53 protein-coding genes and 1 tRNA gene are annotated in these 56,902 nt (G+C 76.7%); 28 read left to right on the forward strand and 26 right to left on the reverse strand.

Annotated elements, in window-relative coordinates:
• Positions 1–195 precede the first annotated feature (195 nt).
• Positions 196–543: a hypothetical protein gene (locus tag ACI8AC_RS17380; RefSeq protein WP_456899079.1), complete on the forward strand. Its 348-nt coding sequence runs from the start codon at positions 196–198 to the stop codon at positions 541–543.
• A gap of 31 nt (positions 544–574) precedes the next feature.
• Here ACI8AC_RS17380 and ACI8AC_RS17385 read toward each other — a convergent pair whose 3' ends face one another.
• A complete protein-coding gene (locus ACI8AC_RS17385; RefSeq protein ID WP_456899080.1) occupies positions 575–1,633 on the reverse strand; it encodes an alpha/beta hydrolase in 1,059 nt (352 codons plus the stop codon).
• A gap of 261 nt (positions 1,634–1,894) precedes the next feature.
• Between ACI8AC_RS17385 and ACI8AC_RS17390 the strand changes: the two genes are divergently transcribed.
• The 7 genes from ACI8AC_RS17390 to ACI8AC_RS17420 all read left to right on the forward strand — a co-directional run bounded on the left by ACI8AC_RS17390 (position 1,895) and on the right by ACI8AC_RS17420 (position 11,793).
• Positions 1,895–3,094: a sensor histidine kinase gene (locus tag ACI8AC_RS17390; RefSeq protein WP_456899081.1), complete on the forward strand. Its 1,200-nt coding sequence runs from the start codon at positions 1,895–1,897 to the stop codon at positions 3,092–3,094.
• Complete coding sequence (locus tag ACI8AC_RS17395) at positions 3,091–3,777, forward strand: response regulator (protein ID WP_456899082.1); 687 nt, start codon at positions 3,091–3,093, stop codon at positions 3,775–3,777. The genes ACI8AC_RS17390 and ACI8AC_RS17395 overlap by 4 nt, the downstream gene beginning before the upstream one ends.
• 193 nt (positions 3,778–3,970) lie before the next feature.
• Complete coding sequence (locus tag ACI8AC_RS17400) at positions 3,971–5,203, forward strand: FAD-dependent oxidoreductase (RefSeq protein WP_456899083.1); 1,233 nt, start codon at positions 3,971–3,973, stop codon at positions 5,201–5,203.
• 50 nt (positions 5,204–5,253) lie between these two features.
• Entirely contained in the window at positions 5,254–6,783 is a 1,530-nt protein-coding gene (locus tag ACI8AC_RS17405; protein WP_456899084.1) for a multicopper oxidase family protein, read from the forward strand.
• A 217-nt stretch (positions 6,784–7,000) separates the two neighbouring features.
• Positions 7,001–8,662 (forward strand): LuxR C-terminal-related transcriptional regulator, encoded by a 1,662-nt coding sequence (locus ACI8AC_RS17410; protein ID WP_456899131.1) that lies wholly within the window; start codon positions 7,001–7,003, stop codon positions 8,660–8,662.
• Positions 8,663–8,837: 175 nt separating this feature from the next.
• Positions 8,838–10,157 carry an FAD-dependent oxidoreductase gene (locus tag ACI8AC_RS17415; protein WP_456899085.1) on the forward strand — a complete coding sequence of 440 codons (1,320 nt, stop codon included), beginning with the start codon at positions 8,838–8,840 and terminating at the stop codon, positions 10,155–10,157.
• Between the two features lie 319 nt (positions 10,158–10,476).
• Positions 10,477–11,793: an aspartate aminotransferase family protein gene (locus ACI8AC_RS17420; protein ID WP_456899086.1), complete on the forward strand. Its 1,317-nt coding sequence runs from the start codon at positions 10,477–10,479 to the stop codon at positions 11,791–11,793.
• A gap of 803 nt (positions 11,794–12,596) precedes the next feature.
• Here ACI8AC_RS17420 and ACI8AC_RS17425 read toward each other — a convergent pair.
• The 3 genes from ACI8AC_RS17425 to ACI8AC_RS17435 form a co-directional block, all read right to left on the reverse strand.
• Positions 12,597–12,980 (reverse strand): nuclear transport factor 2 family protein, encoded by a 384-nt coding sequence (locus tag ACI8AC_RS17425; protein WP_456899087.1) that lies wholly within the window; start codon positions 12,978–12,980, stop codon positions 12,597–12,599.
• 85 nt (positions 12,981–13,065) lie between these two features.
• Entirely contained in the window at positions 13,066–14,145 is a 1,080-nt protein-coding gene (locus ACI8AC_RS17430; protein ID WP_456899088.1) for a class I SAM-dependent methyltransferase, read from the reverse strand.
• Complete coding sequence (locus ACI8AC_RS17435; protein WP_456899089.1) at positions 14,142–14,714, reverse strand: OsmC family protein; 573 nt, start codon at positions 14,712–14,714, stop codon at positions 14,142–14,144. Before ACI8AC_RS17435 ends, ACI8AC_RS17430 begins: the two co-directional genes overlap by 4 nt.
• A gap of 105 nt (positions 14,715–14,819) precedes the next feature.
• On the opposite strand from ACI8AC_RS17435, the gene ACI8AC_RS17440 reads away from it, so the two are divergent.
• Complete coding sequence (locus ACI8AC_RS17440; RefSeq protein ID WP_456899090.1) at positions 14,820–17,981, forward strand: ATP-binding protein; 3,162 nt, start codon at positions 14,820–14,822, stop codon at positions 17,979–17,981.
• A gap of 198 nt (positions 17,982–18,179) precedes the next feature.
• Here ACI8AC_RS17440 and ACI8AC_RS17445 read toward each other — a convergent pair whose 3' ends face one another.
• Together ACI8AC_RS17445 and ACI8AC_RS17450 are read right to left on the reverse strand one after the other, a co-directional pair.
• On the reverse strand, positions 18,180–19,913 hold the full coding sequence (locus ACI8AC_RS17445) for a bifunctional metallophosphatase/5'-nucleotidase (protein WP_456899091.1): 1,734 nt from the start codon (positions 19,911–19,913) through the stop codon (positions 18,180–18,182).
• A gap of 42 nt (positions 19,914–19,955) precedes the next feature.
• On the reverse strand, positions 19,956–20,384 hold the full coding sequence (locus tag ACI8AC_RS17450; protein ID WP_456899092.1) for a hypothetical protein: 429 nt from the start codon (positions 20,382–20,384) through the stop codon (positions 19,956–19,958).
• A 255-nt stretch (positions 20,385–20,639) separates the two neighbouring features.
• Between ACI8AC_RS17450 and ACI8AC_RS17455 the strand changes: the two genes are divergently transcribed.
• From ACI8AC_RS17455 to ACI8AC_RS17470, 4 genes are all read left to right on the forward strand, one after another.
• Positions 20,640–22,253 carry a peptide chain release factor 3 gene (locus ACI8AC_RS17455; protein ID WP_456899093.1) on the forward strand — a complete coding sequence of 538 codons (1,614 nt, stop codon included), beginning with the start codon at positions 20,640–20,642 and terminating at the stop codon, positions 22,251–22,253.
• Positions 22,254–22,387: 134 nt separating this feature from the next.
• Positions 22,388–22,870 carry an acyltransferase gene (locus ACI8AC_RS17460; protein WP_456899094.1) on the forward strand — a complete coding sequence of 161 codons (483 nt, stop codon included), beginning with the start codon at positions 22,388–22,390 and terminating at the stop codon, positions 22,868–22,870.
• 228 nt (positions 22,871–23,098) lie between these two features.
• The gene (locus ACI8AC_RS17465; protein ID WP_456899095.1) at positions 23,099–24,589 is read left to right on the forward strand and encodes a SulP family inorganic anion transporter; all 1,491 of its coding nucleotides are present in this window, start codon (positions 23,099–23,101) and stop codon (positions 24,587–24,589) included.
• Positions 24,590–24,636: 47 nt separating this feature from the next.
• Complete coding sequence (locus ACI8AC_RS17470) at positions 24,637–25,044, forward strand: MerR family transcriptional regulator (RefSeq protein ID WP_456899096.1); 408 nt, start codon at positions 24,637–24,639, stop codon at positions 25,042–25,044.
• Positions 25,045–25,078: 34 nt separating this feature from the next.
• On the opposite strand, the gene ACI8AC_RS17475 is transcribed toward ACI8AC_RS17470, so the two are convergent.
• The 5 genes from ACI8AC_RS17475 to arsB form a co-directional block, all read right to left on the reverse strand.
• The gene (locus ACI8AC_RS17475) at positions 25,079–26,914 is read right to left on the reverse strand and encodes a hypothetical protein (protein ID WP_456899097.1); all 1,836 of its coding nucleotides are present in this window, start codon (positions 26,912–26,914) and stop codon (positions 25,079–25,081) included.
• A 243-nt stretch (positions 26,915–27,157) separates the two neighbouring features.
• Positions 27,158–27,568 (reverse strand): arsenate reductase ArsC, encoded by a 411-nt coding sequence (locus ACI8AC_RS17480; protein ID WP_456899098.1) that lies wholly within the window; start codon positions 27,566–27,568, stop codon positions 27,158–27,160.
• Between the two features lie 37 nt (positions 27,569–27,605).
• The gene (locus tag ACI8AC_RS17485; RefSeq protein ID WP_456899099.1) at positions 27,606–29,069 is read right to left on the reverse strand and encodes an FAD-dependent oxidoreductase; all 1,464 of its coding nucleotides are present in this window, start codon (positions 29,067–29,069) and stop codon (positions 27,606–27,608) included.
• Positions 29,066–29,737: an arsenate reductase ArsC gene (locus tag ACI8AC_RS17490; RefSeq protein ID WP_456899100.1), complete on the reverse strand. Its 672-nt coding sequence runs from the start codon at positions 29,735–29,737 to the stop codon at positions 29,066–29,068. The genes ACI8AC_RS17485 and ACI8AC_RS17490 overlap by 4 nt, the downstream gene beginning before the upstream one ends.
• 28 nt (positions 29,738–29,765) lie before the next feature.
• Positions 29,766–30,881 carry an ACR3 family arsenite efflux transporter gene (gene arsB, locus ACI8AC_RS17495; RefSeq protein WP_456899101.1) on the reverse strand — a complete coding sequence of 372 codons (1,116 nt, stop codon included), beginning with the start codon at positions 30,879–30,881 and terminating at the stop codon, positions 29,766–29,768.
• A gap of 114 nt (positions 30,882–30,995) precedes the next feature.
• Between arsB and ACI8AC_RS17500 the strand changes: the two genes are divergently transcribed.
• Positions 30,996–31,376, forward strand: coding sequence for an ArsR/SmtB family transcription factor (locus tag ACI8AC_RS17500; RefSeq protein ID WP_456899102.1), 381 nt, complete (start codon positions 30,996–30,998; stop codon positions 31,374–31,376).
• 6 nt (positions 31,377–31,382) lie between these two features.
• Here the strand turns inward: ACI8AC_RS17500 and ACI8AC_RS17505 are convergent, their stop codons facing one another.
• Entirely contained in the window at positions 31,383–31,733 is a 351-nt protein-coding gene (locus ACI8AC_RS17505) for an Rv2640c family ArsR-like transcriptional regulator (protein WP_456899103.1), read from the reverse strand.
• 95 nt (positions 31,734–31,828) lie between these two features.
• Between ACI8AC_RS17505 and ACI8AC_RS17510 the strand changes: the two genes are divergently transcribed.
• The 4 genes from ACI8AC_RS17510 (at position 31,829) to ACI8AC_RS17525 (ending at position 35,047) form a co-directional block, all read left to right on the forward strand.
• Positions 31,829–32,302: an ArsI/CadI family heavy metal resistance metalloenzyme gene (locus tag ACI8AC_RS17510; protein ID WP_456899104.1), complete on the forward strand. Its 474-nt coding sequence runs from the start codon at positions 31,829–31,831 to the stop codon at positions 32,300–32,302.
• 378 nt (positions 32,303–32,680) lie between these two features.
• Entirely contained in the window at positions 32,681–33,766 is a 1,086-nt protein-coding gene (locus ACI8AC_RS17515) for a DUF3616 domain-containing protein (RefSeq protein ID WP_456899105.1), read from the forward strand.
• 152 nt (positions 33,767–33,918) lie between these two features.
• A complete protein-coding gene (locus tag ACI8AC_RS17520; protein WP_456899106.1) occupies positions 33,919–34,647 on the forward strand; it encodes a DUF2267 domain-containing protein in 729 nt (242 codons plus the stop codon).
• A 154-nt stretch (positions 34,648–34,801) separates the two neighbouring features.
• Positions 34,802–35,047, forward strand: coding sequence for a hypothetical protein (locus tag ACI8AC_RS17525; RefSeq protein WP_456899107.1), 246 nt, complete (start codon positions 34,802–34,804; stop codon positions 35,045–35,047).
• Positions 35,048–35,117: 70 nt separating this feature from the next.
• On the opposite strand, the gene ACI8AC_RS17530 is transcribed toward ACI8AC_RS17525, so the two are convergent.
• From ACI8AC_RS17530 to ACI8AC_RS17545, 4 genes are all read right to left on the reverse strand, one after another.
• The gene (locus tag ACI8AC_RS17530; RefSeq protein WP_456899108.1) at positions 35,118–35,402 is read right to left on the reverse strand and encodes a MoaD/ThiS family protein; all 285 of its coding nucleotides are present in this window, start codon (positions 35,400–35,402) and stop codon (positions 35,118–35,120) included.
• Positions 35,399–36,481, reverse strand: a complete 1,083-nt coding sequence (locus tag ACI8AC_RS17535; protein ID WP_456899109.1) for a WD40/YVTN/BNR-like repeat-containing protein — start codon at positions 36,479–36,481, stop codon at positions 35,399–35,401. The genes ACI8AC_RS17530 and ACI8AC_RS17535 overlap by 4 nt, the downstream gene beginning before the upstream one ends.
• A 122-nt stretch (positions 36,482–36,603) precedes the next feature.
• A complete protein-coding gene (locus ACI8AC_RS17540) occupies positions 36,604–37,092 on the reverse strand; it encodes a hypothetical protein (RefSeq protein ID WP_456899110.1) in 489 nt (162 codons plus the stop codon).
• Between the two features lie 81 nt (positions 37,093–37,173).
• Positions 37,174–38,367 (reverse strand): L,D-transpeptidase, encoded by a 1,194-nt coding sequence (locus ACI8AC_RS17545; protein ID WP_456899111.1) that lies wholly within the window; start codon positions 38,365–38,367, stop codon positions 37,174–37,176.
• A 161-nt stretch (positions 38,368–38,528) separates the two neighbouring features.
• On the opposite strand from ACI8AC_RS17545, the gene ACI8AC_RS17550 reads away from it, so the two are divergent.
• Positions 38,529–38,601 (forward strand) — tRNA-Lys (locus tag ACI8AC_RS17550).
• Positions 38,602–38,649: 48 nt separating this feature from the next.
• Here ACI8AC_RS17550 and ACI8AC_RS17555 read toward each other — a convergent pair.
• On the reverse strand, positions 38,650–38,985 hold the full coding sequence (locus tag ACI8AC_RS17555; RefSeq protein ID WP_456899112.1) for a hypothetical protein: 336 nt from the start codon (positions 38,983–38,985) through the stop codon (positions 38,650–38,652).
• A gap of 789 nt (positions 38,986–39,774) precedes the next feature.
• Here ACI8AC_RS17555 and ACI8AC_RS17560 point away from each other — a divergent pair.
• Positions 39,775–40,116, forward strand: coding sequence for a hypothetical protein (locus ACI8AC_RS17560; protein ID WP_456899113.1), 342 nt, complete (start codon positions 39,775–39,777; stop codon positions 40,114–40,116).
• Here ACI8AC_RS17560 and ACI8AC_RS17565 read toward each other — a convergent pair.
• Positions 40,073–41,272 (reverse strand): MFS transporter, encoded by a 1,200-nt coding sequence (locus ACI8AC_RS17565; protein WP_456899114.1) that lies wholly within the window; start codon positions 41,270–41,272, stop codon positions 40,073–40,075. The two genes, ACI8AC_RS17560 and ACI8AC_RS17565, sit on opposite strands and share 44 nt — an antisense overlap.
• 87 nt (positions 41,273–41,359) lie before the next feature.
• Between ACI8AC_RS17565 and ACI8AC_RS17570 the strand changes: the two genes are divergently transcribed.
• On the forward strand, positions 41,360–41,926 hold the full coding sequence (locus ACI8AC_RS17570; RefSeq protein WP_456899115.1) for a DUF488 domain-containing protein: 567 nt from the start codon (positions 41,360–41,362) through the stop codon (positions 41,924–41,926).
• Positions 41,923–42,567, forward strand: coding sequence for a nitroreductase family protein (locus tag ACI8AC_RS17575; RefSeq protein WP_456899116.1), 645 nt, complete (start codon positions 41,923–41,925; stop codon positions 42,565–42,567). The genes ACI8AC_RS17570 and ACI8AC_RS17575 overlap by 4 nt, the downstream gene beginning before the upstream one ends.
• Before the next feature lie 12 nt (positions 42,568–42,579).
• On the opposite strand, the gene pruA is transcribed toward ACI8AC_RS17575, so the two are convergent.
• Positions 42,580–44,205, reverse strand: coding sequence for an L-glutamate gamma-semialdehyde dehydrogenase (gene pruA, locus ACI8AC_RS17580; RefSeq protein WP_456899117.1), 1,626 nt, complete (start codon positions 44,203–44,205; stop codon positions 42,580–42,582).
• 15 nt (positions 44,206–44,220) lie between these two features.
• Positions 44,221–45,156 carry a proline dehydrogenase family protein gene (locus ACI8AC_RS17585; protein ID WP_456899118.1) on the reverse strand — a complete coding sequence of 312 codons (936 nt, stop codon included), beginning with the start codon at positions 45,154–45,156 and terminating at the stop codon, positions 44,221–44,223.
• A 140-nt stretch (positions 45,157–45,296) separates the two neighbouring features.
• Between ACI8AC_RS17585 and ACI8AC_RS17590 the strand changes: the two genes are divergently transcribed.
• The 3 genes from ACI8AC_RS17590 (at position 45,297) to ACI8AC_RS17600 (ending at position 49,471) form a co-directional block, all read left to right on the forward strand.
• On the forward strand, positions 45,297–46,433 hold the full coding sequence (locus tag ACI8AC_RS17590) for a PucR family transcriptional regulator (RefSeq protein ID WP_456899119.1): 1,137 nt from the start codon (positions 45,297–45,299) through the stop codon (positions 46,431–46,433).
• Between the two features lie 81 nt (positions 46,434–46,514).
• Positions 46,515–47,129, forward strand: a complete 615-nt coding sequence (locus ACI8AC_RS17595; protein ID WP_456899120.1) for a biliverdin-producing heme oxygenase — start codon at positions 46,515–46,517, stop codon at positions 47,127–47,129.
• On the forward strand, positions 47,126–49,471 hold the full coding sequence (locus ACI8AC_RS17600; protein ID WP_456899121.1) for a SpoIIE family protein phosphatase: 2,346 nt from the start codon (positions 47,126–47,128) through the stop codon (positions 49,469–49,471). Before ACI8AC_RS17595 ends, ACI8AC_RS17600 begins: the two co-directional genes overlap by 4 nt.
• On the opposite strand, the gene ACI8AC_RS17605 is transcribed toward ACI8AC_RS17600, so the two are convergent.
• The 4 genes from ACI8AC_RS17605 to idi all read right to left on the reverse strand — a co-directional run bounded on the left by ACI8AC_RS17605 (position 49,441) and on the right by idi (position 52,145).
• Positions 49,441–49,788: a hypothetical protein gene (locus ACI8AC_RS17605; protein WP_456899122.1), complete on the reverse strand. Its 348-nt coding sequence runs from the start codon at positions 49,786–49,788 to the stop codon at positions 49,441–49,443. The two genes, ACI8AC_RS17600 and ACI8AC_RS17605, sit on opposite strands and share 31 nt — an antisense overlap.
• A gap of 43 nt (positions 49,789–49,831) precedes the next feature.
• Positions 49,832–50,611 carry an SDR family NAD(P)-dependent oxidoreductase gene (locus tag ACI8AC_RS17610; protein WP_456899123.1) on the reverse strand — a complete coding sequence of 260 codons (780 nt, stop codon included), beginning with the start codon at positions 50,609–50,611 and terminating at the stop codon, positions 49,832–49,834.
• Positions 50,612–50,688: 77 nt separating this feature from the next.
• Complete coding sequence (locus ACI8AC_RS17615; protein ID WP_456899124.1) at positions 50,689–51,510, reverse strand: polysaccharide deacetylase family protein; 822 nt, start codon at positions 51,508–51,510, stop codon at positions 50,689–50,691.
• An 89-nt stretch (positions 51,511–51,599) separates the two neighbouring features.
• Positions 51,600–52,145, reverse strand: coding sequence for an isopentenyl-diphosphate Delta-isomerase (idi, locus tag ACI8AC_RS17620; protein WP_456899125.1), 546 nt, complete (start codon positions 52,143–52,145; stop codon positions 51,600–51,602).
• A 186-nt stretch (positions 52,146–52,331) separates the two neighbouring features.
• Between idi and ACI8AC_RS17625 the strand changes: the two genes are divergently transcribed.
• A complete protein-coding gene (locus tag ACI8AC_RS17625; protein ID WP_456899126.1) occupies positions 52,332–53,552 on the forward strand; it encodes a cation:proton antiporter in 1,221 nt (406 codons plus the stop codon).
• 4 nt (positions 53,553–53,556) lie between these two features.
• On the opposite strand, the gene ACI8AC_RS17630 is transcribed toward ACI8AC_RS17625, so the two are convergent.
• The gene (locus tag ACI8AC_RS17630) at positions 53,557–54,990 is read right to left on the reverse strand and encodes an MFS transporter (RefSeq protein ID WP_456899127.1); all 1,434 of its coding nucleotides are present in this window, start codon (positions 54,988–54,990) and stop codon (positions 53,557–53,559) included.
• A gap of 18 nt (positions 54,991–55,008) precedes the next feature.
• Positions 55,009–55,884, reverse strand: a complete 876-nt coding sequence (locus ACI8AC_RS17635) for an SDR family oxidoreductase (protein WP_456899128.1) — start codon at positions 55,882–55,884, stop codon at positions 55,009–55,011.
• Positions 55,885–55,958: 74 nt separating this feature from the next.
• Here ACI8AC_RS17635 and ACI8AC_RS17640 point away from each other — a divergent pair, with 74 nt between their 5' ends.
• Positions 55,959–56,570 carry a TetR/AcrR family transcriptional regulator gene (locus tag ACI8AC_RS17640; protein WP_456899129.1) on the forward strand — a complete coding sequence of 204 codons (612 nt, stop codon included), beginning with the start codon at positions 55,959–55,961 and terminating at the stop codon, positions 56,568–56,570.
• 36 nt (positions 56,571–56,606) lie between these two features.
• On the forward strand, positions 56,607–56,902 hold a 296-nt coding region (locus ACI8AC_RS17645), incomplete at its 3' end, for an alpha/beta fold hydrolase (RefSeq protein ID WP_456899130.1).

The following is a 56,902-nucleotide window of genomic DNA, read 5'->3' on the forward strand; positions in this document are numbered from 1 at the left end:
CATCGGGTGCACCTTGTCGATGGGCGCCCGCAGCTGCGAGGGGTGGATGGTGACGTCGGCCAGCCGGGTGTGGCCGTGGGGGGCGGGGGGGGAGGGCGCCCCCGCCGCCCCCCCCCCCCCCCCCGCGCGCCCCGCCGCCCCCGCGCGCCCCCCCCGCCGCCCCGGGCCGGCGGGGATCCCCGCCTGGTCGCGTCGGTGCTGGAGGCGATCGCCGTGGGCACCGCCGCCGGCCTCCCGGCCGACGGGACCGATGGGACCGGCGGGACCGACGGCGAGGCGGCAGGTGCGACCGCCTCGGCCGCCCGGCAGGTGGTCCGGGTCCTGGCCGCCGCGCGCGCATTGCGCGGGGGCGGCCCCCCGGACGACCCGGCGGAGGTCGAGGACGCGACCACCCGCGCCCGGATCACCCTCGGCGACCCGGACGGCGACGCGGCGGTGCCGGGCTCCGCCGCCGTGGAACGGCTGCTCGACGAGCTCACCGCGCTACCGGACGAGGTGCCCGGCCCGGTCGCGGACACCGCGGGGCCGGGCCGGTCGCGCTGACCGGCCCGGCCCCAGCGGGTCGTGCAAGGCCTCAGCCCGCCCGGCCCTCGTGGACGAGGTCGAGGACCGTCGCGGCGACCTCCGCCGCGTGGTCCCGGTCGGTCAGGACCGTGAGGTGCGTGGCGCCGTGCACCACGGTGCGGCGGGCGTCGGACGACAGGCCGGTCAGCTGCTCGTGCAGGCCCAGCTGCCGGTCCAGCAGCGCGGTCTGCGACGGGTCGTCGGAGGTGTCGGCGCTGAGGACCCGCACCGGCAGGTCGCCCAGCCCGTGCCCGCGGACGCCGTCGGCGATCGCGTCGAACGCCTCGAACTCCGCGGCCATCGCCGACGCGGCACGGGGCGAGGCGCTCCAGGCGACGTAGGACCCCGCCGCGTCCTCGGGCATGCCGTCGGCCAGCGCCTCCGCCGGGTTGTACAGCAGGGTGACGCCGAGCCGGGCGGCGACCTGCATCAGGCGCATCCCGGTGCCCGCGCCGTCCACCGTGCCCTGCAGCTCCGGCGGCAGGTCGGTGTACTGGTCCTCGTGCGACGGGTCCACCAGGACCACGCCGGCCGTCTGCTGCGGGTAGGTCGCGGCGAAGGTGCGGGCGAACAACCCGCCCAGCGAGTGCCCGACCAGCACGTAGGGGCCCTGCTCGCCGGTGGCGTCCAACGCCGCCCGCAGGTCGCGCACCTCGGCGGCCGGGTCGACCGGGCCGTCGCGGTCGTCGCTCCAGCCGATGCCGGCCCGGTCGTAGGACACCACCCGGGCGTCCTCGGCCACCATGTCCTGCACCCACGCCCAGGACGTCGACGGCGTGCCCATGCCCGCCTCCAGGACGACGGTCGGGCCGGTGCCGCGCGGGCCCTCGGCGTGCAGGTGCAGCCGGTGCCCGCCGACCTCGACCAGCTGCCCCGGCGCCGGGTGCTCGGACGCGTTCCGGTGCTGGACCAGGAGCTGCGCGCCGGCGCCGGAGGCGGCCAGCAGGCCGAGCACCAGCAGGAAGCCGACGGCCGCGCGCAGCAGCCGGCGCCGCCAGGACCTGCGGCGCGGCGACCGGGGAGCGGGACGGTGGTCGCGGGTGGTGCGAACGGGGGACGGTGCGGGCATCGGGGCCTCCGGGCGTCTCGTCGGTACGGCCCCGACGGTGCTGCGCGGTCCTGACGCCGCTCTGACGCGGCCCTGACGACCGCCCCGCCACGCTGCCGCGACCGCGGTACCGCCGCAGCGCCGGCCTCCGACGGGTGCGGTCCGGCACGAGCGTCGACGGGACGACGTCGCCGCAGGTGTGCCGACCTAGGCTGGACGACGAGCGCGTGCGGCCCCTCCGGCCACCGCCGGCCGGGGTCGGCGCAGAGCAGAGGGCTGGACGTGACCGATCGACCGTCTCCCACGACGACCCCCGGCGAGGTCCGCGCTCCCCGCGGGGCCGGCTCGCGGTGGACCTCCGCCGCCGTCGACACCGGCGTGGCCGCGGCTGCCGGCCTCGCGTCGATCGCGTCGCTCCTCTCCGCCCACGAGACGGGCAGCCGGCCCCCGGACGCGGTCGCCGTCGGTCTGCTGGCGGCGGCCGCCGCCTCCCTGCTGCTGCGTCGCCCCCGGCCGAGGACCGCCCTGTTCGGCACGGTCGGGCTGACGCTGGTCTACCTGGCCCTGGACTACCCCGGCGGGCCGGAGCTGCCGGTGCTGATGGTGGCCTTCTACAGCGTCGCCGCGGCCGGCCAGCGGTGGGAGACGGTGCTGGTCGTCGTGCTGTTCGGCGGCGGCGGTGCGGTGCACCGGGCGGTCGTGGAGCGGGAGTCGTTCCTGGAGATCACCGTGACCGTCGCGCTGCTGGTGCTCGCGTTCCTGCTCGGGGACAGCGTCTCCACCCGGCGGCGGCTGCGGGCGGAGGTCCAGGAGCGCCTCCGCGCGGCGGCGGTCGAGAAGGAGCTCGAGGCGCGGACCCGGGTGAGCGGGGAACGGATGCGGATCGCCCAGGAGCTGCACGACGTCCTGGCGCACACCATCACCACGATGACCGTGCACGCCGGCGCCGCCGCCGACGTGATGGCCGACCAGCCGGAGCAGGCGCGCCGCTCGCTGGCGACGCTGCGCGCCTGCGGCCGGGACGCGATGGCCGAGCTGCGCGCGACGATCGCCGTGCTCCGCTCCGGCGACGACGAGGCGACCCGGCGGTCCGCGCCCGGGCTGGCGCAGCTCGACGCCCTGGTGCAGGGGGTGCGGCAGGCCGGCCTGCCGGTGGACCTCGAGTTCCGCGGTGCGCGCCGTCAGCTGCCGGCGGCCGTGGAGCTGACGGTGTACCGGGTCGTGCAGGAGGCGCTCACCAACGTGATCCGCCATGCCCGGGCATCCCGGGCGGTCGTGTGCGTCTCCGCGGCACCGGCGGCGGTCGAGGTCACCGTGGAGGACGACGGCACCGGCCGCGCGGGCACCTCGGACCCCGGCGCCGGCCTGGTGGGCCTCACGGAGCGGGTCCGGGCGCTCGGCGGCGCCCTCACCGCGGGGAACCGCCCGGACGGCGGTTTCCGGGTGTCCGCGACGCTGCCGGCACCGGAGGCGACGCCGTGACCGGCAGAGCGGCCGACGACCCGGTCGTGCGGGTGCTGCTCGTCGACGACCAGGCGCTGGTGCGCGCCGGGTTCCGCCTCGTCCTCGAACGGGACGGGGACATCGAGGTGGTGGCCGAGGCAGCCGACGGCGCGGAGGCCGTCGCGCTGGCCGAGCAGCACCACCCCGACGTCGTCCTCATGGACATCCGCATGCCGGGCACGGACGGCATCGAGGCCACCCGCCGCATCCTCACCGGGGCCCGGCCGGACGCCCCCCGGGTCGTCGTCCTGACCACCTACGAGCAGGACGACTACATCACCGACGCGCTCCGGGCGGGTGCCAGTGGCTTCCTGCTCAAGGACGTCGAACCCGAGGAGCTCCGCCGGGCCGTGCACGTCGTCGCCGGAGGCGATGCCCTGCTCTCCCCCAGCGTCACGCGCCGTCTCCTGGCGACCCTGCGGGCCCGTCCCGACGATCGGCCCAGGCAGCCCGAACGGCTCGATGCACTCACCCCGCGGGAGCGCGAGGTGGTCGCCCTGGTCGGTCGCGGGCTGAGCACCGCCGAGATCGGCCGGGCCCTGTTCATGAGCCCCGCGACCGCCAAGACCCACGTCAACCGGGCGATGACCAAGCTGCACGCCCGGGACCGCGCGCAACTGGTCGTCATCGCCCACGAGACCGGGCTGGTCGCCCCGCACTGACCCGGCCCGGATCCGCCGATCGCGGCAGCCGCACCCGGCCGCAGCTACCGCCGCTGCGGTAGCCAGGTCGCGCCGTCGCGCCGATGGCCGGAGCGCCCCGCGTCCCTAGCGTCGATCTCGTCGCGCGACCCACCTCCACGACCGGGAGGCGGCCGCCGACGGACCCCCGCCCCCCGATCGCACGGGACACGCCATGACCCGAGTACGAACCGCACACGTCATCGGCGGCGGCATCGCCGGCCAGGTGGCCGCCGTCGCCCTGCACCGCGCCGGCATCGAGGCGACCGTGCACGAGGCCCACGACACCGACGCCGGGGGCGTCGGCGCCTTCCTCGGCGTCGGCCTCAACGGCATCGACGCCCTGCGCACGGTCGGCATGGACGCCGCCGTCCTCGCCCGGGGCTTCGCCACCCCGCGGATGGTGATGCTCAACGGGGACGGCCGGGTCCTCGCCGACGTGCCCAACGGCGGCACGCTGCCCGACGGCACGCACGCGATCACCATCCGCCGGCCGGACCTGTACGCGGCGCTGCGCGACGAGGCCGAGCGGCGCGGCATCCGCACCGTCCACGGCAAGCGGCTGACCGGCATCCGGCACACCGGTGCCGGCGTCCGCGCGGACTTCGCCGACGGCAGCACCGCGGAGGCCGACGTGCTCGTCGGCGCGGACGGGATCCGCTCCACCGTCCGGCGGCTGCTCGACCCCGCCGCCCCCGGCGCCAGCTACGTCGGGTTCCTGAACACCGGTGGCTACGCCCGCGGCGTCGACGTCCCCGGCCCGCCCGGGGTGAACCACTTCTGCTTCGGCCGCCGCGCGTTCCTCGGCTGGGTCGAGGCCCCGGGCGGGGAGGTCTGGTGGTTCGCCAACCCGCCGGCGCCGCGGGAGCCCGACCCCGGGGAGCTGGCGGCCGTCCCTGCCGAGGTGTGGCGGGCGCGGCTGCTGGGCCTGTTCGCCGACGACCGCACCCCGGCCGTCGACCTGATCCGGGCGACCGACGACGTGTTCGCCGGCTGGATCACCTACGACCTGCCCTCGGTGCCCACCTGGCACGACGGGCGCACGGTGATCATCGGCGACGCCGCGCACGCCGTGTCACCGTCGGCCGGGCAGGGCGCCGCGCTGGCGATCGAGGACGCCGTCGTCCTCGCCCGGTGCCTGCGCGACCTTCCCGACGCCCCGGCCGCGCTGGCCCGCTACGAGCAGCTGCGCCGCGCCCGGGTGGAACGCGTCCGCGCCCAGGGCCGGCGCAACGGCAGCGGCAAGACCGCCGGCCCGGTCGGCCGCGCCGTCCGCGACCTGGTCCTGCCGGTCGTCATGCGCCGGCTGTTCGGCAACGGCCGCGACCCGCTGCGCTGGATGTGGGACCACCACATCGACTGGGACACCCCCGCGACCGCCCCGGGCGCGACGGCGGTGGCCCGGTGACCGCGGCGACCTCCAGCCCCCGCGGGCGGCGCACGGGCCGACGGTGGGTCGTGCGCGTGCTCCTCGTCCTGCTCGTCGCCACCCTGGCCGGGCTCGGCGCGCTGGCCCTGACGTGGGCCCGCGCCACGACCGACACCACCGGTCGGGTCGCCTTCGACCGACCGCTCGCCATCCCGCCGCTGGCCCCCTCGCGGATCGAGAACGGCACGAGGGTCTTCGACCTGCGGGCCACCGCCGGCACCACCGACTTCGGCGTCGGCAGCGGCGCCACCCGCACCTGGGGCTTCGACGGCGCCCACCTCGGACCGACGCTGCGCGCCGAGCGCGGCGAACGGGTCCGCATCGACGTCACCAACGACCTGCCCGAGGTCACCACCGTGCACTGGCACGGCCACGAGCTCCCCGCGGCGATGGACGGCGGCCCCCACCAGGAGATCGCGCCCGGCGCCGCCTGGCACCCGTCCTGGACGGTCGACCAGCCCGCGGCCACCACCTGGTACCACCCGCACCCGCACGGCGCGACCGCCGAGCAGGTGCTCCGCGGCATGGCCGGCGTGTTCATCCTCGACGACACCACCAGCCAGGCCCTGGGCCTGCCCGACGAGTACGGCGTCGACGACGTCCCCGTGATCATCCAGGACCAGGCCTTCGACGAGGACGGCCAGTTCCGCCGGGCCGAGCACCCGTTCAGCGCCGTCGGCCACCTCGGCGACACGATCCTGGCCAACGGCACCGCCGGCGGATACCACGAGGTGACCACCGAGCGGATCCGGCTGCGGCTGCTCAACGCCTCTCCCGCGCGGGTCTACGACCTCGGCCTCGACGACGGCCGCGAGTTCGCCCTCGTCGGAACCGACGGCGGCCTGCTGCCCGCACCGCACCGCACCGACGCCGTCCGGCTCTCCCCCGGTGAGCGGGCCGAGGTCGTCGTCAGCCTGCAGCCCGGCGAGCGGGTGGTGCTCCGCAGCACCCCGCCCGACCTCGGCACCGACCCGTGGACCGGCCGGTTCTCCGGCGGCGACGACAGCTTCGACATCCTGCAGCTGCGCGCCGCCGACCGGCTCGCCCCGTCACCGGAGGTCCCGGACCGGCTGGCCGAGGCGCCCGGGCTCGACCCGTCCGAGGCCCGCACCACCCGGCAGCTCGAGTTCTCCGGCGTCACCATCAACGGCCGCTCGATGGACATGGACCGCATCGACCTGGCCGTCGAGGCCGGCAGCACCGAGATCTGGGAGATCAGCACCTCCGACGGGGCGCCGCACAACGTCCACGTGCACGGCGCCCGGTTCACCGTCCTCGACGTCGCGGGCGAGCCCCCGGGCCCGGAGCTGTCCGGCTGGAAGGACACCGTCCACCTGGCACCGGCCACCACGACGCGGGTGCTCGTGCGCTTCGCCGACCACGCCGACCCGGACCTGCCCTTCATGATCCACTGCCACCTCCTGCGGCACGAGGACCGCGGCATGATGCTGCAGTTCGTCCTCCTCGAGCCCGGGCAGGAGCCGGGGGCCGCGCCGGCCTCCCACCACCACCACGATCACATCGACGACCCCGACCCCGACCACGAGACCGAGCGGTAGGTATGCCGGGTACGGCCGCCCCGGTCCCGGGTTCGACGGACCGTGGGGGTTGCGCCGTCCACGGGCGCTCGACACGGCGCCGGCACCGCACGGACGGAGCCGCACCCGGAGCGCCCCGTGCGGGGGAACGTCGCTGCCGAGCCGCCGCGTCGCTGCGCTCGGGAGCGCAGACCCCGGTACCGCGGATCACCCGCACCGCCGCACCATGGGAGTCGTGATGGGAGCACTCGAGCGGGCCCGTGCGGCCATGGACGCCGGGGCCTGGGACGTCACCTGCACCTTGTTGGTCGAGGCCCACGACCGGGGCGCGGTCTCCGACCCGGAGGACCTGCAACGGCTGGCGCTGAGCGCGTACCTCACCGGCCGCAACGAGATCGCCGAGGCCGGTTGGGAACGGGCCCACCAGGCCTTCCTCGATCGCGACGAGGCGCTGCCGGCCGCCCGGTGCGCGTTCTGGCTCGGCCTGGTGCTGACCGTCGCCCGCGGTGACGAGGCCCGGGGGGGCGGCTGGCTCGCCCGGGCGCAGCGCCTGCTCCAGGAACGGGCGCCGGAGGACTGCGCCGAGCGGGGCTACCTCCTGCTCCCGGCCGCGCTGCGCGATCTGGACGGCGGCGAGCCGGAGGCCGCGCTCCGCGGGTTCGCGGAAGCGAACGCGATCGGCGAGCGCTTCGGCGAACCCGACCTGTCCGCGCTCGGTCGTCTCGGTCAGGGCCAGGCCCTCATCCGGATCGGCGAGACGTCCCGCGGGCTGGCCCACCTCGACGAGGCCATGGTGGCCGTCGACAACGGACGCGCGTCCCCGATCGCGACCGGCATCGTCTACTGCGCCGTGATCCTCGCCTGCCAGCAGACCTTCGACCTGCGCCGGGCCCAGCAGTGGACCGCTGCGCTGAACCGCTGGTGCGACGCTCATCCCGGTCTCGTCCCCTTCCGGGGGCAGTGCCTCGTCCACCGATCAGAACTGGCCCAGTGGCGCGGTGCCTGGGCCGAGGCGGTCGCCGAGGCCGACCGTGCCTGCCGATGGCTGTCCGATCCGCCGGACCCGGCGGCTGGGATGGCGCACTACCAACGAGCAGAACTGCATCGGGTGCGAGGCGAGCACGCGTCGGCCGAGGCGTCCTTCGAGGCCGCCGTCGCCCTCGGCCACGACCCCCACCCTGGCCTCGCCCTCCTGTGGCTGGCCCAGGGGCGCACGGCCGCGGCCGCCGCCGCGACACGCTGCGCCCTCGAGAGGTCCACCGGGATGCGGCCGGGCGTGGTGGACGAGGTCCGTGCCCCCCGCCCACGGGCCGTCCTGCTGGCCGCCCACGTGGAAGCCGTGCTCGCGACCGGGGACGTCGCGGCGGCTCACGCGGCCTGCCAGGAGCTGGAGGAGGTGTCCGACGTCGTCCGCACCGTCCTCATCCGGGCCGTCGCCGCACGCGCCCGGGGGATGGTGTCACTGGCCGAGGGGCGGTACGCACCCGCGCTGCGGTCGCTGATGGACGCCGTGGCCTGGTGGGCCCAGCTGCAGGCGCCCTACGAGCTGGCCCGCACGCGCGTCACGCTCTGCCGGGTCCTGCGCGCGCTCGGCGACGAGGGCACCGCGGCGCTCGAGGAGGCGGCGGCGGCGCGCGCCTTCGCGGCGGTCGGCGCGGTCCCCGACCTCGAGCGCCTCCCCTCCGCGCCGGTCGCTGCTGCTCCGGCAGCGCCACTGACCCCGCGCGAGCTCGACGTGATCCGGTTGGTCGCCGCGGGACACACCAACCGCGAGATCGCCGAGCGGCTCGTCATCAGCGACAAGACGGTGGCCCGCCACCTGCACAACGCGTTCGCGAAGCTCTCCCTGCCCAACCGGGCCGCAGCGACGGCCTACGCCTACGTGCACCACCTGGTGTAGGGCCTTGCGCAGAACGGTGCAGCCGCGACGGGCGCGCAGTTGCACCGTTCGCCCGATGCGGCGCGACCCGGGCCGTTCCTAGCGTGGGCGGACACACCACCGCTGACGCGAGGAGGAAACCGTGGACCCTCTCGGGAACCACGCCGTCGTTCTCGGTGCGGGTATGGCCGGACTCGTGCACGCCGTGCCTCTGGCCGAACGCTTCGAACACGTCACGCTGGTCGATCGGGACGCGCTGCCCGACCGGCCGGAGGTCCGCCGCGGGGTGCCCCAGGGGCACCACATCCACCTGCTCGTGCCCGGCGGGCTCACCCGGCTGGAGGAGTTGCTGCCCGGCGTGGTCGACGACCTGGCCGACCACGGCGCCCACGTCATCCCGGCACCGGAGTGGCGCTTCCACATGGGTGGGGGCCGGCTCGACCTGACGGAGACCGACCTCCGCATCACGGGGGCGACCCGCCCGCTGATCGAGGACGTCGTCCGCGCCCGGGTACTGGCGCTCGGCGGGGTCGATGTGCTCGACGGTTGGGCCGCGCGCGGGCTGACGGCGTCCGGCGAGCGGAGCCGGATCACCGGCGTGCGGCTGCGGTCCGAGCGCACCCCGGCCGAGGAGCACACCCTGGACGCCGACCTGGTCGTCGACACCACGGGCCGGGGCTCCCGGTCACCGCACTGGCTGGCGGAGCTGGGGTACCCGCCTCCCGCGGAGGAGCGCCTGAAGGTCGACGTGCACTACACCACCCGCCTGTTCCGTCGCAGCCCCGGAGACCTCGGCGGGGACCGCAACGTGCTGGTCGACGTCCCGCCCGGCGAACGCCGGGGCGGGGTGGCGCTGGCCGTCGAGGAGGGGCGGTGGCTGGTCACCCTCGTCGGGATGCTCGGGGAACGTCCCCCCGCCGATCTGGACGGCTTCACCGATTACGCCGCCAGCCTCCGGAGCGGCGACCTCCACGACGTGGTCACCGGTGGGACGCCGATCGGCGACGCCGCTCGGGCCGCCTTCCCCGCCTTCTCCTGGCACCGGTACGACCGCCTGCGGCGCCTGCCCGGCAGGTACGTCGTCGGCGGCGACGCCGTCTGCTCCTTCGACCCACGCTTCGGGCAGGGCATGTCCGTGGCGATCACCGAGGCCCTCGAGCTGCGCCGCGTCCTGGACAGGCACGGCCTGGACCAGGTCGGCCTCCGCCTGCTGTCGGCGACGCGGTGGGCCGTGCAGGACGCCTGGGACCTGGCGACGGGCTCGGCCCTCGCCCACCCGGGCATCGTTGCCCCGCGACCGGCCTCCTGGCGGCTCACCAACGCCTACCTGCAGCGCCTGCTGCCCGTCGCCCACCACGACCCGGTGGTGGCGAGGGCGTTCATCCGGGTCATCGGGATGCTGGATCGCCCGCAGCAGCTGGTGCGACCGCGGATGCTCCGGCGCGTGCTGGCCGGGTCCCGCCCGAGCGGCCACCGCACGCCGTCGACCGACATCGCCACGAGATCGGTCGCGTGAGCGACGACCTCGGCTGAGGTCGGACGTGGCTGCGAGCTCGCGCACGCAGGCTGGGGTCGGTCCGCCGGCGGCCGTGGTAGCCCGTCCAGGCCATGGCCCGCGCGTGAGCTGCCGGACCGGCCCGGCCAGAGGGACCACGCCAGCGAGGAGCACCCCCGACCGGTGGTGGTTCGCCTCCACCTCGGCGCACGGATCGGGGACATGGCCGGACGGCGCGGTGCACGGCGACCCGACCCGGTCGAACGGCTCGCTGTCCCGGACCGGGACGATCACTCCGGGTGGGTGACCGCAGCGCCCGGCCACCGCTACCGTGCGCCTGGTGACAGGTCCCTCCGCCGCCGACCAGGCGGACCTCGCCCGCGCGGCTCGTCACCTCGTCCGGTACAGCGGGACGGGGGAGTTCCTCCCGTTCGTCGCGGACCGGGCGGCCGGGGCCTACGTGTACGACGGGTCCGGCCGGGCCGTCCTCGACTTCACCAGCGGTCAGATGAGCGCCATCCTGGGGCACGCGCACCCGGCGATCGTCGAGGTCGTCTCAGGCATGGTCGGCCGGCTCGACCACCTCTTCTCCGGGATGCTGTCCCGACCGGTCATCGACCTCGCCGAGGCGCTGGGGTCGCTGGCCCCCGGCCTGGACCGGGTCCTGCTGCTCACCACCGGGGCCGAGGCCAACGAGGCCGCTCTCCGGATGGCGCGCCTGGTCACCGGCGGATGGGAGGTCGTGGGCTTCAGCCAGTCCTGGCACGGCATGACCGGCGCCGCCGCCTCCGCCACGTACTCGGCCGGACGGCGCGGGTACGGGCCGCCGGCGGTGGGCTCGATGGCGATCCCGGCCCCCAACGCCTACCGCCCGCGGTTCACCACGGCGGACGGCGGGCTGGACTGGCGGCGCGAGCTCGACGACGGCTTCGACCTCGTCGACCGGCAGACCTCCGGCGGGCTGGCGGCCTTCATCGCCGAGCCGATCCTGTCCTCCGGCGGCGTGATCGACCTGCCCGAGGGCTACCTCCCGGCCCTCCTGGAGCGCTGCCGCGAGCGCGGGATGCTGCTCGTGCTCGACGAGGCGCAGACCGGCGTCGGTCGCACGGGGCGAATGTTCGCCCACGAGCGCGACGGGATGACCCCGGACGTGCTGACGCTGTCCAAGACCCTCGGCGCCGGCCTGCCGCTGGCGGCCGTCCTCACCACCGCGGAGATCGAGGAGCGGGCGCACGAGCGCGGGTTCCTCTTCTACACGACCCACGTCTCCGACCCGCTGCCCGCCGCGGTCGGGCTCGCCGTGCTCGACGTCCTGGGCCGCGAGCGGCTCGCCGACCGCGCGGCCGCCGCGGGCGACCGGTTGCGGCGCGGCCTGGTGGAGCTCCAGGAGCGCCACGAGTGCATCGGTGACGTCCGCGGGCGCGGGCCGCTCCTCGGCGTCGAGATCGTCGCCGACCGCTCCTCGCGCAAGCCCGCGCCGGAGACCGGGGCCGCCGTCAGCCGGCGCTGCTTCGAGCTCGGCCTGTCGATGAACATCGTGCAACTGCCGGCGATGGGCGGCGTCTTCCGCATCGCGCCGCCGCTCACGGTGAGCGACGCCGAGCTGGATCTCGGCCTCGACATCCTTGATCGCGCGCTCGCGGACGTGACCGGCTGACGCGGACGCACCCGATCGGCGGACGCCACCTCGGCCGGCACGCCGCGGCCGACCTCCTCCTGGCCGTGCGCGGACGTGGCGTGTGCCACCCCTCGGGCACCGTTCCGGGGCAGTCGGCCACCGCAGCCCCCAGCGGCTCGATCGGGTGTCGCAGGACGACGGTGCCTCTCCCCGGGGGCCAGCGGATCCGGCGCGTCGTCGCACCGACGACCCGGCCGCCGGGCGACGAAGCGCTCGCCAGCCTTCGAGGGCAGGTACGGGTCGGTCAGGGAGAGAAGGGCGTCCTCCCGCGGGCGCTGCACCGGGGTCAGCTCGTGCACGGGGATGCTGCGCTCGGCCGCGCTCGATCGGGCCGGCGGCGATGGTCCTGCCCCGGCCGATGACCACAGGCGGTCGGCCGTCCGGGCCGTCTCGCTCACCAGGCGCGCGGACATGGACACCGTCCGGCGCGCACCGGCCAGGTGCCGGACCAGCGGGCGCACCCACTTCACGTCCTCGGGGGCCGGCCCGTCGACCGGCTCGTCGAGGACCAGCGTCCGCGGATCCCTGAGGAGGGCGGCCCCGGTGGCTGGGGCCGTTGCGTCGGCGCGACGACGCGGAGGCAGGAGACACCGAGGAGGGAGCGATGACCGCGCCGCACGGGTCGCCGGTGGGATCGGCCCGGCCGCGGACGTCGAGCTCTGGCCTCCGAGATCGACGCGCTGCTGCTGGACGCCCACCCGGCCTTCCGGCTGTTCGCCGACCCCGCCGACCTGGCCCCGACATGTGGAGCCGTCCGGGCCCGGCCGGGCCGGAGCTCCCGCTCAGCCCTTGACGTGGGAGAGCCTCTCGACGACCTCGCCGTCCCGCACGGTGATCACGTCGACGCCGCGGACGTGCCCGCCGCCGTCGCTCGCCCACGAGCACCGCCACCGGACGACGGCACGGTCGCTGAGCGGCACCACCTCCTCGGTCGCGAAGTGCGCGCCGGGCGTGCTGAACAGCCGCTCCCGGCACCGGCGGGCGGCCTCCCGTCCCTGGTGGCGTCGACCGTCGGGCGGGTCGGTGGACTCGAGGACGCAGTCGTCGCTCATCACGCCCATGACCGCGTCGACGTCGCTGCGGCCGAAGCCGTCGAGGAAGCGCTCCACGACCGCGCGGGTGCGGGTGGTCTCCGCTCCCGGGGCGTCGACCAGGTGTCGTGCCATGGCTGTCGACCTCCTCTTCTGCGGGCCGCGGCCGGCGGCGCACCCGCGCGCCGCCGGCCGCAGCAGGGGGGACGAGGCCATCCGCTCAGGGGCGGGCTTCGAGCACCAGGTTGAACGGCGTCTGCGCCGCCCGGCGGACCCGGCCGAAGCCACCGGCGGTGAGCACCTCGCGGAGCCGTGCCTCGCCGGCCTGGGCACCGAGCGCCGCACCGACCTCCTGCGCCCGCGAGCCGGGCGTGCAGATCATCGTCGAGCAGGAGTAGAAGACCCGGCCGACCGGCGTCAGGTTCTCCTCCAGCCGGTCGCCGGCGAACGGCTCGACCACCATCCAGGCGCCGTCCTCGGCCAGCGTCCCGCGCACGTGCGCCGCCGCGCCGACCGGATCCCCCATGTCGTGCAGGGCGTCGAAGCAGGTCACCAGGTCGTAGCCGGCTCCCGGGTAGTCCTTCGCGGTCGACACCTCGAAGGTGCACCGGTCGGCGACACCGGCCGCACGTGCCCGCCGGCGCGCGGCCTCGATCGACGGAGCGTGCGGATCGACGCCGGTGAACGTGGACTCCGGGAACGCGGTCGCCATCAGGATCGTCGAGGCCCCGTAGCCGCAGCCGACGTCGGCCACGGACCCCCCGCTGTGCAACCGCTCGGTGACCCCGTCCAGCGCCGGGATCCACTCCGGCAGCAGGTGGGCGATGTAGTTCGGCCGGAAGAACCGCTCGGTGCCCTCGAACAGGTCCGGGTCGTGCGCCGCCCACCCGACGCCCCGCCCGGTGCGGAAGGACTCGGTGACCAGCCCGACGTCCCTGATCGTCGAGGCGGCCACCTGCAGGCCACCGGGCGCGAACAGCGGGTTGTACTCGTCCGTGAGCGCCAGGGCCTGCTCCGGGGACAGCCGGTACCGCGGCCCCGCCGGGTCCACCTCGGCGTACCCGCTCGCCGCCTGGGCGGCGAGCCACTCGGCGACGTACCTCTCGTCCGTCCCGGTGCGCGCCGCGAGCTCCTCCCCGCTCGTCCACGACCCGTCGGCAATCGCCCGGTACAGCCCCAGCCGGTCGCCGACCAGGACGGTCGCCGCGTGCAGCACCGCCCCCAGGTCGCCGACGAAGCGGTGCACGAACTCCTGCAGCCGGGTCTCGTCCACCTCGCGGGGCGTGGTGGTGGCGGTCATCGCGCACCGCCCTCGGGCAGCCGCTCGACCGTCGCGGTCACCGGCACCCCTCGGGAGACGGTGTCGAACACGGGTGAGGCCTGGGTGGTGACCCGGCAGACGTCGGCCAGCGTGGCCTCGTCGGCCTCCGCCCGCACGGAGATCACCGCACGGATCGACCGGAAGCCGGCGCGGGTCCGGGCCGTCTGCAGGAACCCGCCGAGGTCCAGCTCACCGGTGACGGAGACCTCCAGCGCGTGCAGCCGCACACCTCGCGCGGTCGCGTGCGAGGCGTAGGTCGCGGTCAGGCAGCTGCCCAGCGCCGCGAGCAGCGCCTCCCCCGCCGTCGGCCCCGTGTCCCGGCCCAGCAGCGCCGGCGGGTGGTCACCGCGCGCGGTGAAGTGCCGCGGCGTGACCTGGCCGAGCTGCTCCATCGCCTCGGCCCGCCCGTCCCCGGCGGGACCACCGGCCCACACGGTCCGGCCCCGGAAGACCACCCGGCCCACCTCGGGGCGTTCCCGCACCGCCTGGACCGTCGCCTGCAGTTCCGCGAGGTCGAAGCCGTTGAGCGTCGTCGCGGTCGCCGTCATGACGTGCTCCTTTCGTCGTTCCAGCAGGACGGCGGGACACTAGGGAGGGCCGGTTGCAGCGGGATAGCGGCGACCCGCGTCGTCGCCGCCAGCGGGAGTGGTGCGGTGGTGGAGCGCCTGGAGGTGCGCCTCCTCGGCGAGTTCACGGTGCTCCGGGGTGGCGTGCCGATCCCGCCCCGCGCCTTCGGCGGCCGGCTGGCCCGCCTCCTCCTGCGGGTCCTGGCCGCGCGGGCCGATCACCCGGTGCCGCGCGACGAGCTCGCCGAGATCCTGTGGGCGGGGAGCCCCCCGGCGGACCCCGCGGCCAACCTCGCCGTCCTGGTGCACCGCGCCCGGCGGGCGCTCGGCGGTTCCGACGCGGTGCGGACGACGCCGGTCGGGTACCTGCTGGCCACCGGCGAGCACTGCGACGTCGACGCCGAACGCTTCCGTCGAGCTGTCGCCGAGGGGCGGGAGCTGCTGGGCTCGGGCAGCCCCGGCGCGGCGCTGCGCGCGCTGGAGGACGGACTGGGCGCCTGGGCCGGGGAACCGCTGCCGGAGGACGCCGACGCGGAATGGGCCCGCATCCACCGCCGGGACCTGCTGCGGTGCCACCAGGAGGCCCTCCTCCTGGCCACGGAGGCCGCTTCGCGACTGGGCGACATCCCGCGCGCGGTCGCCACCGCAGCCCGGGCGGCGGGAGCCGATCCGCTGGACGAGCCCGCGCACCGCCTGCTGGCGCGCGCACGGATGGCCGGAGGAGACCGCGCGGGAGCGCTCCGGGTCCTCGACGACCTGCGCCGGCGGCTGGCCGACGAGCTGGGCGTGGACCCCACCGGGACCACCCGTGCCCTGCGGCTGCGACTGCTGCGGGAGGACGCCCCGCCCCCGGGCCCGGCACCGATCCCGGCAGCCGGCCCGGGGCCGTCGCAGGGCGCGCGGCCGGCGTTCGTGGGGCGCGCCGGGGAGCTCGAGGAACTCACCTCGCTGGCCCGACGCCGCGCCGGAGGGATCGCCACCGTGGCAGGGGCGGCCGGGGCGGGCAAGTCCCGGCTGCTCGACGAACTCGCCACGGGCGTGGGGCTGCCGACCGTGTCGGCGCGGGCCTTCCTGGCCGAACGGCGCACACCGTGGGCCCTGGCCGGCGCGCTGCTGCGGTCCGCCGTCTCGCGACGCCCGGACGCGCTGGCCGCCCTGCCACCGCGCAACCGGGCCGCGCTCGCCGACCTCCTCCCGGATCTCGCGGTGCCGTCACCCGACGGCGTCCGGCTGGAAGCGCGCACGCGCCGGGCGCTGGCCGAGGAAGGCGCACTCCGGCTGCTCGGAGCGGCCACCGCCGGCGGGGCCGTCGTCCTCGTGGACGACCTGCAGTGGGCCGACGCCAGCAGCGTGCACCTCCTCGCACTGGCCGCCCAGCGGCTCGACGGCGCACTCGTGGTGCTCGCACACCGCCCGGAGGAGGTGGCCCGGGGATCGCCGGTCGCCTCCCTCCTGAGCGAACTGGAGTCCGCCGTCGACCTCCGGCGGATCGTCCTCGGACCGCTGGCGCCCGCCGCCCTCGCCCAGCTCGGACTTCCCGGGCGCCTGGCGGACGTCCTCGCGCAGCACACCGACCGCAGCCCGTTCTCGGTGGCCGAGGTGCTCACCGCACTCGACGCCGAGAGGCTGCTGCGCCGGGTCCCCGGCGGCCGGTGGTCGCTCCCCTCCGACGACGCCCTGCACCGTGCCGAGCAGCTCGCGCGGGAGGGGCAACGGCGCTCCGTCCTCACCCGCGTGCACCGGCAGGCTCCCGACCGTCGGACGCTGCTGGCCCTTCTGGCGCTCCTGGGGCGGGAGACCCCCGCGTCGCTGCTCGCCGACGCGGCTGCCAGAGCCGAGCCGGACGTCGTCACCGACCTCCAGCTCCTGGCGCGGGCGTCCCTGGTGCGGATCGGCTCCGGTGGCTGGGCGGTGCAGCACGACCTGCTCAGCGAGACGGTCGTCGACGAGCTGCCGCCCGCCGAGCGGGCCGGGCTGCACGGTCGGCTGGCCGCGGCACTCGACGCCCATCCAAGTCCCCCGGGGGAGCGCGCGCGCCACCTCCTCGGTGCCGCCGACCCCGGGGCGGCCGCGGCGGCGCTGGTCGCCGACGCGCGCGTCCAGCTCGCCCGGCACGCCGACGCGGAGGCCGCCCAGCTCGCCACGACGGCCCTGGAGCTGCGACCGCCGGACCCGTTGGTGGCCGACCTGCTGGGCCTGCGCGCCGAGGCCCGCGCGCGAGCCGGGCACCTGGTCGACGCCCGCGCCGACCTCCGCTCCGCGCTGGCCACCACCGCCTCCCCACCGCAGCGCGCGCGCCTGCTGGCGCGGCTGGCGATGCTGTCCTCCGGTGCGGACGACCTGGGGCACGCCTCCGAGCTCGCCGAGCTGGCCCTGGCCGCGGCCGGCGCCGACCCCGGTGCCCGAGCCGCCGCGTTGGCGGTGGCCGCGGTGGTGGACGTGAACCTCCAGCGCGAGGAACGAGGGGCGGCACGGGCCGAGGAGGCACGCCGGCTCTTCCTCCGGATCGGCGACCCCCACGGTCTGGCCGACGTCCTCGACGCCCGCGCGATGGCCGGGTTCCTCGGCGGGGACGTCCGTGCCGGCATCGACCGGTTCGCGCAGGTCGCCCGCCTGTACACCGACCTGGGCGACCTGCTCCGCGCCGTCACCCCGTGGTCCACCCGGGCCCACGCCCTGCTCTTCGCCGGCGACCCCGCCGCGGCGCTGACCGACAGTGACCGGGCGGTCGACCTGGCCCGTGACCTCAACGCCGCGGAGGCCGAGGCCTACGCGCGCTGGCACCGCAGCGAGGTGCTGACCGCCTGCGGTCGCATCGACGACGCCCTCGCCGACGCACGGCAGGCCCGGGACACGGCTCGGCGACTCACCCACCGCGGCTGGACGGCGACCGCGCTGCGCGCCGAGGGCATCGCCCTGCGCGCCGCCGGGGACCCCGCGTCGGCCGAGGCGGCCCTGCGCCGCTCGCTCACCGAGGCCCGCGGACTGCCCCTGTTCAGCTGCTGGGCGCACGCCCAGCTCGCCCTCGTGCTCACCGACCAGGGTCGGCTCGGGGAGGCTGCGCACCACGTCGGCGAGGCCCTGGCGGCCGGGCCGCCGCTCGGCCAGTACGAGGCCCGCCTGGCCCGGGCCCGGCTCGCCCTGGCCCGAGGGGACGCCGACGCCGACGCCGTCGCCCAGGACGCCGCCCGGCTGGCCGACGTCGGCGGGCACGCGATGACCCGGCAGCAGCTGGCACCGCCCCGCTGAGGCCGACCGACGCACCCCCGGTCGCCCGCCGTCGCGGCCGAGCTCGACGTCGTCCTGCGGCCCCTTCCACGCCGCTGCCGACAGCGGCGCGGCGCTCCTCCTCGACGGCCGTGCCCGGGCGGGGCCGGTCCCGCGGACGAGCGCGGGCGCCACCGGCCCTGCTGGACCGGTGGTGCCCGGGGTGTGCTCGGCCGGGCCTCAGCCCTGCACGGTGATCCGGTCGGTGGCCGGTGCGGGGACCGCGTCCCCGGACAGGTAGGCCTGCAGGGCGTCGACGTCGAACCCGGGCTGGTTGACCACGTCCGTGCCCTCGGTGAGCACGGTGAAGCCGTCCCCGCCGCCGGCCAGGAAGCTGTTCACCGTGATGCGGTAGGTCTGGTCGAGCGCGACCTCGTTCCCGCCGATCGTGAGCGAGCCGGGCACCACGCTGCCGCCGCCGGCCGGGTCCACCGTGTAGCGGACCGAGCCGGAGGGGGCCAGCACCCGGTCGACCTCGAACTGCTGGTCGAGCAGGGCGTACAGCTGCTGCCCGGTCAGGTCCAGGGTGGTGAGCAGGTTGTTGAACGGCTGCACCTCGAAGGCCTCGCCGTAGGTCACCACGCCGTCGCCCTCGCCGGCGTCGGAGGAGGCGTGGAGGAGGTCGGCGCGCACCCCGCCGGGGTTCATGAACGCCGCCGCGGCGCCGGCCCCGGTGGTCGCCGCCAGCTGCGCGTCGGCGATCAGGTTGCCGAGCGGCGATTCCCCGCCGAGGTCGGTCCCGTCCGCACGGGCGCCGGGCAGGAGCACCTCCTGGGCGCGCAGGACGTCCTCGGTGATCTGGCCGATGGGCGTGTTGGCGATCGGCTCGGCGATCTCGGCGTAGCGGTCGACGAGCGCCTGGGCCTCGGCGTCGGGCTCGACGTCCCGGGTGACGACGACGTTCTCGGCGCGCTTGCGGATGACGTCCCCGGTACGCGCGTCGATGGTCAGGTCGATGTCGGTGATCAGCCGACCGTTGGAGAGCGCCTGGGTGACCAGCTTGCCGTCGACCTCGGCCGCGCGCTGGCACACGTACCCGTTGTGCAGGTGCCCGGTGAGCACGACGTCGACGGCGTCGTCGACGGCCCGGGCGATGTCGAAGGCGGGGCCGGTCGGCTCGTCGCACGCGTTGATGCCGCCGCCGGCCGTGCCGCCCTCGTGCAGCGAGACGACGATCGCCTCGACCCCCTGCTCGCGCAGCTCGGCGACGGAGGCGTTGATCGTCTCCACCTCGTCGGCGAAGCGGACGCCGGCGATGCCCTCGGCCGAGACGATCGAGGGGGTCTCGTCCAGGGTCAGGCCGATGACCCCGACCTGCACACCGTCGAACCCGTGGACCTCGTAGGGCGGGAGGATCGGCGTGCCGCTCTCCTGGTCCACGACGTTGGCGGCCAGCCAGTCGGCGTCGGACCCGTCGTAGCCGTCACCGTCCAGGCAGCCGTCCTCGGGGTGGCAGGCGCCGCCCTCGACCACCCGCAGCAGCTCGTCGACGCCCTCGTCGAACTCGTGGTTGCCGACCGCCGCCACGTCCAGGCCGAGCAGGTCCATCGCGTCGACGGTCGGCTCGTCGCGGAACAGCGCGGAGAGGAACGGGCTGCCCCCGACCAGGTCGCCGTTGCTGATCGTGAGGGTGTTGCGGTTCTCCTCCTCCAGGTTCTGGAGGTGGGTGGCGAGGTAGGCCAGCCCACCGGCGTCGACCACGCTGCCGTCGGGCAGGGTGACCCGCCCCCCGGAGCCGGCCGGCGGCTCGAGCGCGCCGTGGAAGTCGTTGAAGGCCAGCAGCTGCACCTCCACCGGCTTGTGGCCGGCGGGGGTCTGGGACGGGGGCCCGGCCGCGGCAGGAGCGGCGGCGACGACGGCGAGGACGGACAGGGACGCGGTCGCGCCCAGCGTGGCCACGGAACGGGGCCTCATGCGGTGCTCCTCCGGGAGGGGTCGTTGCCCGGTCACCGTAAGTCACCCCGGGGACCACCGGGGGAGTCGTGGATGAACAGCGGACGACGCCGGACGCGCTCGAGCCGGGCCCACCGACCCCCTCACCGTCCGGACGGCGTCAGCCGGGGGCCGGGCGGTGACCGCGCGCGGGCGGTGGTCCGCGGGCAGCGGCCCGTCGGCCCGCTCCGAGCGCCGCAGGGCGTCGGCGTGGCAGGCGGTGCAGCAGTGCGTCTGCTTCCAGCCGACCACCGACAGCCGGGTGCCGCGGGAGGACTGCGTCATCACCTGCGGGCGGAGCACCAGGTCGGTGCCGTGGCAGGTGGCGCAGCGCAGCCGCTGGTCGCGCAGGAACGACGTCCCGCAGGCCCCGCGGGCGAGCTGGACGCCGTCGACGCCACGGCTGCCCACGAGGTCCTCGGTCCCCCCGCAGCGGGGGCGCTCGACGTGCATGCGCGTGACCTGCTCCTCCTCGGGGCCGACGAGCCGCGCTGACCGGAGCGGCGATCCGGGCCCCACCCACAGTACTCTTACGTAAGAGTTGGCCGCCCCGCCTGCCGACCGCAATCTGACGTAGCGTTAGAGTCGAGCGAGGGCATGGGCGCGCGAGCAGGAGGCAGCGATGAGGCACGACCGGTGGGCGGACCGGTTCACCGGGGTGCCGCGCGGCGATGCGCAGGGCCTGGGCCGCACCGGGGGAGCGCGCCCGTGACCGCGACCGCCCCCACCGCCGGCGTGACCTCGGCCGACGTGCTCGCCGAGGCCGCGCGACGGCGGACCTTCGCCGTGATCAGCCACCCCGATGCGGGCAAGTCCACGCTCACCGAGGCGCTGGCCCTGCACGCCCGGGTCATCGGGCAGGCCGGCGCGGTGCACGGCAAGGCCGGCCGGCGCGGCACGGTGTCGGACTGGATGGGCATGGAGCGCGCCCGCGGGATCTCGATCACGTCCGCGGCCCTGCAGTTCTCCTACCGCGACGCCGTGGTCAACCTGCTGGACACCCCCGGCCACGCCGACTTCTCCGAGGACACCTACCGGGTGCTCACCGCCGTGGACGCCGCGGTCATGCTCGTCGACGCCGCCAAGGGCCTCGAGGCCCAGACCATGAAGCTGTTCGCCGTCTGCCGGCACCGCGGCATCCCGGTCATCACCGTGGTCAACAAGTGGGACCGCCCCGGCAAGGACGCCCTCGCGCTGATGGACGAGGTCGCCGAGCGCACCGGGCTCACCCCCACGCCGCTGACCTGGCCGGTGGGGATCGCCGGGGACTTCCGCGGCGTGCTCGACCGCCGCGACGGGTCCTACCGGCGGTTCACCCGCACCGCCGGGGGCGCCACGCTCGCCCCCGAGGAGCACCTCTCCCCCGCCGCGGCCGCCGCCCGGGAGCCCGAGGCCTGGCCGCGGGCCCGGGAGGAGGCCGACCTGCTGGCCGCCACCGCCGGCGAGCACGACCAGCAGCTGTTCCTCGCCGGGGTCACCACCCCGGTGCTGTTCGCCTCGGCGATCTCCAACTTCGGCGTCGGCGCACTCCTCGACGTCCTGGTCGAGCTGGCCCCCGCACCGGCCGGGCGGCCCGACGCCGGCGGGACGCCCCGGCCGGTGGACGCCCCCTTCAGCGCCTTCGTCTTCAAGGTCCAGTCCGGGATGGACGCCGCCCACCGGGACCGGCTGGCCTACCTGCGCATCTGCTCGGGGGTGTTCGAGCGCGGCATGGTGGTCACCCACGCCGCCACCGGCCGGCCGTTCGCCACCAAGTACGCCCAGCAGGTCTTCGGCCGGGAGCGGGGAAGCATCGACCTCGCCCACCCCGGCGACGTCGTCGGGCTGGTCAACGCCTCGGCGCTGAACGTCGGGGACACCCTCTACGCCGGGCAACCGGTCGCCTTCCCGCCGCTGACCACCTTCGCCCCCGAGCACTTCGCCGTCGCCCGCAGCCTCGAGACGGCCAGGCACAAGCAGTTCCGCCGGGGCATCGCCCAGCTGGACTCCGAGGGCGTGGTCCAGGTGCTGCGCTCCGAGCGCCGCGGGGACGCCGCACCCGTGCTGGCCGTGGTCGGCCCGATGCAGTTCGAGGTCGCCGCCCACCGCATGGCCCACGAGTTCGGCGCGCCCGTGCAGCTCGAGCCCCTCCCTTACAGCCTGGCCATGCGCACCGACGAGGCCTCCGCCCCAGGTGTCACCGCGGGCAGCGGCACCGAGGTCCTGCGCCGCTCCGACGGCGAGCTGCTCGCGCTGTTCACCACCGAGTGGGTGGCCCGCGTGGTCCGCGAGGGCGACCCGGACCTCACCCTGGAACCGCTGGTCGCCGCCCAGCTCGCCTGACCCGGGGGGCGGCCCTGCCCCCGCCGCCTCCGGCAGACCCGCACCACCCGTGAGGAGATCCCACGAACCGCTCGGCACCGCCCCCGCCCACCCGCCGCACCCTCCTGGTCCGGAGCCTGCGGGAGGACCTCTACATGGCCGTGCACGGCATCCTGGTCAACCGGGTCGCCGCCTCGGTCGCCGTCCCCCGGGTGCTCCGGTACCTGGTCTACCGCCTGGTCGGCATGGACCTGCGGACGCCGAACGTCTTCCCGGGGGTCGAGTTCGCCGGCACCCGGGTGCGGCTGGGCTCGGGCACCTTCGTCAACGGCGGCGTCCGGTTCGAGGACGTCGCGCCGATTACCGTGGGCGAGGACTGCCAGATCGGCATGGACGTCCTGTTCGTCACCTCGCACCACGAGACGACCGGGGACTCGGTGGCGAGGACCCCGACCCCCCGGCCGATCACCGTCGGGGACCGCTGCTGGATCGGCGCCCGCGCCGTGCTGCTCCCCGGGGTGACCGTCGCCGACGACTGCGTCGTCGCCGCCGGCGCCGTGGTCTCCCGGGACTGCCCGACGCCCGGCGTGTACGCCGGCAACCCCGCCCGGCGCATCCGGGACCGCCGCGGCACGTGACGAACGGCTCACCACCCAACCCTGACGTCACGGACGAGTTCCCGGCAGACTGACGTCGACACCGCGCCGCGGCTCCCGGCAGCAGATCCCGATCGGCCGATCCCGACCGGCCCGTTGCCCGGGCCGGCGCGCCGCCTGCGCGGGTGCACCGCCGCGCCGCCCTCTGACCCGGCACCGGCTGCGGTGCTGCCCGCCTGCGCCCCCGACGGCGCCGAACGAGACGGATCCATGTCCTCAGCCCTGCCTGCCCTCCCCCGGCCGCGCCTGTCCCGGCCCACCTGGCTGTCCCCGCGGGTCGCCCGCACCGAGGTCCTCGCCGGCCTGGTGGTCGCGCTGGCGCTCATCCCCGAGGCGATCAGCTTCTCCATCCTGGCCGGGGTCGACCCCCGCGTCGGGCTGTTCTCCTCCTTCGTGATGGCCGTCGTCATCGCCTTCACCGGCGGGCGCCCGGCGATGATCACCGCCGCCACCGGCGCCATCGCCCTGGTCGTCGCCCCGCTGGCCCGCGACCACGGCCTGGAGTACCTGCTGGCCGCGGTCGTCCTCGGCGGGGTGTTCCAGGTGCTGCTCGCCGCGGCGGGCGTCGCCCGGCTGATGCGGTTCATCCCGCGCAGCGTCATGGTCGGCTTCGTCAACGCGCTGGCCATCCTGATCTTCACCGCGCAACTCGTCCACCTGGTGGACGTGCCGTGGCTGGTCTACCCGATGGTCGCCGCGGGTCTGGCGATGATCTTCCTGCTGCCGCGGCTCACCACCGCCGTCCCCGCGCCGCTGGTGTCGATCGTCGTGCTCACCGGCCTCACCGTGGCCGCGGGCCTGACCCTCCCGACCGTCGGCGACCAGGGCGAGCTCCCCGACAGCCTGCCGATCCTCGCGCTCCCGGTCGTCCCGCTCACCTGGGAGACGCTGACGCTGATCGCGCCCTACGCCCTCGGCGTGGCCCTCGTCGGGCTGATGGAGTCGCTGATGACCGCCAAGCTCGTCGACGACCTCACCGACACCGGCTCCGACAAGACCCGCGAGTCCTGGGGCCAGGGCGTGGCCAACGTCGCCTCGGGCCTCTTCGGCGGCATGGGCGGCTGCGCGATGATCGGCCAGACGATGATCAACGTGCGGTCCGGCGCCCGGACCCGGCTGTCGACCTTCCTCTCCGGCGTCTTCCTCCTCGTCCTGGTGGTCGCCCTCGGCGACGTCGTCGCGATCATCCCGATGGCCGCGCTCGTCGCGGTGATGGTCTTCGTGTCGATCGCCACCTTCGACTGGCACAGCCTGCGCACCGTCCACCGCATGCCGCGCAGCGAGACCGCGGTGATGCTCACGACCGTCGCCGGCACCCTGCTCACGCACAACCTCGCCGTCGGGGTCGGCGCCGGCGTCGTCGCCGCGTGCGTGCTCTTCGCCCGCCGGGTGGCCCACCTCGCCGAGGTCACCAGCGTCACCGACCCCGACGGCGGCACCCGCGTCTACTCGGTGACCGGCGCGCTGTTCTTCGCCTCCAGCAACGACCTGTACACCCGGTTCGACTACGCCGGCGACCCCGAGCACGTGGTCGTCGACCTGACCGACGCGCACGTCTGGGACGCCTCGACCGTCGCCACCCTCGACGCGATCACCCACAAGTACGCCAAGCGCGGCAAGACCGTGGAGATCGTCGGCCTCACCGGGCACTCGGCGCAGCGGTACGAGCGGCACAGCGGCCGGCTCGCCGGGGCCCACTGATGCCGGGCCGGACGGCGCCCGGCCCGCGGGTTGGCTATGAAGGAGGGGTGACCGGGACCCCGCGCAGCGAGCTGGTGCAGATCGGCCAGGTCGCCGAGCGCACCGGCCTGAGCCTGCGCACCATCCGCTGGTACGAGGAGGAGGGGCTCGTCGTCCCCACCGCCCGCACCGAGGGGGGCTTCCGGCTCTACAGCGAGGACGACGTCGCCCGCCTCGAGGTCATCAAGCGGATGAAGCCCCTCGGGTTCGCGCTGGAGGAGATGCGCGAGCTGCTGGCCCTGCTCGCCGACCTCGACGCCGGCACCGGCGACCGGCCCGCACTGCTCGACCGGCTGCGCATGTTCCACGAGGCCGCGACCGCCCGCGTCACGGCGCTGCGCGAGCAGCTCACCGTCGCCGAGGGCTTCGCCGACACCCTCGCCGGGCACCTCGACACCCAGCGCGAGCGGTCCTGAGGACCGGCGCGGACGGCCCCGTCCACCGGGGCCGTCAGCGCCGCCTCGACCGCCGCTGCACGAACGCGTCGGCGACCGTCTGCCCCGCCAGCCAGGTGGCGCCGAGGAGCAGGAGCACCCCGGCACCGAGCCGGGCGTTGCTCACCAGCAGCACGGCCGACGCCCACACCGCCACGACGACCACCGCCAGCAGAGCCAGGTTGACCGCCAGGGCGACCAGCTGTCCGCGCAGGAGGGCCTCCACGCCCAGCACCACGCCGACGGTGATCGCCGCCGGCACGAGCAGACCGTCGCCGCCGACGAGGAGCAGCACCCCCAGCGCCGCGAACAGCAGGGTGCTGGACGCCGACGCCCAGATCCGCAGCACCCGGGCACGCGCCTGCACGTCCGTGGTGAGCGGCAGCGCCCGGTGGCGCAGGTGCGCCCACGGGCCCGGTACCACCGGGGCGCTCCCGGCCCGCCGCTCCCACGCGTCGAGCTCGGTGGTCAGCTCGACCTGCCGGGCCCGGACGGCGGCGACCCGGCTGCGCAGCCGCACGACGGCTGCACCGGGCTCCCGTGGCCCACGGCCGGCGACCCGGTCGGCCACCGTGGCCTCGCGCAACTCCGCCCGTGCCGCGTCGAGCTCCTCCGCCGCGACGGCCAGCCGGCCGGCCAGCTCCTCCCCGTGGACCTGCCACAGCCGGCGCGCCTCGGCGGGAGTCGCCGGCTCGCCGTCCAGCTGGGACCAGGCCAGCGGGGCCCCCCACGACCGCCGCACCGAGCCGTCCCGCTCGTAGCGGGGCCCGGCCGGTGCCCGCTCCCCGCCGAAGGGGTCGCCGGTGTCCAGCCCCCACAGGCCGCGGAAGTCCCGCACCCAGTCGGTGTCGTCGTCGACCAGGTGCAGCTGCCAGGCGCGCTCCTGACCGGGCCCGATGGCCGGCCCGTCGCCGCGCCGGTAGTCCAGGAAGGGGATGCCGATGGTGGAGGCGTCCGGGTCGGCCCAGGGGACGATCCGGCCCACCGCGCGACGCAGCCGGTCCACCCACCGGGGCAGGTCGGGCGCGGCCGTGACCAGGTAGTCGCCGGGCAGGTACGCCGCCGAGTGCGAACCCGCGCCCACGAAGACCACCGGGTGCTCGCCGGCCCGCTGCAGGTCGGGGTCGTCCCAGCGGCGCCGCAGGTCGGCACCCACCTCGTCGTGGCTGGCGAAGACCACCCAGGCCGGCACCGGACCGCCCTCCTCCTCGGCCAGGACCACCGCGACGTGCTCCCAGTCGGCCTCGTGGTCGTTCACCCCGCCGAAGGAGGACCGCCAGTCGTTCATCGCGTAGAAGAACCAGTACTGGAGCACCACGTAGCCGCCGTCGCGCACGACCCGCCCGTAGCAGTGGCAGGCGTCCGGATCGGCGGCCGCACGGCTCTGCCGGTGGGCCGCCGCCGTCCAGCCGCCCGGTACCGGGCCGCGCAGCAGCAGGGACAACCGCATCGCGACGGCCACGAGGCGGGCGAGCAGGCCGGCGGCGGCCGCCCCGCTGCCCCTGCGCAGCGGTGCGGGGGCCTCCTCGCGCCGCCAGCTCCGCAGCTCCCGCCGGTCCAGCGGCCGTTGCACGTAGCGCAGGGACAGCGGCTGGTCGGGGTGGGTGCGCCCCAGCTCCGCGAGCCGCTGCGGGGTCAGCGTCCCGGGGTCCGCGACCACCCGCGCCGAGGCGCCCGTCCCGAGCACCGCGGCCGCGCGGGCGAGGTAGTCCTCGACCCGGCCGGGGAGGAACAGCTCACCCCTGGTCAACCGCACGACCGGCTCGAACCGCCGGAGGAGGGCGACAGCCGCGCCCTCCTCCTCCGGTGCCGCCGTACGGACCGGCCGGACGCCGCTGAGCTCGGAGACCATCGCCACCCCGACCTGTCGAGCGCGGACCGCCCCGGGCGGGGGCGGGACGTCGGGCCGACTCTCGCAGCCGGCCGGTGCCCGTCGGATCGTCCGGAGGAGAGGATCGCCCCGTCCCCGGCAGGCCGACGCGGTCTCCGCGTCGGCGCCCCGCACGTGGGCGTCCTCGGGCTCGACCTGACGCTGGACGCGGCGGCCCCGCTCGGCTGAGCGCCGGGAGCCGACCCGGTGCCGCTCCGGGGTGGATCAGCCCCGGGCCGGCACCAGCCCGGCCAGCAGGGTGAGCACCCGGGCCTCGACGTCGTCGACGATGCGCCGCACCGTCTCCACGTCCTGGCCCTTCGGGTCCTCGACCGGCCAGTCCTCGTAGCGCGTGCCCGGGAAGACCGGGCAGGTCTCGCCGCACCCCATCGTGACCACCACGTCGGCGCCGCGGACCAGGTCGGCGTCGAGCAGCGTGGGCACGTGGTCCTCGACCGGGAGCCCCCGCTCGGCCAGCACCTGCGCCACGACCGGGTTGACGCCCGCCCCCGGCTCGGAGCCGGCCGAGCGGACCTCGACGGCGTCCCCTCCGTGGTGGCGGGCGAGGACCTGCGCGGCCACGGATCGGCCGGAGTTGTGGATGCAGGCGAACAGGATGCTGGGGCGGTCGGTCACGGGTTCCTCTCGAGGGTGGTCGGGGGTCCGGCGGGCATCAGGCCGGGGCGCCGGCGGGCTGCGGCCGGGCGGCCGGCCGGCGTGGGGCGTGCTCGGCGACCCACGCGTGGGCGGCCACCTGCACCACGTCCCAGGGTGAGCCCAGCGGGGGCGTGTACGACAGGTCCAGCTCCCCGAGGCCGTCGACGGTCGTGCCGTGGAACAGCGCGGTCGCGCACGTGTCCACCCGCTTGGCCGTCGCGGTGCCCAGCGCACCCACCATCTGGGCACCCAGCAGCCGGCCGGTCCGGGTGTCGCCGGTGAGGCGCACCGTGACCGGCCGGGCCCCCGGGTAGTAGGCCTTGTGGTCGTCGGCTGCGGCCGTGGTGGAGCCCGGCCGGTGGCCGGCGGCGAGGGCCTCGGGCTCGCGCAGCCCGGTGCGGGCGGCGACGACGTCGAAGACCTTGACCACCTGGGTGCCCAGGCTGCCCGCGAAGCGCGCCGGTCGCCCGGTCCCGCCCACCGCGTTCTCGCCCGCGACGCGCCCCTGCTTGTGCGCCGTGGTCCCCAGGGGCAGCCAGGTCACCCCGGCCAACCGGTGGTGGGTGACCACGCAGTCGCCGGCCGCCCAGACGTGCGGCAGGCCGGTGGCCATCGTCTCGTCCACCAGCACCGCCCCCCGGGGACCGGTCCGGGCTCCCGCGGCCGTGAGCAGGTCGGTGTCCGGGCGGACCCCGACGACGACCAGGACGACGTCGACGTCGAGGCCGAGGGGCTCGCCGGCCGGGCCCGTGGCGTCCGCGTGCAGCGGGTGGCGGCCACCGGGGCGGGCCGAGACGGCGGTGACCGTCGTGCCGGTGTGCACCCGCACGCCGTGGCGGGTCAGCTCGTCGCGCACCAGCCGCCCCAGCGGCGGGTCGACGGTGGGCAGCACCTCCGGCAGCGCCTCGACCTGCACGACCTCCAGCCCGCGGGCCGTGAGCGCCTCCGCCATCTCCAGACCGACGTACCCGGCCCCCACGACCAGCGCGCGGCGCGGCCCCGGTGCGGGTGCCGCCAGGACGCGCCGCAGGGTCTCCTGCAGCGCGACGGCGTCGCCCATGGAGTGCAGGACGTGGACACCGTCGGCGGGCCCGAGGCCGGCCAGCCCGGCGACGGGTGGGCGCACCGGCACCGCGCCGGTGCCGACGACCAGCTCGTCGTAGGGCAGCAGGGACCGGTCGCCGTCGCCGGCGGTGAGCGCGACGGTCCGCGCGCCGACGTCGACGGCCGTGGCCCGGGTGCTCGTCACCAGCCGGATCCCGGTCGCCTCGAGCTCGGCCCGGGTGCGGTGGGCGAGGTCCCGCCGGTCGCGGACGTCGCCGGACACCCAGTAGGGCAGGCCGCAGATGGAGAGGTCGGGGTGCTCGTCGGCCAGGACGACGGTCACCCGGGCACCTGGGTCGAGCTCGCGGGCGCGCAGCGCCGCGGAGATCCCGGCGTCCGAGCCCCCGACCACGACCAGCCGCGGGGCCGCGGTCACCGGGTCGCCACGGCCGCCGGCGGGGCGACCGGCGCGGGGGGCGGGAGGTCCGGGAGCAGGGAGACCACGAGCGCGCGGACGCGGGCGTCGAGGTCGGCCCGGATGGCGGCGACCTCGCCGGGGCCGGCCCCGGCAGGGTCCGCCACCGGCCAGTCCTCGTAGCGGCGGCCCGGCACGACCGGGCACTCGTCGCCGCAGCCGAGGGTGACCACCACGTCGGAGGCGGCCAGCACGTCGTGCGTGAGCGGCTTGGGGAACTCCTGGTCCAGGCTCAGCCCGACCTCCGCCGTGGCCGCCACCACCTCGGGGTGGATCGCCTCGGCGGGGTCGCTGCCGGCGGTGTGCACGTGGATCGCGGTGCCCGCGTGGTGGCGCAGGAGGGCGGCCGCCATCTGGGAGCGGCCGGCGTTGTGCACGCAGACGAAGAGCACCGAGGGGGCGCGGCGGGGGCGCTTGCCCTGGCTGACCGCGCGGGCGTCGAGGCGCTGGCAGGCGAAGCGGCCGGCCAGCACCGGCAGGAACGTGCGCACCTGCGCCGTGGCGGCCAGGCGGTCGTAGCTGTCCCGGTAGACCGCCTCGACCTCCGCGCGGGGGAAGCGGTCGTCGTAGTCGCGGACGAGGTCGGCGAGGACCCTCGCCACCTGGGCGTCGCGCTCGGTGTCCGGCATCCGTCGTCCTCCCTCTTCCCGGCGGGGCTCAGCGGGTGCCGGCCGCCACCCCGTCCGTCCCGGCCGGCCAGGTCAGCCGGCGGCGCGCCCACAGCGCGACGTACACCAGCGCCACCAGCACCGGGACCTCGATCAGCGGGCCGACCACGCCGGCCAGCGCCTGGCCGGAGGTGACGCCGAAGGTCCCGATCGCGACGGCGATGGCGAGCTCGAAGTTGTTGCCGGCGGCGGTGAAGGCCAGCGTCGAGGTCTTGGCGTAGCCCAGGCCGAGGCCGCGGCCGAGGGCGAACGCGCCGCCGAACATGAGCACGAAGTAGGCGAGCAGCGGCAGCGCGATCCGGGCGACGTCCCACGGCTGCGAGGTGATGGCCTCCCCCTGGAGCGCGAAGAGCATCACGATCGTGAACAGCAGCCCGTACAGGGCGACCGGGCCGATGCGCGGCAGGAAGCGCGACTCGTACCACTCCCGGCCGCGTGCCCGCTCGCCGAGCGTGCGGGTGAGGAAGCCCGCCAGCAGCGGGATGCCGAGGAAGACGAGGACCGACAGCACGATGGCCCACACGCTGAACTCCGCCGACGTGGTGGGCAGCCCCAGCCAGCCGGGCAGCACCTGCAGGTAGAACCAGCCGAGCGCGGCGAACGCCAGGATCTGGAACACCGAGTTGATCGCCACCAGGACCGCGGCGGCCTCGCGGTCCCCGCAGGAGAGGTCGTTCCAGATGAGCACCATGGCGATGCAGCGGGCCAGGCCGACGATGATCAGCCCGGTGCGGTACTCGGGCAGGTCGGGCAGCAGCAACCAGGCCAGCGCGAACATCAGCGCCGGGCCGACCAGCCAGTTGAGCACCAGCGAGGCGGCCAGCAGCCGGGTGTCGCCGGTCACCCGGCCCACCTCGGTGTACCGGACCTTGGCCAGCACCGGGTACATCATCAGGATCAGCCCGAGGGCGATCGGCAGGCTGACGTTCCCGATCTCGACCGCCGAGAGCGCGTCGTCCAGCCCGGGGACCAGCCGGCCCAGCCCCAGGCCCAGGGCCATCGCGGCGACGATCCACACCGGCAGGAAGCGGTCCAGCGTGGACAGCCGGGCCAGCACCGGTGCATCGGCGCCGGCGCGCGCGGTCTCGGCGACGGTGTCGCTCATCGGGGCAGCACGCCTCTCGGTCGTCTCCGGTCGTCCCCGCCGAAGGCATCGACGGGCATCGATGACTGTGCCCCACGCATCGACAGCCGTCAATCGACCGGGCAGACTGGCCGGGTGAACAGCAGTCGAACCGGCACCGCGCTCCCAATCCTCGGCGCCGACGACGCCTGCGCGCCGACGGCGCTGACCGGCGGGCTGGACGCCGGCGCCGCCGGGGACCTCGCCCGCACGCTCAAGGCGCTGGCCGACCCCGCGCGGCTGCGCCTGCTGTCCCTCGTCGCCGCCAGCCCCACCGGCGAGGCGTGCACCTGCGACCTCACCGGCCCGCTGGAGCTGAGCCAGCCGACGGTGAGCCACCACTGCAAGGTGCTGGTCGAGGCCGGCTTCCTGCGCCGGGAGAAGCGCGGGGTGTGGTCGCACTACTCGCTCGTGCCCGGCGCGATGGAGGCCGTGGGCGCCGCCCTGCCCGGCGTCCGGGAGCCCGCCGGGACCTGACCCGGCTCAGCAGCAGTCGGGGTCGAGGACCCGCACCAGCGCACCGAGCGCCTCCCGGTGCGCCCGGTGGTACACGTTCATCCCGCGCCGCTCCCCCGAGACGAGCCCGGCCTTCCGCAGCTGCCCGAGGTGGTGGCTCACCGTCGCCTCGGTCAGGCCCACGGCCGGCGCCAGGTCGCAGGTGCAGACCTCGCCGCGGGCCAGCAGCAGGGAGAGCAGGCGCAGCCGGGTGGGGTCGGCCAGCGCCTTGAGCCGGAGCGCGACCCCCACCGCGTCGTCCTCCCCCATCGGCGCGGCCGCGACCGGCGCGCAGCACACCGGTGCGGAGGTGTCGACGACGGGCAGGGCCTTCGGCATGGGCCCCAGTCTGCCACCTTCTTGACATATGTCGAGGAGGTGGGTCACTGTGGTGCCATCCAGTTCGACATATGTCTCACCACCCGGAGGTCCCCGTGTCCCGCGTCCAGCTCGCCCTCGACGTCGACGACCTCGAGCAGGCCGTCGCCTTCTACTCCACGCTCTTCGGCACCGAGCCGGCCAAGCGGCGGCCCGGGTACGCGAACTTCGCCGTCGCCGACCCGCCGCTCAAGCTCGTCCTCCTCGAGAACCCCGGCTCCGGGGGCACGATCAACCACCTCGGCGTCGAGGTGGACTCCACCGGCACCGTGCGTGCCGAGATCGACCGGCTGACCACCGCCGGGCTCCTCGCCGACGAGGAGATGGGCACCACCTGCTGCTACGCCACCCAGGACAAGGCCTGGGTGACCGCCCCGGACGGCGAGCGCTGGGAGGTCTACACCGTGCTGGCCGACAGCCCCACCTTCGGCTCCGGCCCGTCGGCGCCCGCCGACCCGGGGGCGACGACGTGCTGCGGCAGCGGCGAGCAGGCAGCCGCCCCGGGCAGGACGGCGGCTGCCTGCTGCTGACCGGCCCCCGCCGTCCCCGGTACCGGCCCGTCGTCCGCGGGTCGGTACCGGGGCGCGAGGCGCACGCCATCACGGCGACCGCATCGACCACCGGGATCGACGCGCGCCACGGCGACCCGGGTCCGCGCCCCGGGCGTGGGAGGCCCGGGAGGTCCTCGCCGCCGCGGGGACCACGTTCCCGGTCAGCGTCCGTCCTGACGGCCGCCCCACGTGACCCCGTTGATCACCGTGTGGCACGACGGCGCGCTGCACCTCTGCACCGGCACGGAGGAGCGCGAGGCCCCCTACGGCCGGACCCGCCGGCGGGTCACGGACGGGTGACCGCGCCGCGCACGGAGCCCTCCCCTTCCGCCCGCTGCCGTGCCAGGGTGCGCCGCCATGACCGTCGAGCGCTCCGTCCGGCTGACCTTCTCCGACTCCTCCCGCACCTCCGCGACCCACTCCAACCTCTCCGCCGTCCGCAGCGACGGGCCGGTCCTGTGGGTGGCCGGGGACGAGACGGCCACCGTCGAGCGGCTGGTGGCCGACGACCCCGAGCACCCGGGCGAGTACGCCGCCCAGGCGACCTTCCGGCTGGCCGACCTCGTCGACCTGCCCGGCGCCGACGCCGACGAGGAGGCCGACGTCGAGGGTCTGGCCCGCTCGGGGCACTTCCTCTGGGCCGTGGGTTCGCACAGCCTGCGCCGCCGGCGGATCCGCGACGAGCACGACGGCGAGAAGGCGCTGCGCCGGCTCGCGCGGGTGACCGGCCAGGCCAACCGCCAGGTGATCGTCCGCCTCCCCGTGGCCGACGTCGACGGCCTGCCCACCCCGGTCCGCGAGCTGACCGTCGACGGCCGGACCCACCGGGCGGCCGTCTTCGGCGCCCGCGGCCGCGACCTGCGCGACCTGCTGGCCGACGACGAGCACCTGGCCCCGTTCCTGCCCATCCCCGGCAAGGACAACGGTCTCGACGTCGAGGGGATCGCGGTCCGGGGCGACCGGGTCTACCTCGGCCTGCGCGGGCCGGTGCTGCGCGGCTGGGCCGTCGTCCTGGAGCTGCGGCCGGAGGTCGACCCCGACGACCCCACCCGGCTGCGGCTGACCCGCTTCTGCCAGGGCCGCCGCTACCGCAAGCACGTGCTGCGCATGGACGGGCTCGGCGTGCGCGACCTGTGCCCGCACGGCGAGGACCTGCTCGTCCTCGCCGGCCCGACCATGGACCTCGACGGCCCGGTGCGGGTCTACCGCTGGCACGGGGCGTGCCGAGCCGAGACGCCGCAGGTGGTGCGCGGGGAGGCGCTGACCCGCGAGGTGGAGATCCCGTTCGGGGACGGCGACGACCACGCCGAGGGGATCGGCCTGGTCGGCACCGCCGAGCCCCGGTTGCTGGTCGTCTACGACAGCCCGGCCCCGTCGCGGCTGGTCGGCGACTCGGTGACCGCGGACGTCGTCAAGCTGCCCGCCTCCCCGGCCGCGGGCTGACGGCGCGGGCGCGCCGGGGCCGCGACCGGCCCCCGGCGCGCCCGTTTCGGCCCCTCCGGGGCGCGGTACGCAGGGGGCGCCGAGCCCAGGCAGCGCAGCCGGCGTCCGGACGACGTCCCGCGCGGGCGCCGCGTCCCCGGGAGGGGGAACCCGTGCTGAGCTACCAGGAACTGGTCGAGGACGTCGAGCAGCGCGCCGGGCTGGACGACGCCGACCAGGCGGTCGTCGCGCTCACCGCGGTGCTCACCACCGTGGCCGGGGCGGTGGCCCCCGAGCAGCGGCGGGCGCTGGCCGCGGTGGTGCCGGGGTCGCTGCGCCCGGTCGTGGAGAACGCCCCGCCGGTGCAGGCCGAGGACACCGGCGACCTGGTGCGGCGGGTCGCCCGGCGTGCCGACGTCACCGAGGAGCGGGCCCGCTACGAGGCCCACGCCGTGCTCTCCTGCGTCGCCGAGGCGGAGCCGGAGGTCGCCGAGCAGGTCCGGCAGGACCTCCCCGCCGACGCCGCGGACCTCTTCTCCGCGGCCCTGCCGTCGCAGGCGGCGAGCGTCGCGGCGTCGCAGCCGACCCAGCTGACCCAGCTGACGCCGGACGACGTGCGGGCGGTCCTCGCGCAGCTGCCCGGTTGGAGCGGGGACACGTCGGGCCTGCGGCGGACCGTCGTGCTGGACCCCGGCCAGGGACGTCCGCTGCTGGCGCGCATCCACCGGGCCGAGCAGGACCTGCACCACCGCGCCCTGGTGGAGGAGCTGCCCGACGGCGTCGCCCTCGTGCTGCGCACCCGCTCCTGCGACTGCGTCACCGACCTCGACGTGGCGCTGGCGCGGCGCATCCAGGAGGTCCTCGACGGGACGGGGGGCGGCCCGCCGGCCCGGCAGTGGTGAGCCGCCGGGCCGGTGTGCTCGGGGCCGGTGCGCCCGGGGCCGGTGCGCCCGGGGCCGGTGCGCCCGGGGCCGGTGTGCACGGTGAGACCGCTGTGCCGGACACGCCCGCCGCCGGTGCTGGTCCCCGGCCGGTGCCGCTGGCGACCCTGGCCCCATGACGCTCGCCTACTCCTACGGGACCGCGCACGCGGTCGTCATGGTCGGCTCGGTGGGCAGCCCCGAGGGCCTGGTGGCGCGGCAGATCGGCCCGGCGCACGCCACCATCGGCCGGGTCAGCGGCCGCAGCCGCAAATCGCTGTGCGGTGCCTACGTGGCGCTCGACGAGGAGACCGTCTGGCCGCCGGAGGGCTACGAGCCCGGGCAGCTGTGCGCCGAGTGCGCCACGCTCGCCACCCTCTGACCACCGTCCCGCCCACCCGACCCGCACCCCGCCGGGCCCGGCCGCCACGCACCGCGCCGGGCGCGCCCCCTCAGCCGCCGGCGACCGACGGCAGCACCTGCACCGTCGCGCCCTCGGGCACCGCCGTCCCGAGGCCGCCGGCGAAGCGCACGTCGTCGCCGTCGACGTAGACGTTGACGAAGCGGCGGATCGCCCCGGCCTCGTCCCGGATCCGGCGGCCCAGCACGGGGTGCGCGACGTCGAGCACGTCCAGCACGTCCCGCAGGGTCCCGCCGCCGGCGTCCACCCGCAGGTGCCGCTCGCCGCCGGCCAGGTCGGCGAGGGACCCCGGCAGCAGCACCTCGACCGCGGTCACGGCAGCCGCGCCGCGCGCACCACGAGCACGTCCGGCAGGTGGGCGGCGACGGTGGTGAACGTGTCGCCCTCGTCGCGGCTGGCGTAGACGCAGCCGTCCCGGGTGCCGACGTAGAGGCCGGTGGGGTCGCCCGCGTCCGCGCAGGCGGCGTCCCGGACCACCGCCGTCCACGAGGCGTCGGGCAAGCCGACGCCCACCTCGGCCCAGGTCGCGCCGGCGTCCCGGGTGCGGTGCACCCGCAGCCGGCCGCCGGGTGGCACCCGCTGCACGTCGGCGACCAGCGGCACCACCCAGGCGGTGCCCGGGGTGGAGGGCGAGGCCACGACCGGGAACCCGAAGTCGGCGGGCAGCCCGCCGGCGATCGAGGTCCAGCTCAGCCCGCCGTCGTCGGTGCGGAACACGCCGAAGTGGTTCTGCGCGTACATCCGCTCCGGGCCGGCGGCGTCGACGGCCACCTTGTGCACGCACTGGCCGTACTCGGGCGGCGGCTCGGGCAGGAAGACCGCGCTGATCCCGCGGTTGCGCGGCTCCCACTTCTCCGCGCCGTCCTCGCTGACGTACACGCCGCCGGTGCTCATCGCGACAGTCACCCGGTCCGAGGCCGGGTCGGGCAGCACGGTGTGCACCGCGCCGCCGCCGGCGCCCGGCTCCCAGGTGGGCCGGTGCGGGTGGTCCCACAGCCCGCGCACGAGCTCGAAGCTCTCGCCGCCGTCCGAGCTGCGCCACAGCGAGTGCGGCTCGCAGCCGGCCCACACGACGTCGGGCCGCTCGGCGGTGTCCGGCCGCAGCTGCCAGACCCGGGCGAGCGCGGCGCCGGTGTCCTCGGGGAAGCGGATCGCCCCAGACTCCGTCTCCTCCCACGTGCCGCCGAGGTCGTCGGAGCGCATCACGGTGGGGCCCCAGTGGCCGTACTGGATGCCGGCCAGCAGGCGCGGCCGCGCCCGCCGGGTGTCGACGGCGACGGCCGCGACCTCCTGGGCGAGGAGGTGGGGGCCGTCGAGGGTCCAGGTGCGGCGGTCGTCGTCGCTGCGGGCCAGGAACAGGCCCTTGCGCGTGCCGATGGCGAGCAGGTCGGTCATGGCGCCCTCCAGGTCCGGGGCGCACGGACGGCGCCCCCGCGGGTAGACCCACGGGGGCGCCGGAACTCATCGGCCGGCCGGCGGCCGGTCAGCAGCGGGCGGCACCCGGGCCGCCGGCTGCCTCAGCGGCGGGTGGCACCGCCTGCGGGGTGGTCGTTCCCGGCCGGCGTCGGGTAGCCCTCCGCCGGGTGGCCCTCCGCGGCGTGCCCCTCCACGGCGGTCCCCTCGACTGCGGTGTTGCCCTCGACGACGTGCCGCCGGTCCCGGTCGGCCAGGCCGGGCGCGAGCTTGTCGGCCTTGGCCCGGAGCTGTTCGGCGGCCGAGGCGTGCTCCTGCGCGGCGGCCGCCCGCTGCGCGGCCTCCTCCTCGGCCAGGCGGGTCCGCTCCTCGACCTCCAGGCGCTCCCGCCGGGCGCGGGCGGCCTGCTCCTCGGCGGCGGCGCGGTCGCGCTCCGCCTGGGCGTGGCGCACCTCGGCCTCCCGCAGGTGCTCGCGGGCCTGTTCCCGCTTGCGCGCGCCGTTGATGCGGCTGCGCTTGGCCATGGCCAGCGCCAGGACGGCGAGCAGCACCACCGCCGCGACGACGATCAGCACGATCACCCACGTGTCCACCGGTCATCTCCTCGCACTCGGACGGGCGGATCGCAGGATTCCCCGGCCGGCGGAGGGTGAAACGCCTGGTGGGTGCGGAGATCAGGAGAGCGCGCTGCCGGCGACCCACTCGTCCCAGGGGATCGTCCAGTCGGAGATGTCGCCGTCCGCGCGGGACAGGTCCGGGCCGGTGGAGTTGCGGATCTCCACGACGTCCCCGGGCCGGGAGAAGTCGAAGAACCAGGCCGCCCGCTCGGTGGAGAGGTTGATGCAGCCGTGCGACACGTTCTCGTGGCCCTGCTGCGCCACCGACCACGGGGCGGCGTGCACGAACTCGCCGTTGTTCGACAGCCGGACGGCGTACTCGACCGGCGTCCGGTAGCCGTCGGGGCTGTCCACGGGGACCCCGTAGGTGCTCGAGTCCATGACCCGGTTGCGGTTGAGCTCGGTGACCACGTGCGGCCCGTCGTGGCTGGGGTTCTCCGGGCTGCCGGCGCTCATCGGCCAGGACTGCACCAGCCGGTCGCCGTCGTAGACCTCGAGGGTGTGGGTCGCGGCGTCGGCGATCGAGACGTGCCGGTCGCCGACGTGGAAGGCGACCGTCCGGTCCTTCTCCCCCCACACGCCGCCGCCGAGGTCGACGCCGTGCAGGTCGGCCTCGAGGGTCACGTCGGTGTCGGCGGGCCAGTAGGTCGAGGGCCGGAAGTGCACCTCGGTGTCGGAGAACCAGCTCCACCGGCCGTCGGTGGGCCGCGAGCTGGTGACCAGCAGGTGGCGCTCGGCCGCCGCCCGGTCGGTGACGGGCTCGTCGAAGTAGACCCGGATCGGCATGCCGACCCCCACGGTGGTGCCGTCGAGGGGTCCGATGCCCGGGGTGGTGAGGACGTCGGGGGTGACGGTGGTGAAGGTGGCCACCGCCTCAACGGTCGCGTCGTCCGCCCCCCCGGCGGTCGCGGTGACCGTGTAGGTGGTGCCGTAGTCGAGGTCGTCCTCGGGCGTCCACAGCTCGGCGCCCGCGCCGTCCGGGGAGTCGGCGACCGAGCCGGGCACCTCGGCCCCGGCGTCGTCGACGACCGTGACCTCCGCGAGCTCGCCGTCCGTGACGGAGATCTCCACCGGGTCGGCCGGGGCCACGTCGGCGGCACCGTCGGCCGGCGTCAGCGCGACCGTGGCGGAGGGGGCCGGAGGGGTCGGGGCGGTCGTCCCGGCGGCCACCGCGCCCCCGCTGCCGCTCCCCTGGCAGCCGGTCAGCAGGAGCAGCGCCCCCGTCGTGACCAGCACGGCCGTGCGCCGCATGACGTCCCCTCCCCGGTCGGCGGACCCGGCGGGCGCCGGGCACGGCCTCCCAGTGTCCACGCCGGCACGGGACAGCCGGTGGCGCCGGGCCGGGGCGCCCGGCGCGGGGGCGGGCGGCGCTGGTATCGTTCTCCCTCGTTGCCCGGCCCGCCGGGCGGCACGCGCCATTAGCTCAATTGGCAGAGCAGCTGACTCTTAATCAGCGGGTTCGGGGTTCGAGTCCCTGATGGCGCACCCACAGTCTCGACCTCGCAGGTCCGCCAGGGCGCCCTCGCACCTCGATCACCGGCTGCAGCGTTGCTCGCCGTGACTGCGCTGGTCGTCCTCGACGCCCCTGCTGGCGACCAGGACTTCGACGAGGGCTTCCTGCGGGCCGGCGTGCTCGCGGGTGCGGTGGCCGTGCCGGTCGGCGGGCTGCGGCAGGCGTTCGTCGACGCCGGGGACGTCGCCGCGGTGGCGGCTGTCGCCCTCTCCACCGACCGGCACGCCGGTCGGGTGCTCGAGCTGCACGGCCCCGAGGCGCTGACCTTCGACGAGGCGGTGGCGACCGTCGCGCGGATCAGCGGCCGGCAGGTGCGGTTCGACGGCAGCGACCAGGGCTTCCTCGACGCCCAGCACGGCGGGCTCCCGGTGGAGGCAGCCCGGCAGGCGCTGCCCGCCTTCGCCGCGCTGCGCAGGCGCGGGGACGACGTCCCGAACGGGGTGGTGGCCGAGGTCACCGGCCGCTCGCCGGTGGCCTTCCACGACGACGCCGCCGCCCGGGGGCCTGGTCGGCGGGAGCAGCCACCCCGGCGGCGGTCCCGACCGCGGACGCGCGGCGGGGCCGGCCGCGATCCCCCTCGCGACCGGCCCCGTGCGTCCCCCGGCCGGTGCGCCGTCCCCCACGGCGTCCCGGCCCGGACTGCCGGCGGCTCCGTCCCCCCGTGCTGCGGAGACACCGGCGCTTCCGTTCGCCGCCGTTCCCCCGCGGCGACGAGGAGAACGGTGCCGGGCGGTCCGCAGGAGCCCCGCCGCGTTCCCGCAAGGAACCCTCAAGACCTCGGTCCGGCGCCCGGCAGCCCGGTCCCAGGGGCGGATCAGGGTGTTCCCGGGTGTCCGCGGGAGCGCCGGCGCGGCCGGCTCGCGGTGAACAGCCGGGAAGTGCCGAGGAGGTCGCGATGACGATGGGCACGCACGCCTGGGTCCGGGTCGAGGGCCCGCCGGCACCGCCGCGCTCCCCCGGGGTCGTGAGCCGGCTGCTGCACCGCCGCCCGCGGCGGGTGGGCGACGACGGGGGCCGCCCGCCCCGTCGAGGCCCCCGCGGGTGCACGCCCGCGGGGGCCCGTCAGCCCTGAGGGCCGGCCCCGCGGGCCCGCCGTCCGGAGGACGGCTCCGCGGGCCCGCCGTCCGGAGGACGACAATGACCCCGTGACCGACCCCCACACCACCGGACGGCGCACCGCCGACGAACTCGTCGCCCTGCTGACCGCCGACGACCATGAGGCCGCCGACGCGCTGCTCGCGGGGGTCCCGACCATCCGCGAGCTGGTCTACGTCGGCGCCGGCCTGACCGGCATCGCCCGCACCGAGAGCCGGCGGCTGCCGCCGGCGCAGCGGGCCCAGGCCACCACCCGGCACCTGCACCTCGGCGTCCTCCGCGACCGGAACCGCAGCGACCCCGACGGGCTGCGGGTGTGGCTGCGTCGCTCAGCCGAGGAGGTCGTGCTCATCCGCTCGCAGCTGGCCCTGGCCGAGCGCTTCGCGGGCTGACCGGCGCCGGGCGGGCCGCGGCCCGGGCCAGCGGCAGCGCCAGCAGCAGCACCACCGCCACCGCCGTGTAGGTCCACGGCAGCCCGGTGCGCTCGGCGGCCAGCCCCAGGACCAGGGCACCCACGGCGGTCCCGGTGTCGAACGAGGCGTTCCACATCGCGCTGGCCGCGGTGGCGCCGCTCTCGCCCGCCCGCGCGAAGGCACGCAGCAGGGTGAGGTTCTGCACCGCCCCGTAGCCGATCCCGAACAGCGCCGCGCCAGCGAGCACCCACCCGTCGCCGGCGACCAGCCCCGCGGCGACCCCGGCGAGCCCCAGCGCGGCGGCGACCAGGCCGGCCGGCAGCAGCGCGCCGGTCCCGAGCCGGTCGGCGAGCAGCCCCGCCCGCCAGCGGGCGACCGCCCCGGTCACCCCGAAGACCAGCAGGGCCACGGTGGCCAGGGCCCCGTCAGGGCGCTCGATGGGCAGGAAGGTCACCAGGCCCCCGCCGGCCAGGGTCACCACGAGCAGCACGACCGCCGGGACGAGCGCGGCCCGCGCCGCCACCCCGGAGGCGGTGCCGGAGGCCGGCGGCAGGGTCACCGCGCGCACCAGGCCGGGCACCAGCGGGAGCGCCAGCACGGGCGCGGCGGAGAGCCACGCCAGCCACCCCGCGTGCCCGCCGAGCACGAGGGCGACCCCGGCGGGGACGGCGACCAGGTTGGGCACCGCGATCGCCAGCCCGTACAGCCCGATGGCCTCCCCGCGCCGGTCGGCCGGGGCGACCCGGGAGGCCAGCGTCGCGCCGAGCACGGTCAGCACCGCGAAGCCGGCGCCGCGGACCGCCGACACGGCCGACAGCCACGCCAGCCCGTCGTCGACCGCGTACAGCGGGGCGGGCGCGCCCAGCGCGAGCAGCCCGGCCGTCAGCACCGGCCCGGTCCCGAACCGGGCGGTCGCCGCCGGTACGAGCGCCTGCCCCGCGACGGTGACGACGAGGAAGACCGTCGTGACCAGGCCCGCGGTGGCCGCCGGGGTGCCGCCTGCGACGGCGTAGGCCGGCAGCGAGGCCAGGGTCAGGCAGAAGCTGACGAACCCCAGCGCGGTCGCGCCGACCAGCGCCCGCATCGCCGGCAGCCGCCACAGCGACGTCCGCTCCCCCGCCGTCCCGCCGCCCACACCGCTCCCCTCCCGCCGGGCCCCGTCACCCGGCCGCCCAGCATGACCGCAGGGGGACGCCCGCCGTGCGGCGGGTAGGGGGCGGGCGTGCCGCTGCTGACGGTCGGCCACGGCGCCGACGACCGCGAGGCCCTGACCGGCCGGTTGACCGCCGCAGGGGTCGGGCTGGTGGTCGACGTGCGCCGGTTCCCGGGCAGCCGCCGCAACCCCGACGTCCGCCGCGAGGCGCTGGAGCGGTGGCTGCCGGAGCGCGGGATCGGCTACCGGTGGGACGAGCGGCTCGGCGGCCGCCGCCGGCTGCCGGCGGACCGGGCGGTGGCCGACGACTGGTGGACCGTGGCCCAGTTCGCCGCCTACGCCGCGCACACCCGGACGCCGGAGTTCGCCGCCGCGCTCGACGAGGTGCTGGCCGAGGCCGCCGACCGGGCCGCCGACCGGGCCGCCGACCGGGCCGTCGCGGTGATGTGCAGCGAGTACGTGTGGTGGCGCTGCCACCGGCGGCTGGTCGCCGACGTCGCCGTCCTCGGCCGCGGCGTGCCGGTCACGCACCTGCTCCCGGGCGGGCGCAGCGCCCCGCACGTGCCGTCCGCCGGCGCGGTGCTCGCCCCCGACGGCCGCGTGCACTGGCCGGCGTCGGGCAGGGTGGACCCATGACGCTGCCGCTGACCCCTGACGAGCTGCTGACGACCACGCGCGCGGTCCGCAAGCGGCTGGACCTCACCCGGCCGGTGCCCCTGGAGCTGGTGCGGGAGTGCCTCGAGGTGGCGCTGCAGGCACCGTCGGGCTCCAACGCGCAGACCTGGCACTGGGTGGTCGTGACCGACCCGGGGCAGCGCGCGGCCCTCGGCGAGGTCTACCGCACCGAGTTCGCCCGCTACGCCGCCTCCCGCGGGTTCGCCGGGCGGCTGTTCGCCGACCGCCCGGAGCGGGCGCAGGTGCAGCAGCGGGTCGGCGACAGCGCCGCGTGGCTCGGCGAGCACCTGGGCGAGGTCCCGGTGCTCGTCGTCCCCTGCGTGGCCACCGGCGGCCCGCTGCCGGCCGGCAACCAGGCCGGCCTGTGGGGCTCGCTGCTGCCCGCGGTGTGGAGCTACATGCTCGCCGCGCGGGCCCGCGGCCTGGGCACCGCCTGGACGTCGCTGCACCTCGGTGCCGAGGCCGAGGTCGCCGGGATCCTGGGCCTGCCGGACGGCGTGCACCAGGGTGCGCTGGTGCCCACCGCATTCTACACCGGCGAGACGTTCAGGCCCGCGCCCCGGGAGCCGCTGGACACCGTCCTGCACCTCGACCGCTGGTGAGGCGCAGGTGTCTCACCCCATGTGCGGGTACTCCACCGCGGTCGGCGGGACGAAGTTCTCCTTGACCACCCGCGTCGAGGTCCAGCGCAGCAGGTTCTGCGGCGCCCCGGCCTTGTCGTTGGTGCCCGAGGCCCGCCCGCCGCCGAAGGGCTGCTGGCCGACGACGGCACCGGTCGGCTTGTCGTTGACGTAGAAGTTGCCCGCCGCGAACCGCAGGAACCGCTCGGCGTGCGCGATCGCCGCCCGGTCCTGCGCGATGACCGCCCCGGTGAGCGCGTACGGGGCCGCCGACTCCATCTGGGCCAGCGCCGCGTCGTAGTCGGCGTCGTCGTAGACGTGCACCGCCAGCACCGGGCCGAAGTACTCGGTGGTGAAGACCTCGTGGCCGGGGTCGGTGCCCTCGATGATCGTCGGCCGCACGAAGAAGCCCTCGGAGTCGTCCTTCTGCCCGCCCGCGACGATCGACAGCGCCGGGTCGTCGTCGACCCGGTCGAGGACGCCGGAGAGCCGGGAGAACGACCTCCGGTCGATCACCGCGCCCATGAAGTTCGAGAAGTCGGTGACGTCCCCCATCGTCAGCGCCTCGGTCTGCGCCACGAGGTCGTCGCGCAGCCGCGACCACACCGACCGGGGGACGTAGGCGCGCGAGGCCGCCGAGCACTTCTGGCCCTGGAACTCGAAGGCGCCGCGGATCAGCGCGGTGCGCAGCACGTCGACGTCGGCGGAGGCGTGCGCGACGACGAAGTCCTTGCCGCCGGTCTCGCCGACGATGCGCGGGTAGCCGCGGTAGGAGCCGATGTTCTCCCCGACCGTCCGCCACAGGTGCTGGAACACCGCGGTGGACCCGGTGAAGTGGATGCCGGCGAGGTCGGGGTCGGCCAGCACCACGTCGGAGACGGCGACGCCGTCCCCGGTCACCATCGAGATGACCCCGGGTGGCAGGCCGGCCGCCTCGAGCAGCCGCATGAGGAAGTGCGCGGCGAACTGCTGGGTGGGCGCGGGCTTCCACACGACGGTGTTGCCCATGAGCGCCGGGGCGGTGGGCAGGTTGCCGGCGATCGCGGTGAAGTTGAACGGCGTGACGGCGTAGACGAAGCCCTCGAGCGGCCGGTGGTCCACCCGGTTCCACACCCCGGGCGAGGACTCCGGCTGCTCGGCCATGATCTGCCGCGCGAAGTGCACGTTGTAGCGCCAGAAGTCGATCAGCTCGCAGGCGCTGTCGATCTCGGCCTGGTAGGCGGTCTTGCTCTGCCCCAGCACGGTGGCGGCGTTGAGCGTCTGCCGCCAGGGGCCGGCGAGCAGCTCGGCGGCCTTGAGGAAGACCGCGGCCCGGTCGTCGAAGGAGAGCTCTCGCCAGGCCGGGGCGGCCTCCTTGGCGCACCGGACGGCCTCCTCGGCGTCGGCGTGCGTGGCGTGCGCGGCGGTGCCGAGGACGGCGGCGTGCCGGTGCGGCTGGACGACGTCGAAGCGCTCGCCCCCGCCCAGCCGGTGGGTGCCGCCCAGGGTCATCGTGAGCTCGACCGGGTCGGCGGCCAGCTCGGTCAGCCGCTGCTGCAGGGCCGCCCGCTCGGGGGTGCCGGGGGCGTAGGTCAGCACCGGCTCGTTACGGGGCGGGGGGACGCGGGTGACGCCGTCCATGGTGGTCCTCCTGTTTCAGGACGTCGTGACGAGGGAGCGCAGGAAGAAGCGCAGGTTGGCCGGGCGCTCGGCCAGCCGGCGCATGAAGTAGCCGTACCAGTCGGCGCCGTAGGGGACGTACGCGCGCACGCACACGCCGGCGCCGGCCAGCCGGCGCTGCTCGCCGGTGCGGATGCCGTAGAGCATCTGCACCTCCCAGGAGTCCGGCGTCCGGCCGGTCTCCTGGGCCAGGCGCTGGGCGATCGAGATCAGCCGGGGGTCGTGGCTGCCGACCATGGGGTACCCCGGGCCGCGCACGAGGACGCCCAGGCAGCGGGCGTAAGCGGCGTCGACCTCGTGCCGGTCCTGGAAGGCGACCGACGGCGGCTCGTCGTAGGCGCCCTTGACCAGCCGCACCCGCGAGCCCGGCACGGCCAGGGCGGCCGCGTCCTCCTCGGTCCGGTGCAGCGCCGCCTGCAGGACCGCCCCGGTGCCGGGGTGGTCGCGGCGCAGCTCGGCCAGCACGGCCAGCGTCGAGTCGACCGTGGTCGACTCCTCCATGTCGAGGGTGACCGTGGTGCCGATGGCGCTGGCCGCCTCGGCGACGGGGCGGACCAGCTCCAGCGCCATGTCGGTGCCGCCGCCCGGCAGCGCCTGCCCGAAGGCGGACAGCTTGACCGAGACCTCGGCGGCCCGGCCGAGGCCGAGCGGGGCCAGGCCCTCGAGCAGCGCCAGGTAGGCGTCGCGCGAGCGGGTGGCCTCGGCGCGGTCGGTGACGCCCTCGCCCAGGTGGTCGAGGGTGACCGCGATGCCCTCGCCGGTGAGCCGCCGGACCGCGGCGAGCGCGTCGTCGAGGGTCTCGCCCGGGACGAAGCGGTCGACCACCCGCCGGGTGGCGGGGTTGCCGGTGACCAGCCGGCGCAGCTCGGGCCGTCGCGCCGCGCCGAGCAGCAGGGCCTTCTGGGAGAGCACGGCCACCTCCGGGTCCGGGGCGGGTCCGGAGCCTGGCGCCGGGACCCGCACGACACCCCCGACGCTAGGCACCGCCGGGGTCGCCCACCACCGACGGACGTACGGTCGTCCCTCGTACAGCTGTACAGGGAGGAGGGGCCGTGCGGGACGAGCTCCAGGAGCTGGTGGACCGGGTCGCCGGGCTGCTCGGGGCCCCGGCGACGCTGGAGGACGCCGAGTTCACCCTGCTCGCCTTCTGCGCGCACCCGCTGGGGGACGCCGGGGGCGGCGCGGAGGTCATGGACGCCGTCCGCACCCGGTCCATCCTCGGCCGCGGCTCGACGCCCGCCGTCCGCCGGTGGTTCGAGGACTTCGGCATCGCCACCACCGAGCGCCCGCTGCGCACGCCGGAGGACCCGGCCGCCGGCATCCGCACCCGCCTGGTGCTGCCGGTGCGGCACGGCGGTCGGACGCGGGGCTACCTCTGGCTGCTCGACGGCGGGCGCACCGACCCCGCCGACCGCGCGGACCCGGCGCTGGCCCGCGCCGAGGAGCTGGCCGCCGAGGCCGGCAGGCTGCTGGCCGAGCGCGAGTGGGCGGGCGGGGACCTCGGCCGCCCGCTGGCCGCCGCGCTCACCGGGTCGACCGCGGCCCGAGCCGAGGCGGCCGAGGCGCTGGCCGCCGCCTGGGGCGCCACGACCCCCCTGGTGCTGGTCGCCCTGCGCCCGGCCGGCCCGCTGCCCGCGGGCTGGCGGGCGCCGCGGGCCGGCGCGGTCGCCGCGGTCCTGCCCGGGGAGCCCCTCGTCGCCGTCGGGGTGCCGCTGCCGGGCCCGGCCGACCTGCGCCCGGCCGGCGCGCTCACCGCCGCCGCGCTGGCCGCCCTGCCCGCCGGGAGCACCGCCGGGGTCTCCTCGGTCGGCCGCGGCACGGCCGACCTGGCCGGGCGCTTCGCGCAGGCGCGGCTGGCCGCCCGGGTCGCGGCCGCCGTGCCCCGGTTCTCGCCCGTGGCGCACTGGGACGGCCTGGGCAGCTGGCGGCTGCTCGCCGCGCTGCCCGGCCCGGACCCCGTGGTCGGCCCGCTGCTGGCCGACCCCGTGCTCACCGCCACCGCGGAGGCCTGGCTGGACGCCGGCGCCGGCGCGACCCGGACGGCGCGGGAGCTGGGCGTGCACCGGCAGACGCTGTACTACCGGCTCGGCCGGATCGCCGAGCTGACCGGTCTCGACCTCGCCGACGGGGACGACCGGCTGCTGCTGCACGCCTCCCTGCGGGCGGCCCGGCTGACCGGCCCGGCCTGACCGGTCGTGCACGACCCGTCGAGGGGCCGGGCCGGCGGGGCTGACCTATCCTCGGGTGTCGCACGGAGCGGGAGGAGAGGCTTGCCTCGAGACACCGGGGGCGCCGACGTCCTCACGGCCCTGCGGGCTGCCACCGCTGCCGAGCACCAGCAGGTGGAGTCCTCCCTCGCCCTCATGGACCCGCAGCTGAGCCGCGAGCGGCTCGTCGCCGTGCTGGACCGGCTGCACGGCTTCTGGACCGCGGCCGAGGCGGGGCTGCAGCGGTGGGCGCACCGCGAGCCCGCCGACGCCGCGGCGGTGCAGTGGGACCGCCGCCGGCGCGCCCACCTGTTCGCCGCCGACCTGCGGGCCCTCGGCGCCGGACCGGGCGACGACGCGCCGGAGCTGCCCACCGTCGAGGACACCGGCCAGGCGCTGGGCCGGATGTACGTGCTGGAGGGTTCCACGCTGGGCGGCAGCTTCATCGCCCGCCACCTGGCCGGGCTGCCCGGGCTGGGCGGGGGCGCGGCGGGGGCCGCCTTCTCCCCCTACGGCGGCGAGACCGGCGCCATGTGGCACGCCTACCGACGCGTCGCGCGGGCGCACGTGGCCGCCGGCGGGGACCCCGACCGCGTGGTCGGCGCCGCCCGCGACACGTTCACCGCACTGGCGGCCTGGTGCGCACCGGTGGACGCCTCCCCGGCGGCTCGCGCGTGACCGGGAGCGGGCCGGACCTGGAGCTGCTGCAGCCGGGCGCGCCGGTCGACCTGACCAACTGCGAGCGCGAACCGATCCACGTCCCGGGCAGCGTCCAGCCGCGCGGCGTGCTGCTCGCCGTCCGCGAGCCGGACCTCGTCGTCACCCAGGTCTCGGAGAACCTGCCCGACCTGCTCGGCGTGCCGGTGGCCGACGCCCTGGGCCGGCGGCTGACCGACGTCCTCGGGGTGGTCGCCGGGGAGGCGGTCGCCCGGTCGGCGGCGGCCTTCGGCGACCTCCGCGAGCGCAACCCCGTCGAGGTGACCCTCGACGTGGCGGGCAGCCCCGTGCCGGTGGACGCGATCCTGCACCGCCTCGGCGGTGGGCTCCCGGTCGACGGGGTGCCCCCCGCGACGACGCTGGTCGTCGAGCTGGAGCCGGCCCTCGGGCCGCGCCCGTTCTCCTTCCCGAACACCTACCGTGCGGTGCGCGGCACGGTCGGCGAGCTCAACCGCGCCTCCACCCTGCAGCAGCTCTACGACGTGACCGCCCGGGCGGTGCGCGCGCTCACCGGGTTCGACCGCGTGATGGTCTACCGCTACGACGCCGACTACAACGGCGAGGTCGTGGCCGAGGCCGCCGCGCCGGGGCTCAACTCCTTCCTCGGCCTGCACTACCCGGCCTCGGACATCCCGGCGCAGGCGCGGGCGCTGTACGAGAAGAACTGGGTCCGGCTCATCTCCGACGTCGGCTACCGGCCGGCCCGCCTGACCCCGGTGGGCTCCCCGGCCACCGGCCGGCCCCTGGACCTCACCTTCGCCACGCTGCGCAGCGTCTCGCCGATCCACGTCGAGTACCTGCAGAACATGGGCGTGCGGGCGTCGATGTCGATCTCGCTGCTGCGCGGCGACCGGCTGTGGGGCCTCATCGCCTGCCACCACTACTCCGGTCCGCACACCCCGCCCTACGCCACCCGCGCGGCCGCCGAGTTCCTCGGCTCCACGCTCTCCCTGCGGCTGGTGGACCGGGAGGTGCAGGAGGAGGCCGACCGCCGGCTGCGCGCCCGCTCAGCCCTGGCCTGGCTGACCGCCGCCGCGCTCGACGAGGAGCGGCCGCTGGCCGAGACCCTCCTCGGCACGCCGGGCCTGCTGGACCTGCTGCCCGCCGACGGGGTCACCCTCTGCCTCCAGGGCCACGACGGCCGGGCGGGTGCCCCGCTGCCGGCGGGCACGGCCGACGCGATCGCGGCCTGGGCGGCCGGCCGGGGCGAGGACGTGGTGGCCACCGACGCGCTGGCCGCGGAGCCCGGCGCACCGGACCTCCCCGTGGAGGTGGTGTGCGGCGTCCTCGCGCTGCCGCTGCCGGAGGGGCAGTACGTGGTGTGGCACCGGGCCGAGGCCGTGCACACCGTGGACTGGGGCGGGGACCCGCACAACAAGGCGATCGCCGAGCGCGAGGGCGACCGGGTGCGGCTGAGCCCGCGGAAGAGCTTCGACCGCTGGCGGGAGACCGTCCGCGGCCGCTCCGCGCCGTGGACGACCGCGCACCTCGCCGAGGCCGGCGAGCTGCGCACCCACCTGCTGGAGGCCCTGTACGCGCGGTCCCGCAGCGCGGTGCGGGCGGCGGAGGCCCTGCAGCGCAGCCTGCTCACCGCACCGCCGGGCGCGGCCGAGCTGGAGATCGCGGTCCGGTACGTGCCGGCCACGCGGGAGGCCCAGGTCGGCGGCGACTGGTACGACGTGTTCACGCAGCCCGACGGGTCCACCGTCGTCGTCATCGGGGACGTCGTCGGGCACGACATCGGTGCCGCCGCGCACATGGCGCAGCTGCGGGGGCTGCTGCGCGGCATCGCCTACGCCGGGGACGAGGGGCCGGCCGCCGTCCTCACCCGCCTGGACCGCGCCGTCGCGGGCCTCGGGCTGGACACGATGGCGACCGTGCTGCTGGGCCACCTGACCCCCGACCCGGCCACCGGCGGCGCCCGGCTGCGCTGGTCGAGCGCCGGGCACCTCCCGGCGCTGGTCGCCGAGCCCGACGGCTCGGTGCGCACCCTCGACACCCCGCGCCCCGGGATGCTGCTGGGCGTCGACCCCTCGGTGACCCGCCGCGACATCGAGACGCGGCTGCGGCCCGGGTCCACGCTGCTGCTCTACACCGACGGCCTGGTGGAGAGCCGGGTCCAGGTCTTCGACGACGGCGTCGTCCGGCTCGCCGCGCACCTGGCGGAGCTGCGCGTGGAGCCGGTCGAGGGGGTCTGCGACGAGGTCGTCGCCCGCCTGCTGCCCGGCGGCGGGGAGGACGACGTCGCCCTGGTCGCCGTCCGCCTGCGCGGTCAGTCGGTGTCGGGCAGCGGCGCGTCCTGAGCCGGCTGGCCGACCTCGGGGGGCGGTCCGCCGGCGTCCGGCCCGCCCTCGGGTGCGGCGAAGCGGGCGGACAGGCCGTCGTCCTGGGGGCCGCCCTCGGCCGGCAGCGGCGCCTCGTCCTCGGCGGCCCGGATCTCCGCGGTCGTCTCCTCGGGCGACGCCGGCGCACCGCCGGCGTCCCGCTCGAGGGCGGCCAGCAGCCGCTCCTCGTCGGGCGCGAGGTCACCGGGGCCCAGGTGGCCCCCCGGCTCGCCGGCGTCGCTGCCCGAGGCCATCGCGGTGTCCGGGGTCGGGTCCTCGGGGACGGATCTGCCCACCTTGCGCCTCCTCATGCGGCTCGTCCCCATCCCGGTACCCCGGTCAGCGGGGGAAGTTCGGCTCCAGGCGGGGGACGATCTGCATCTCCGGGACGAACGCCGACGGGTGCAGGGTCACCAGGTACCGGACCATCTCGGCCACGGCGGACGGCGGCATCATCAGGTGCGCGGGGATGCCCCACTGCTCCATCATCGGGGTGTCCATGGCCGCGGGGATCACCGCCTGCACGCGGCACGGGAAGGGCCGCTCGGTGCCGTCCTCGGTGCGGACGGCCTTCTCGCGCAGCTCCCGCTGGATGCAGCGGGTCGCGTTGAGGAACCCGGCCTTGGAGCCGTTGTAGGCGATCGCGCCGCTGCCCGAGGTGATCGCCGACAGCGAGACGACGTGCACGACGTCGGCGGTGCGCCCCTCCGGCAGGTGCTGCACCCGCTTCACGAACTCGCTGGTGAGGAAGACCGGCCCCTCGCAGTTGACCGCCTGCACCCGCTGGTAGTCGGCGAGGTCGATGTCGGTGATGTAGCCGGGCCGGTCGATGCCGGCGACGTTGACCAGGACGTCGAAGGCGTCGCCGTGGGCGTCGGCCAGCTGCTGCACCACCGCCCGGCGGCCCGCGTCGTCGGTGACGTCGAGCGGGACGACCTCGGCCGAGCCGCCCGCGTCGGCCACGAGCTTGTGCGTGCCCTCGCTGCCGGCGGCGTCGATGTCGGCGATCGCCACGTGCGCCCCGGCCTCGGCCAGCGCCACGCAGGTGGCCCGGCCCAGCCCGCTCGCCCCGCCGGTCACCAGGGCCACCCGGCCCGCCATCGTCCCGCTGTCGGCCATCCGCTCCTCCGTCGCACTCGTGTGATCCCCGCGCGCCCAGCCTGGCCGATGGGGCGGCGGCGCGCAGGTCGAGCGGGTCAGCCGACGGCGCCCCGGGCCACCACCGGGCCCACCCGGGCCAGCCCGGAGGGCCAGGCGTCGGCGAGGGTCACCGTCCGGAGCCCGCGCTCGGCGATCAGCGCGACCAGCTCGTCGTACAGGCCGGTCACCGTCCGCTGGTTGGCGTGGCCGACGACGATCGCCTGGGCGGTGAACCAGCGGCGCGCGGCGGCCATGAGCTGGTCGGGGGTGAGCAGCCGGTTGTCCTCCAGCGTGCCGTTCCAGAGGACGACGGTGGGGTGCCCGGCCGCGGCGGCCAGGGCGTCGGTGCGCTCGTCGTGGGCCCCGAACGGGGGGCGGAAGAACGGCGTCCGCCCGGCGCCGAAGGCCTCGGCCAGGAAGTCGCGGTTGCGGCCGATCTCCTCGGCGACCGCGTCGTCGGGCAGCGTGGTGAGGTCCGGGTGCGACCAGGTGTGGTTGCCCATCGCCACCTGGCCGGAGTCGACGAGCGGTTGCAGGAGCTCGCCGTTGTCCAGCCACGAGCGGTAGCGGCCGTTGGGGAAGAAGGTCAGCCGGGCGCCGGTGTCGGCGGCGAAGGTGCAGAACGCCGCCACCACCTCGGAGCTCGTGCCGTCGTCGATGGTGAGCGCCAGCCCGTCGCCCTCCCCCGGCAACCGGTCGACGACGCCGGTGGGCGGCGCCGGGGGGACCTCGCCGCGGACGGTGGCGGCGGGCTCGGCACGGGGGGCCGGGGCGGGGCCGGCCGCGGCGGCGGTGTCGACGAGGTCGGCGGTGCCGCGGCCGACCGCGGCCCCGACCAGACCAGCGGCGAGGGTGAGCAGGAACCTGCGGCGCTCCACGCGGCGGACGGTAGGGCGGGTCGCCGCGACCGCCCGGCAGCGACACCGGCGCCCCGGACCGTCGCGACGGACGGTGGTCGACGGGTGACTCAGCCGGTCGGTGCCAGGCCGGCGGCCTCGATCAGGCGGGCCTGCTCCCGGCACCACGGCGACCAGGCGTCGCCGTCCTCGATCTCCTGGCGGCGGCGGAAGGTCGGCCAGTCCAGCAGCTCCCAGGCGCCGACCTCGGCGGGGTGCGGTGCGGGCACGCCGCTGAACCGGCCGAGGTAGACCGGGCAGACCTCGTTCTCCACCACCCCGCGGAACTCGGCGCGGTAGCGGTAGGAGGGCAGGGCCGGGCGCAGCTCGCGCACGCGCAGGCCCAGCTCCTCGGCGGCGCGGCGGGCGATCGCCGCCGCGTCGTCCTCCCCCGGGCCCGGGTGCCCGCAGACGGTGTTGGTCCACATGCCGGGGAAGGTCTGCTTCCCGTCGGCGCGGCGGGTGACCAGCAGCCGCCCCGCGTCGTCGAAGAGGTAGGCGGAGAACGCACGGTGCAGCGGGGTCTCCCCGTGGTGCACCAGCGGCTTGGGCATCGTGCCGATCGCCGTCCCGTCGTCGTCCACCAGGACGATGAGCTCCTCCGTCACGGCGCCCATCCTCCCGGATGCCACCCGCGGCGCGCCGGGTGCCGACGCCGACCGACGGCTCCGGCACCCGCGGCCACCCCGGACCGGGTCCGCGTCACGGGCGGCGGGGTGTGGACGCGCCGTCCCGGTCCGCGCGACGATGCCCTTCCCGCACGGCGGGCCCACCCGCCCCGGGGCCGTGGACGGGAGAGGCCGGTGGACGGGGTCGTCGCGATCGACGCGCTGGTCGCCGTCCTGGCCGTCTCGCTGCTCGCGCCGGTCCTCGTCGGGCTGCTCCCGCGCCTCCCGGTGCCCCAGGTCGTCCTGCTGCTGGCCGGGGGCGTCGCGATCGGCCCCTCCGCCCTGGGGCTCAGCTCACCCGGGGAGGTGCAGGTCCTCGCCGACGTCGGGCTGGGCTTCGTCTTCCTGCTCGCCGGCTACGAGTTCGACCTGCGGCTGCTGGGGGCGGACCCGGGGCGCCGGGCGATCGGCGCCTGGGGGATCTCCGCCGTGCTGGCCCTCGGGATCGCGACGGCGTTCGCCGCGGTCGGCCTGGTGGAGGCCGCCGTGCCGGTGGCCATCGGCCTGACGACGACCGCGCTGGGGACGCTGCTGCCGATCCTCCGGGAGCACGGGCTCCTGCACGGCCGGCTCGGGAGCTACCTGCTCGCCGCCGGCGGGGTCGGGGAGCTGTTCCCCGTGCTGGCGATCGCGGTGTTCCTCGGCACGCAGAGCCGCTTCACCGCGCTGGCGTCGATCGCCGCGGTCGCGGCCTTCGCCGCCGCGCTCGCCGCCGGCCGGCACCTGGTGCGGGAGGGCAGCCGGCTGACCACCGTCGTGCTCCTCAACCAGCACGAGACCGCGCAGATCACCCTGCGCGCGACGATGCTGCTGCTGGTGGCGCTGATCGCCGTCACCGACCAGGTGCACCTGGACGCGGTGCTCGGCGCCTTCCTGGCCGGGGTGGTGCTGCGGCACTGGGTGGGCGTCTCCTCGCCGACGCTGGAGTCGAAGCTGGACGCCGTCGGCTACGGCTTCTTCGTGCCGATCTTCTTCGTCTACTCGGGGATGGGCCTGGACCTCGACGCGATCGCGGGGGCGCCGCTGCTCGTGCTGCTCTTCTTCGGGCTCATGGTCGCCGTCCGCGGGTTGCCCGCGCTGGCCGTGTACCGGGCGGTGCTCCCCGCCCGCCAGCGGGTGCAGACCGTGCTGATCTCGGCCACCGCGCTGCCGGTGCTGGTGGCGCTGGCCGAGATCGGGCAGCGCAACGGGCTCCTCTCCTCGGCCGACGCCGCGGCCCTGGTCGGCGCGGGGGCGCTCACCGTGCTCCTGCTGCCGGCCCTGGCGGTGGCGATCGACCGGCCGCCGCCCCGGGTCGCGCCGCGGGCAGCGGCGCACCCGGCCGGGGAGCCGGGCACGCCGGAGCAGGCGCCGTAGCCGGTCAGCCGACCGCCGTGACGTCCGCCCGGTCGACGACCGCCTCCCGGGGCCCGGCCCGCCCCAGGCCCCGCGGGAGCAGGACCGCCACGGCAGCGCCGAGCACCGCGAGCCCCGCCGCGGCCAGGAAGCCGGTCCGGTAGCCGGCCACGAGCGCCGCCACCCCGTCGGCCGCCGGGACGGCGAGGCCCGCGACGACGGCGAGCCCGACGGCCGGCCCCAGCTCCTGGGCCGTGGCGAGCAGACCGGAGGCCGTGCCCTGCTCTCCCGGCGCGACCGCCGCGGTGGCGGCCACGTACGACGGCGCGTAGCCCAGCGCGCTGCCCACCCCGACGAGCAGCAGGCCGGGCAGCACGTCCGGCACGTACGAGCCGCCCGCGGGCACCCGGCTCAGCAGCAGCATCCCCGCCGCGGCCGTGGCGAGCCCGGCCACCAGGGGCAGCCGGGCACCGGCCCGGCTGACCAGGCGTCCGGCGACCGGGGCCACCACCAGGATGAGCGCGGTGACCGGTGCGAAGGCCAGACCGACGAAGAGCGCCGACCGGTCCAGGGCCACCTGCAGGTAGAGGGTGGTCAGCAAGAGGGTCGCGCCGACAGCGGCGGCCGAGAGGGCCAGTGCGGCGTTGCCGGCCCGGACGCCCGGCGCGGCGAGCACGGCCGGGGGCACCAGCGGCGCCCGGGACCGCCGCTGCTGGACGACGAGCGCGCCGAGCAGGACGACGGCGAGCACGGCGCCGGTCAGCACGCCCGGTCCCGCCCCGTCCACCGGGAGGCGGGTCAGGACGAGCACGGCAGGAACCAGCCCGGCGGCCAGCAGCAGGGCGCCGACGGGGTCGAGGCCGGCCCGCTCGGGGCGGGACTCGTGCAGGACGCCCGTCGCGAGGAGGGCGGCCGCGACCCCGATCGGCACGTTGACGAGGAACACCCAGCGCCAGCCCGCGGTGGAGACGAGCAGGCCGCCGAGCACCTGGCCGGCCACCGCGCCCGCGGAGCCGACCGCCGCCCACAGCCCCAGGACGGCGTTGCGCCGCCCCTGGTCCGGGAAGCGGGTGGTGAGCAGGGCCAGCGCGCTGGGCGAGGCGAGGGCCGCCCCGATCCCCTGCCCGGCGCGGGCGGCGAGGAACTGCCAGGTCTCCTGGGCCAGCCCGGTGAGGAGCGAGGCCGCCGTGAAGACCAGCAGGCCGGCCACGAAGACCCGGCGCCGGCCGAGCACGTCACCGGCCCGCCCGGCGGCGATCAGCAGGCTGCCGAACGCGAGCGTGTAGGCGACCACGGCCAGGCCCAGGTCCGCCGGCGCCAGCCCGAGCGAGCGCTGCACGGCGGGCAGCGCGACGTTGAGCACCACGACGTCGACGACCAGCACGAACTGCGTCAGGCACAGCACGGCGACCGCCCGGCGGTCGCCCGGCGCTGCGGGACGGGCTCCTCCGGTGCCCATGACCCGGTCCCCCGGGCCTCAGGCGACCGCGCCGGCGATGTGCCGGCCCCAGTGCGGCCGGCGGCCGTCGACGTCGGTGAACCCGTACTCCTCGGCGAGGTCCCAGCTGGTGAGGACCCGGCCGGACCGCTCGGCGACCCGCGGGTCGGCCGCCAGCGCCGCGACCGCCCGCCCGACGAAGTGCGGGGTCTCCGAGGCGGCGAAGTGCGGGTCGCGGGCGACGCCGTCCCGCCAGGTCTCCTCGGTCACGGAGAAGACCTCCAGCACCGCCTCGGAGCGGAGGAACCCCGGCGTGACGGCGACCGCGGTGACCCCGTGCGGCCGCAGCTCCTCGGCCATCGCGAAGGCCGTCCGGTTGACGGCGGTCTTCACCAGGTCGTAGCCGAGGCTGCCCCGGTAGCCGTCCCCGACCCCGTCGGTGACCTCCACGACCAGCCCGCGGCCCCGCCGCACCATCAGGGGGACCAGGTGCCGGCTGGTGACCAGGTGCGTGCCGACCGCCTGCCGCCACATCCGGTCGACCGCGGCGAGGTCGAGCTCCCAGAACGGGGTGTCCCACTGGGTCAGCGGGTCACCGCCCCAGATGTCGTTGACGAGCACGTCCGGCGCGCCGAACCCGTCGGCGACCCGGGCGGCCAGGGCCGCGACCTGCTCCTCCTGCTCGTGGTCGACGCGGACCGGGATTCCGCGCCCCCCGGCGGCGGTGACCAGTTCGGCGGTCTCCTCGATGGTCTCCGGCCGGCCCAGGTCCGACCGCGCGGTGCGCGTCGAGCGGCCGGTGACCACGACGGTGGCGCCGGCCGCGCCGAGCTGGACGGCGATGCCGCGGCCGGCGCCGCGGGTGCCCCCGGCGACGACGGCGACGCGGTCCCGGAGGGGGAGTTCGGTGTGCACTGCGGGCCTCCTCGGTAGGTGGGACCCTTAGTAAACGACTGGTCATTTATATACGCAAGCCCTATCGTCGCCCCGTGCCACGCCCACGGACCGTCAGCGACCGGGCCATCCTCGAGGCGGCCGCGGCCGTCATCGGGGACGTCGGCCCGCAGCAGCTGACGCTGGCCGAGGTGGGCGCCCGGGCCGGGCTGTCCCCGGCGACGCTGCTGCAGCGCTTCGGCTCCCGGCGGCAGCTGCTCCTCGCCCTCGCCGAGCACGACGTGGACGCCGTCCCCGACCGGCTCCGGGAGCTGGCCGGGCACCCGCCGGTGGTCCCCGCTCTCGTGGACACGCTCGCCGGCCTCGCCGCCCCGCTCACCGGTCCGGCGGAGTTCGCCCACCACCTGGCCTTCCTGCTGATGGACCTCTCCGACCCCGCGTTCGCCGCCGTCACCGCGCGCTACTCGGCCAACCTGGTCGCGGCGCTCACCGAGGTGCTGGCCACCGGCCGCGCGGCCGGCGAGCTCGCCGAGGAGGTGGACGTGGCCGACCTCGCCGAGCTCGTCCACACGGTCTACAACGGTGCCCTCGTCACGTGGGGGATGACCGGCGCCGGCCGGCCGGCCGACCGGGTGCACCGGCACCTGACCGCGTTCCTGGCCCCCTACCGCGCCACCACCGCCGGCGCCGCTGACGGGCCGCCCTGACTGGCGGACCCGCCGGACGGCGGGCACGGTTCCGGGGTGGACGGCTTCCGGCGCGGCGACCTGGTCTTCGACGTCCGGGACGGCGGCCCACCAGGGGGCGACCCCGTCGTCCTGCTGCACGGCTTCCCGCAGGACGCCGGCGCCTGGGACGCCGTCGCCCCGCTCCTCCACGCCGACGGCCTGCGCACCCTGGCCCCAGACCAGCGCGGCTACTCCCCCGGGGGGGGGGGGGGGGGGGGGGGGGCGGGGGGCGGGGGGGGGGGGGGGGGGGGGCGGGGGGGCGTGGTCGCCCCGCCCCGGCGGGGGCGAGGGCGGCTGGGGGCGCGCAGTCT

The organism is Geodermatophilus sp. SYSU D00758, from assembly GCF_054049955.1.

Coding starts and splice junctions, on each gene's coding strand:
- ACI8AC_RS17385 (WP_456899080.1), bottom strand. CDS start 1,633: ATGCCCGCACCGTCCCCCGTTCGCACCACCCGCGACCACCGTCCCGCT.
- ACI8AC_RS17400 (WP_456899083.1), top strand. CDS start 3,971: ATGACCCGAGTACGAACCGCACACGTCATCGGCGGCGGCATCGCCGGC.
- ACI8AC_RS17410 (WP_456899131.1), top strand. CDS start 7,001: ATGGGAGCACTCGAGCGGGCCCGTGCGGCCATGGACGCCGGGGCCTGG.
- ACI8AC_RS17425 (WP_456899087.1), bottom strand. CDS start 12,980: ATGGCACGACACCTGGTCGACGCCCCGGGAGCGGAGACCACCCGCACC.
- ACI8AC_RS17430 (WP_456899088.1), bottom strand. CDS start 14,145: ATGACCGCCACCACCACGCCCCGCGAGGTGGACGAGACCCGGCTGCAG.
- ACI8AC_RS17435 (WP_456899089.1), bottom strand. CDS start 14,714: ATGACGGCGACCGCGACGACGCTCAACGGCTTCGACCTCGCGGAACTG.
- ACI8AC_RS17445 (WP_456899091.1), bottom strand. CDS start 19,913: ATGAGGCCCCGTTCCGTGGCCACGCTGGGCGCGACCGCGTCCCTGTCC.
- ACI8AC_RS17450 (WP_456899092.1), bottom strand. CDS start 20,384: ATGCACGTCGAGCGCCCCCGCTGCGGGGGGACCGAGGACCTCGTGGGC.
- ACI8AC_RS17460 (WP_456899094.1), top strand. CDS start 22,388: ATGGCCGTGCACGGCATCCTGGTCAACCGGGTCGCCGCCTCGGTCGCC.
- ACI8AC_RS17465 (WP_456899095.1), top strand. CDS start 23,099: ATGTCCTCAGCCCTGCCTGCCCTCCCCCGGCCGCGCCTGTCCCGGCCC.
- ACI8AC_RS17475 (WP_456899097.1), bottom strand. CDS start 26,914: ATGGTCTCCGAGCTCAGCGGCGTCCGGCCGGTCCGTACGGCGGCACCG.
- ACI8AC_RS17490 (WP_456899100.1), bottom strand. CDS start 29,737: ATGCCGGACACCGAGCGCGACGCCCAGGTGGCGAGGGTCCTCGCCGAC.
- arsB (WP_456899101.1), bottom strand. CDS start 30,881: ATGAGCGACACCGTCGCCGAGACCGCGCGCGCCGGCGCCGATGCACCG.
- ACI8AC_RS17505 (WP_456899103.1), bottom strand. CDS start 31,733: ATGCCGAAGGCCCTGCCCGTCGTCGACACCTCCGCACCGGTGTGCTGC.
- ACI8AC_RS17515 (WP_456899105.1), top strand. CDS start 32,681: ATGACCGTCGAGCGCTCCGTCCGGCTGACCTTCTCCGACTCCTCCCGC.
- ACI8AC_RS17525 (WP_456899107.1), top strand. CDS start 34,802: ATGACGCTCGCCTACTCCTACGGGACCGCGCACGCGGTCGTCATGGTC.
- ACI8AC_RS17535 (WP_456899109.1), bottom strand. CDS start 36,481: ATGACCGACCTGCTCGCCATCGGCACGCGCAAGGGCCTGTTCCTGGCC.
- ACI8AC_RS17545 (WP_456899111.1), bottom strand. CDS start 38,367: ATGCGGCGCACGGCCGTGCTGGTCACGACGGGGGCGCTGCTCCTGCTG.
- ACI8AC_RS17575 (WP_456899116.1), top strand. CDS start 41,923: ATGACGCTGCCGCTGACCCCTGACGAGCTGCTGACGACCACGCGCGCG.
- pruA (WP_456899117.1), bottom strand. CDS start 44,205: ATGGACGGCGTCACCCGCGTCCCCCCGCCCCGTAACGAGCCGGTGCTG.
- ACI8AC_RS17610 (WP_456899123.1), bottom strand. CDS start 50,611: ATGGCCGACAGCGGGACGATGGCGGGCCGGGTGGCCCTGGTGACCGGC.
- idi (WP_456899125.1), bottom strand. CDS start 52,145: ATGGGCGCCGTGACGGAGGAGCTCATCGTCCTGGTGGACGACGACGGG.
- ACI8AC_RS17630 (WP_456899127.1), bottom strand. CDS start 54,990: ATGGGCACCGGAGGAGCCCGTCCCGCAGCGCCGGGCGACCGCCGGGCG.